Origin of the sequence: Agrobacterium sp. CGMCC 11546, assembly GCF_013365515.1 — a bacterium.
Lineage (GTDB): Bacteria > Pseudomonadota > Alphaproteobacteria > Rhizobiales > Rhizobiaceae > Agrobacterium > Agrobacterium fabrum.
The window spans coordinates 960687-1017890 of the sequence record NZ_CP047387.1 but is presented as its reverse complement, the minus strand read 5'-3'; the positions used below and the strand labels follow the sequence as shown (position 1 = coordinate 1017890).

Genomic DNA, 57204 nt, shown 5'->3' with positions numbered 1-57204 from the left:
GCAGCGCATTGGTGAAGGTGACGGAGAAGCCGTCGAAATGTACGGTCCCGCCGGTATTGCCCATATCGACTTTCGCGACACCCTTTGCGGACAGCCAAGCGGCAAGATCGGCATTCGCCAGCACGGTGGCTCCCGTTTCGCGGGCAAGCTGCACGGTATCGCCGACGTGGTCGCCATGGCCGTGGGTCAGGAGAATATGGGTGATGCCTTCGGCCGCTGATTTGCCATCCTGCCCGACAAAACCGGGATTGCCGGTGAAGAACGGATCGATGAGGATCTTCGCACTGCCGTTTTCAAGACGGAAGGCGGAATGGCCGAGCCAGGTGAGTTTCATGGGAAGTTCTCCTTTGTATTGCCGGTATATTATGACATAGGACGGCCTGAACAACCGCACTACCGATATTTCAGAGAGGCGACAATGGCCGCGGATAATGACGATTACGTGTATGACGAAGCGAGCGGCGAATGGCGGCCGGCTTCCGAACTGGCCGCCGAGGCAGCCCGTGCAAAGGAAGTGCGCGATGCCGCCGGCAATGTGCTTGAAGACGGCGATTCCGTGACATTGATCAAGGACTTGAAGGTCAAGGGCACCAACACGGTCATCAAGCAGGGCACCGTTATCAAGTCGATCCGCCTGACCGACAATCCCGAAGAGATCGATTGCAGGCATGATGCGGTCAAGGGTCTGGTGCTGCGCACCGAATTCGTCCGTAAAAGATAAAGGCAGCACGCGACATGGCGACACTCACCATCGAGGAACTGGCACAGACGCTGCAGCCCGCACAGGCGATTGCCGGCCTCGACCTCGGTACGAAGACCATCGGGCTTGCCATGTCGGACCTCTCACGCCGTTTCGCGACGCCACGCCCCGTCATCAAGCGGGTGAAATTCACGCAGGATGCGCAGATGCTGCTGGCTTTTGCCGAAAAGGAGAAGGTTGCCGCCTTCGTCATCGGCCTGCCGATAAATATGGACGGATCAGCCGGACCACGCGCGCAGGCGACGCGCGCCTTCGTACGCACAATGGGCGAGAAAACCGCCCTGCCCTTTATTTACTGGGATGAGCGGCTTTCAACCGTCGCGGCAGAGCGCGCGCTTCTGGAAATGGACGTCTCACGCGCCAAGCGGGCCGAACGCATCGATTCGGCGGCCGCGAGTTTCATTCTTCAGGGCGCGCTGGACAGGCTTTCCGCGCTGACCCGCGCGGCCGACTGACGGCCCTGCCACCAGGCGGCGATCTGCTTTCTCTTACGGTATGCAAGGATCGCAAAAACGATCAGGCTATCGACCGCTATGGCGCGTGCCACCATTGGCGGCAGGTTTTCCGGCGGAATGCCGAGAATATTGCCATAGATCTCGAATACGAGGTCATGGGTCTGACGCGTGAGCATGTAAAAGCCGAAGCTCGTGTCGTAATAGGACAGCCAGTACCAGCTGCCCAGCAGCGCGACGGGGCCGGCCCAGAGGATCAAAAACCACTTCATGCCGTCTGCCCCCGCACAAAAATCGTATCAGGAATGCCAGCAAGCACCGCCCAGCGCACCGCAGCCATCAGGCATAGGTTCAGCGCCGGCGCGTCGATATCCAACGGCAGCATAGCAAAAAACGTCATCATGACGCCCAAGGCTGTCCAGCGGTTCACTTGCGGCTCCCTTATGCGCAGTCATTGCGCATGGTTAACATTTCGTTAATCCACACTGGACCCGCCGTCATGGCGAGGCAAATGAAAGCTGTCATTATGGTTAACGACGGGCGGGCGACATGTGGAAAAAATGTGCATCGTGAACGGACGAAAACACCGGGCGGTTGCGCGCCCGGTGAAAACATGGCTGATTTTTCATTAACGTCGCGCCTGCCTCGGGTGCCTCTCCGCCGCGGCAACTTCAGTCAGCCGTAAACGCCGCGCACCAGCCTTTTGACGGCGGTGGTGATCTTATCCCAGTCCTTATCGGATTTGAGCGGCACGCCGGCAAACTGGCCGCTGGTGGCCGCGGAAATGACGAGGTGCTGGATGGCGGCAAATAATACGGCGTTGACGGCAGCGGTATCCACGCCCTTCGGAGCCGCAAGGGAGCCGCGCATGCGCTCCAGCCATTTGCCCAGCGACTTGGCGCGGGCTTCGGCCAGCTGGCGGACCTGCGGCGAACCATCCGAGACTTCCCAGGCAATGATCTTGCAGACGAGCGGGTCGCTGCGCAGCGCATCGATAAAATAAAGCGCCAGCTTTTCCATGAGATCGCCGTAGGTCAGCAGAAACATGCCGCCGGTGTCTTCGGGAATACGATCCTTGACCCAGGAGCCGAGATCCTCGCCGATCGCCTCGATCAAACCATCAAGGCCGCCGAAATATCGATAGATGAGTTGCTTGTCGCAGCCGGCGCGGCGAGCGACGGCATTGATGCCGAACCCCTGGAACCCCTCTTCGGCAAGCAGCGACCGGGCGGCATTAAAAATCGCCTTCTCGGTCTGAGCGCGATCCTTGATGCGCTTTTCCGGTCTGTCGGCTGAAATCGCCTCTGCGGTCGCCAGCATGATTCCCTACCCGTTTTCTGAAAGGCCTTTTGAAGGGGTTAACAAAGCATGAAGGGAAGAACAATGTGGGTGGGTGGATGGTGAGAAGGTTCCTGTGGATGACGGGCCCGCCATACCGTTTTCAATACGCAACAGGGACGCCTCCAGACCTTCTCAGAAAGTAATATCACCATAATCGTCCGGAAGATGGCGCTCGATTTCCATCGAATCGTGAAGAACGCGGCCGACACCCACCAAACCGGGTCGTAGTGCACGATAGAGTAACAGATGCCTCGGATTTTTAACGAGGCCCGTTTCGCTTTTTGCCCGCTCGCGACTATAACGCAGGTGGTAGCTACGCACGTCTTCACCAAGTTCAGCGCGAATATTCGTGCCGGCGCGTAGCGGATCAACAGCAACATCACGCAACGCAGTTGCAAGCAACTTTTCGTAGCGTTTTCTCGCTGCAGCTCCAAACGTCGCGTGTGTCCATCCAAGAATTTCAATGATGTCCGATTGTGCGGCATCGGACAGACGATACGTCGTCATTTGTCATCGGACTTGGTCAGGCGTGCTTCAGCCTCGCGCCCGAAAGCGGAAATGAAATCGTCAAGGGCATCATCCGAAACATCGGTATAACGTCCTTGGTCAAGGTCGGCGAAGCCCTGTTGCGCCGCGACCTTCAGGGCTTCCAGTCTGGTTGCCTCAAGACGCTCTCGCCTCTCAATTAACCGTAAGCCTTCACGCAGCACTTCACTGGCGTTTTGATAGCGGCCGGATTTGACGAGATCGTCTATGATCTCTTCGTGATGCTGTGTCAGGACGACGTTACGCGTTGGCATCGGGGCCTCCACCAGACTTCATTTACGCCTAGCAATAGCACCGATTGGCATAATCTGCCAATATCACTCCAAAGCCATACCAAACCAGACGCTGCCAGGCGTTTCGTGGCTGTCGAGGCGTTTGAAGCCGCGGGTTTCCCAGAAACGCATGCCGGGATGGTTGCGTTCACTGGCGCCGAGGTGGATGCCGTAGACGTTGTTCTGTCTCGCCATGTCTAGCCATCGGGACAGAAGCCGGGTGCCGCCGCCCTTGCCCTGCGTGCGTGGCAAGAGGTTCATGTGGATATGAGCCGGAAAGGGGTCGGTAAGCCAGGAGGGCGTGTTACGCGGATGATGGATGAAATGGGCGCGGCGCTGGTCGGCGTCCCATGTCTGCGGGTCGCCGCCGGGATCGGGATAAAGGGCGCGCAGATGGGGCCACCATTCCTGCTCCAGCCGTTGCTCGTGCGAAACTGTATCAAGCGCGCCGGCGATGTAGCCGCAGACACCCTCCTCATCCTCGGCCACGAAAACGGCATCGGGCCACAGACGCAGATAGGGCACGGAATAGATATGCCCCACCATGTGACCATCATTGTAGAGCGGAGTGGCATCCTGACCGGCATCGCCGGTGGCAAGGCTTATGGCGTAAAGCGCGTCTTCATCTTCTGGGCGAGCGGAGCGGAAGGTTAGCATTTGCAGGCGCCCTCCGTCTTCTTGCGCGGACACGCGCCAGCCGTCTGAAAGACAGGAATACTCCCCACGCCAATGCATTTTCTCAAATCCGATACCCCTCCCACAGGGACTGCAAAAAATAGCCCTCCACCCTTTATCCGTCAGGATGCGGGCGGATACAATAAATCGATTATATAATTCGGATCGAAGCGGGAATCGAGCATGCCATAAGTGTGCCTCCAGCCACCTGCGAGACGGGTTTCGAGGAAGGCATCGGCGATCTTGCCGGCACCGAGCCGGCAAAGCTCGGCGGCAGCGGCCGCAAGCGCGAACTGCTCCACCAGCAGGCGGGCCGCCCCTTCATCGCGTTCTGCAAGGGCGATCGCGGCGCGCAACACGTCGGTGGTCTTCTTGCCGGCAGGTCCGAGATCGCGCTCCAGCGTCTGGAAGACGAGATCGAACAGGTCCTTGCCGCGCTGGAGAACCCGCAGCACATCCAGCGCCATGACGTTGCCGGAGCCTTCCCAGATGGCGTTAACCGGCGCTTCGCGGTAGTGACGGGCAATCGGCCGCTCTTCGACGTAACCGTTGCCGCCAAGGCATTCCATGGCCTCATAGATAAGCGCTGGCGCGATCTTGCAGCACCAGTATTTGACGATGGGCGTCATGACCCGCGCATACGCGGCTTCTGCCGGATTGTTGCGGGCGGCGTCGAAGGCCGTTGCCAGCCGGAAAGAGAGCGCCGTGGCAGCCGCCACATCCAGCGCCATGTCGGCGAGAACGCGAGTCATGATCGGCTGGCTGACCAGCATTTTTCCGAACACTGAGCGGCCGCGGGCAAAATGCACGGCTTCGGCAAGCGAGGCGCGCATCATGCCAGCAGACGCCAGCGCACAATCGAGCCGCGTCAACGTCACCATGTCGAGGATGGTGCGGATACCGCTGCCGGGATCGCCGAGCAGATAACCGAAGGCATCGGTGAACTCGACTTCGGCCGACGCATTGGAGCGGTTGCCGAGTTTGTCCTTCAGACGCTGGAAATGCAGGCCGTTCTTCGAACCGTCTTCAAGATAACGCGGCACCAGGAAGCAGCCCATGCCGTCGCCCATCTGGGCGAGCATCACGAAACCGTCGCTCATTGGCGCAGAAAGGAACCACTTGTGGCCGGAGAGGCGATAGATACCCTCGCCCACGCGCTCGGCCGTGGTGCGGTTGGCACGTACATCCGTGCCGCCCTGCTTTTCCGTCATGCCCATGCCAACGGTGACGGCGGTTTTTTGCAGGGCCGGTTTCTGCGCGCTGTCATATTTGCGCGACAGGATCTTCGGCATCCACTCCTTCTGCACCCGCGGCGAGGTCATGATGGCGGCAACCGAGGCGCTCGTCATGGTCAGCGGGCAGAGATGCCCTGCCTCCAGCTGCGAGGTGAGGTAGAATTTCGTGGCGCGGGCCTTATGCTCACTCCCGCGCGTATCGGGGGAATTCTCCCAGACGCTGGAATGCAGGCCTGATGACATGGAACGGCGCATCAGCGCATGCCAGGCGGGATGGAATTCCACCTGGTCGAGACGTTCGCCGCGCGGGCCGTGGGTATGCAGCTGCGGCACGCCCTGATTGGCCATGCGCGCCAGTTCCTGCGCCTCATGCGAGGTAACGTAACGGCCGAGCTGGTCGTACTCGTCCCTCAGATTGCGCGACAGGCCGGAGGTGAGATCGACGATCAGCGGATCGGAACGATAGGCGTTGATACCGGACCAGAGGCTAGGCTGGTTCAGTTCGGCGAGCGTTTCTTCTGTCCGGGAATTCTGGGTCATCCGCTGCTTCTAGCTGTTTTATACTGGCATTGCATAGTGGGGTGATATTGCATAATTCCGCCCACAGGAAGCGATTGAGACGATTAAGCCGCCGCTTTCAGTATTTTTCGGGAGAGGCCGATTTAAGTCCGCGGCGGCGAGAATACCAGACACGTTTCCGGCAAGATGCAGCGACAAAACCCGATACACTTCCGCAAGCGGCCCCTTATATCCATACCTATCGTGGCCTGCGACAGCCAGTCTGATCGGTTGTTTGCGTGCCATCGCGCGCATTCCGCTTAATCCACCACCTGATGTGGAACCTGCCACAGGCTTTTTTGGTTCGCCACATGCTGAAAGCCTGCACAGGAGGAAACCATGGAGGCGAGTGCGAAGAAGCTCTTCGAGCGATATGAACGATTTTTCAACACATCTCTCAAAGGTGACATGAATGCGGAGGAGATCGGATCCCTCTATGCATCCGACTTCATCACCGCTTCCCCAGCCGGTGTCATGACCGGAAAAAACGATGACAACCTCAAGGAGGCCATGACGAAGGCTTATGAGCGTTATCGGGTCATAGGAACGGAGGGAATACGTATCCGCGATATCCGCATTTCCGCCATCGATGACCATCATTGTATTGCGCATGTGTCCTGGACAGCGAACTTTACCCGAAAAGGCCAATCGAATGTCGCAATCGATTTCGACGTTCATTATTTCGTTCAGACACTGGATGGCGAACCGAAGGTTTTCGGCTGGGTATCGGGTGACGAGCAGGCGCTCCTGAAGGAACACGGTATTGCCTGACGGTCCAGAACGATGGACACCATCTTTGCCGGATTGAGGAAACAGCATCGTGTTTTCATTTCAGCGGTTGCAGGCGCTTGCCCCGCGACCCTGCAATCTCTATAGAGCGCAGGACCGAATTCCGCGGCACTCCTGAGGCGTGTTCACAGCGAATGGAGCGCACGGATCAGCATTCGGGCGTTCCGGGCATTTTCACGGGAAAATGCGGCGCCCGTCAGGAGGCAAACCGCATGGTCTTCTTCCCCCATCGCCATCTCCTCGGCATCAAGGGGCTTTCCCATCAGGATATCACCCTGCTTCTCGACAAGGCCGACGAGGCGGTGAAAATCAGCCGTCAGCGCGAGAAAAAGACCTCGACGCTGCGAGGCCTGACGCAGATCAACCTGTTCTTCGAAGCCTCGACGCGCACGCAATCCTCCTTCGAGCTGGCCGGAAAGCGCCTCGGCGCAGACGTGATGAATATGTCGGTCGGCAATTCCTCGGTGAAGAAGGGCGAAACGCTGATCGATACCGCGATGACGCTGAACGCCATGCGCCCGGATGTGCTGGTGGTTCGCCATTCGTCGGCAGGTGCCGCAGCGCTGCTGGCACAAAAGGTCGCCTGCTCCGTGGTCAATGCCGGGGACGGCCAGCATGAGCACCCGACACAGGCGCTGCTGGATGCGCTGACCATCCGCCGCGCCAAGGGCGAGCTTTCGGGTATCACGGTGGCGATCTGCGGTGACGTGCTGCATTCGCGCGTCGCCCGCTCCAATATCATTCTGCTCAACCAGATGGGTGCGCGCGTGCGGGTCGTCGCCCCCGCCACGCTTCTTCCCTCCGGTATCCGCGACATGAGCGTGGAAGTCTTCAACGACATGAAGGAAGGGCTGAAGAATGCCGATGTGGTGATGATGCTGCGCCTGCAGCGTGAGCGCATGTCCGGCTCCTTCGTGCCTTCGGTGCGCGAATATTTCCACTATTACGGTCTCGACGCCGAAAAGCTGAAAGCGGCGAAGGAAGATGCGCTGGTCATGCATCCCGGTCCGATGAACCGTGGCGTGGAAATCGCCTCCGAAGTGGCGGACGGTCCGCAGAGCGTCATCGAAAGCCAGGTGGAAATGGGGGTTGCCGTGCGCATGGCCGTCATGGAAACCCTGCTTGTCTCGCAAAACCAGGGTGAGCGCGTATGAGTGCCGTTACCGTTCTCAAGAACCTCCGCATCGTCGATCCCTCCCGCAATCTGGATGAGACCGGCAGTATCGTCATCGGCGCCGATGGTACCATTCTCGCCGCCGGCAAGGATGCGCACAATCAAGGCGCGCCTGATGGTGCGACGGTGCGCGACTGCAAGGGCATCGTGGCCGTTCCCGGTCTGGTGGATGCCCGCGTCTTTGTCGGCGAACCCGGCGGCGAACACCGCGAGACCATCGAATCCGCCTCGCGCGCGGCAGCGGCCGGCGGCGTCACCAGCATCATCGTGATGCCGGACACCGATCCTGTAATCGATGACATCGCGCTGGTCGAATATGTGAAGAAGACGGCCCGCGACAAGGCAATCGTCAATGTCCACCCGGCAGCGGCCCTGACCAAGGGCCTCCGCGGCGAGGAAATGACCGAGTTCGGCATGTTGAAGGAAGCCGGTGCGGTGGCCTTCACCAATGGCCGCAAGGCGCTTTCCGACACGCTGGTGCTGCGCCGCGCCATGACCTATGCCCGCGAACTGGGGGCTGTGATCGCACTCGAGACCCGCGATAAATATATCGGCGGTGGTGATATGAACGAGGGGCTTTTTGCAAGCTGGCTCGGGCTGTCAGGCGTTCCGAAGGAAGCCGAGATCATTCCGCTGGAGCGTGACCTGCGCATTGCCGGCCTGACGCAGGCGATCTACCACGCCGCCAAGATTTCCGTACCGGAATCGGCAGAGGCGATCCGTATCGCTCGGCAGCGGGGTGTGAAAGCCACCTGCGGCATCTCGATCAATCATCTGACGCTCAACGAAAACGATATCGGCGAATACCGTACCTTCTTTAAGCTCTCGCCGCCGCTGCGCGCCGAAGACGACCGCAAGGCGATGGTGGAGGCGCTGAAGGACGGCACGATCGATATCATAGTTTCTTCGCATGACCCGCAGGATGTCGATACCAAGCGCCTGCCGTTTTCGGATGCGGCGAGCGGCGCGGTGGGGCTGGAAACCATGCTGGCGGCGGCGCTGCGCCTCTACCACAGTGGCGAAGTTCCGCTGATGCGGCTGATCGATGCGCTTTCTACCCGCCCGGCGAAGATATTCGGTCTCGACGCTGGAACGCTTAAAGCCGGCGCGAAGGCCGATATCACCCTGATCGATCTGGATGAGCCATGGCTCGTGGCACGCGACCAACTGGTGTCGAAATCCAAGAACACACCGTTTGAGGATGCCCGTTTCAGCGGCCGTGCTGTGGCCACTTATGTGGCTGGCAAAGCCGTTCATTCCTTGGCATAAGATCACGGCAAGAGATCACGCGGACAGCGCGACAGAGGGGACATTTCAATGAGTGCTTTGACTGACTGGCAGACGGCGCCTGCCCTTCTCGCGCTGGCAGCGCTGATCGGCTATCTGCTGGGCTCCATCCCCTTCGGCCTCATCCTCACCCGCATGGCGGGGCTGGGCGACGTGCGCAAGATCGGTTCGGGCAATATCGGCGCCACCAATGTGCTGCGTACCGGCAACAAGAAGCTCGCCGCCGCGACCCTGCTGCTTGATGCGCTGAAGGGCACCGCGGCGGTGCTGGTCGCCAATGCGCTCTGGGGTTACGAGGCGTCGCTGGTCGCCGGTTTCTTCGCCTTTCTCGGCCACCTGTTTCCGGTGTGGCTCGGCTTCAAGGGCGGCAAGGGCGTCGCTGTCTATATCGGCGTCCTGCTTGGCGCGGCCCCGCTGATGATGCTGGCCTTCGCGCTGATCTGGCTCGCAACCGCGTTCATCACCCGCTACTCTTCGCTGTCGGCACTGCTGGCCATGCTGATCATTCCCGTCGCGCTCTGGGTGCTCGGACCTGAAAAGACGGCCCTGCTGGTGACACTGCTTAGCGTGATTTCCTGGTGGAAACATCGCGAAAATATCAGGCGTCTTATGGCCGGCACCGAAAGCAGGATCGGTCAAAAGGGCTGAACCCCATCTTGAGGATATGCCATGCCGCATGAGGAAACGACACGGCAGGGCATAGAGCTTTCCGCGCGGCAGCGAGTCGCATGGCTGCGGCTGATCCGCAGTGACAATATCGGCCCCGTCACCTTCCGCGAACTCATCAATCATTTCGGCAGCGCCGAAAAGGCGCTGGATGCCCTACCCGAGCTTTCAAAGCACGGCGGCTCTTCGCGCCGCTTGCGGATCGCCACGCCGTCGGAGGCGGAAGGTGAAATCGAAACGGCCGAAAAATTCGGTGCGCGTTTCATCGGTATCGGCGAACCGGATTATCCGCCTGCCCTGCGGCAGATGGATGGCGCGCCGCCGCTGATCGCCATGAAGGGATCGGCGGATGCGGCGACAAGAGCCTGCGTCGGCATCGTCGGTTCGCGCAACGCGTCCATCAACGGCGCGAAATTCGCCGCCATGCTGGCACGCGACTGTGGGCGTGCCGGTTATTCAATCGCATCAGGACTGGCGCGCGGCATCGATGCGGCCGCGCACCGGGCAAGCCTTGCAACCGGCACGGTGGCGATGCTGGCCGGCGGTCTCGACCGCCCCTACCCGCAGGAAAATTTCGGGCTTTTGCAGGACATATACGATCAGGGCGGCGCGACGATCAGCGAAATGCCCTTTGGCTGGGAACCGCGCGCCCGCGATTTCCCGCGCCGCAACCGGTTGATCGCGGGCGTTTCGCTCGGCGTTGTCATCGTGGAGGCGGCAGAGCGTTCGGGTTCACTGATCACGGCGCGGCTTGCCGGCGAAGCGGGCCGTCTGGTTTTTGCCGTGCCCGGCTCCCCGCTCGATGCACGCTGCGAAGGCACCAACCGGCTGATCAAGGAAGGCGCCATGCTGACCACGGGCGCTGCCGATATTCTCGAAGCGCTGCGACCACTGATGGAGCCGCAATTGCCCTATGACCGCAAGATCGAGGAACCGCGCTCCGACGAAGACATGTCACCGCCCGGAGATGATGAGCGCAGCGTCATCGCTTCCGCACTCGGCCCCTCGCCCGTCGAGATTGACGACATCATCCGCCATACGGGCTTTTCCGCGGCCGCGGTTCATCTGGTACTGCTGGAGCTCGATATAGCCGGGCGTCTAAACCGGCATGCCGGGGGGCGTGTTTCGCTGTTCGTCGCGGATTGACAGTTTGCGTCGCCCGCTCTGGATATCGCCGACTTCGACATAGGCCATCTCGATCAGGTAACATAGCATGTCGGCGCCCTCGCGGCTGGCGACCTGGCGCAGCTCCGCCAGCATCTGGCGAATGTAAGCCAAGCTCTCTTTGGTCCCTTCATTATCGGCATTATTGTTTGTTGCGTTCGGGACCATATATTTATCCTGAAAAGTCAGCCTGAAACGGGAAGCATTAAGTCTGCTAAAATGATGTTGCCCATCATAACCAATTTACCAAAGATTGCAATACAACGATAGATTATCCATAGGTTGCAATTGCCTGAGAGTGAGAAAATCGGGCTTGCCTCTTGACCCGCGGGCATTACCTGTCCATGTCGAATTATAAAGAAGGCCAATTGCGGCACCGCGCCGCGACCGGGGCCACGTTAACGGACCAGTTCCAGAGAAGAACAATATGAATGTCGTTGTCGTAGAATCTCCTGCCAAAGCCAAGACGATCAACAAGTATCTTGGTTCGGGCTACAAGGTTCTTGCATCCTTTGGTCACGTCAGAGACCTTCCCGCCAAGGACGGATCGGTGCTGCCCGACCAGGATTTCGAAATGTCCTGGGAAGTCGACAGCGCATCTGCCAAACGCATGAAGGATATTGCCGATGCGGTAAAATCCTCTGATGGCCTTTTTCTCGCAACCGACCCTGATCGCGAAGGTGAGGCCATTTCCTGGCACGTTCTCGATCTTTTGAAGAAGAAGCGCGTTCTCGGCGACAAGCCGGTGAAGCGCGTGGTCTTCAACGCCATCACCAAGAAGGCGGTTCTGGACGCCATGGCGAACCCGCGCGACATCGACGTGCCGCTGGTCGACGCCTATCTCGCCCGCCGTGCACTCGATTATCTCGTCGGTTTCAACCTCTCTCCCGTTCTGTGGCGCAAGCTGCCGGGCGCGCGTTCCGCCGGCCGTGTGCAGTCGGTTGCGCTGCGTCTTGTCTGCGACCGTGAATCCGAGATCGAGCGTTTCGTCTCCGAAGAATATTGGAACATCAGCGCGCTTTTGAAGACACCGCGCGGTGACGAGTTCGAGGCGAAGCTGGTTTCGGCCGACGGCAAGCGGCTGCAAAGCCGCGGGATCAAGACCGGCGAAGATGCAAACCGACTGAAGGCGCTGCTGGAAGGCGCGACCTATGTTGTCGACACGGTCGAGGCGAAGCCCGTCAAGCGTAATCCCGGCCCGCCCTTCACCACCTCGACGCTTCAGCAGGCTGCGTCTTCGCGCATGGGCTTTGGTGCCTCGCGGACGATGCAGGTGGCGCAGAAGCTTTATGAAGGCATCGATATCGGCGGAGAAACCGTCGGCCTGATCACCTATATGCGTACCGACGGCGTACAGATAGCACCGGAGGCGATCGATGCTGCCCGCCTCGCCATCGGGGAGCAGTTCGGAGAGCGTTACGTGCCGGAAAAGGCGCGCTTCTATTCCACCAAGGCCAAGAACGCCCAGGAAGCGCACGAAGCGATCCGTCCGACTGATTTCACGCGCACGCCGGACCAGGTGAAGCGTTATCTCGATGCCGACCAGCTGCGCCTTTACGACCTGATCTGGAAGCGCGGTATCGCCAGCCAGATGGCGTCCGCAGAGATCGAGCGAACAACGGTCGAAATCCTCGCGGACAAGAACGGTGAAAAGGCCGGCCTGCGCGCCGTCGGTTCCGTCATCCGGTTCGACGGCTTCATTGCCGCCTATACCGACCAGAAGGAAGATGGCGAGCAGAGCGACGACGGTGACGACGAAGGCCGTCTGCCGCAGATCAATGCGCGCGAAAATCTCGCCAAGCAGAAGATCAATGCCAGCCAGCATTTTACCGAACCGCCACCGCGTTATTCGGAAGCCTCGCTGATCAAGAAGATGGAAGAGCTCGGCATCGGCCGCCCTTCCACCTATGCCGCGACGCTGAAGACGCTGAGCGACCGCGAATATATCGTCATAGACAAGCGCAAGCTTATCCCGCATTCACGCGGACGACTGGTGACGGCTTTCCTGGAGAGCTTTTTCACCAAATATGTCGAATACGATTTCACCGCAGCACTCGAAGAAAAGCTCGACCGCATTTCCGCCGGCGAGCTGGACTGGAAGCAGGTGCTGCGCGATTTCTGGAAGGATTTCTTCGCGCAGATCGAAGATACCAAGGAACTGCGCGTTACCAACGTGCTCGACGCGTTGAACGAGGTTCTGGCACCGCTGGTCTTCCCCAAGCGCGAGGATGGATCGGATCCGCGCATCTGTCAGGTTTGCGGCACCGGCAATCTTTCGCTGAAGCTCGGCAAATACGGCGCTTTCGTCGGTTGCTCCAACTATCCGGAATGCAATTACACCCGCCAGCTCACCTCCGATGGTGCGGAAGCGGACGCTGCGGCCTCGAACGAGCCGAAAGCACTCGGTGCCGATCCGATGACCGGCGAGGAGCTCACGCTTCGCTCCGGCCGTTTCGGACCCTATATCCAGCGCGGCGACGGCAAGGAAGCCAAGCGTTCGTCGCTGCCCAAGGGTTGGAAGCCTGAGGATATCGACCACGAAAAGGCGCTGGCGCTCATCAACCTGCCGCGCGATATCGGCAAGCATCCGGAAACTGGCAAAATGATCTCTGCAGGTCTCGGCCGCTACGGACCCTTCCTTCTGCATGACGGTTCCTATGCGAACCTCGAAAGCATCGAGGACGTGTTCTCGATCGGCCTCAACCGCGCCGTGACCGTCATTGCCGAAAAGCAGGCCAAGGGACCGGGCCGCAGCGGCACGCCGGCGGCGCTGAAAGAACTGGGCGACCATCCCGATGGCGGTGCCATCACCGTCCGCGACGGGCGTTATGGCGCTTACGTCAACTGGGGCAAGGTCAATGCCACCATTCCGAAGGGGCAGGACCCGGCCTCAGTGACTCTGGACGAGTCGCTGGTGCTGATCGCCGAGCGCATCGCCAAGACCGGCACCGGCGGCAAGCCCGCCAAGGCCAAGAAGACCACCGCCAAGAAGGCCGATGGTGAGGCAGCGGCAAAGCCGAAAGCCACCAAGGCCAAGGCGGCAACCAAGAGCAAGGCGGCCGCCAAGCCGAAGGCAGCGGCCAAAACCAAGAAGGCAGCAGAGTGAGCAAGGCGCCACGTCAGAGACAGGGTTCCGCCAGTGACGGTTTCGGACGCACCGGGCGCGGCAAGCGGGTGAGCGAAGGTGAAGGCATCATCCATGGCGAGGTGCCTTCCCGCGAAGTGCTGCTGAAATTCATCGCGGACCATCCGCAGCAGGCCTCCAAACGCGAAATCGCCAAGGCTTTCGGGCTGAAGGGCGAAAACCGCATCGTTCTGAAAGCGCTGCTGAAGGAACTCGAAGTCGATGGCATGGTGCACAAGAGCCGCAAGTCGCTGACGCGGCCGGGTGGTCTGCCGCCCGTCACGGTTCTCGACATTACCACCCGCGACAAGGACGGCGAATTGATCGGCCGGCCGGCGGAATGGCCGGAGGATATGGGCGCGGCACCGGCCGTTCTCATCCGCCAGTCCTCGCAGGATCGCGGCAAGAAGGCTCCCGCCGCCGGTCTCGGTGACCGCATTCTGGCAAAGATTTTCCCTTCCAAGGACACCGTCGGCCCGGCCTATACGGCCCGTGTCGTGAAACTGATCGACCGTCGCCAGAACGCGCTGCTCGGCGTGTTCAAGCAGACGGAAGGCGGCGGCGGACGGCTGATGCCGATCGACCGGCGTGGCGAAGAAATGGTCATCGATCCCGATGGCGTCGGCGATGCCAAGGACGGCGATCTGATCGAGGTGGAAACCTCGCGCAATAGCGGCCGTTACGGCCTGACGCGGGCAAAGGTTCTGTCCGTCGTCGGTTCGGTCGCCTCGGAAAAGGCGATCTCGATGATCGCCATTTATGCGCATGGCATTCCGCATATCTTCCCGCCAAATGTCTTGGCGGAAGCGGATGCGGCCAAGGCCGCGACCATGTCGCACCGCGAGGACTGGCGCGACCTGCCGCTCATCACCATCGATCCGGCCGACGCCAAGGACCATGACGATGCGGTCTATGCCGAACTGGACCCCTCGCCCGACAATCCTGACGGTGTCATCGTCACCGTCGCCATTGCCGATGTCTCCTGGTATGTGCGGCCGGGCGCGCCACTCGACCGCGAGGCGCTGAAGCGCGGCAACTCGGTCTATTTCCCCGACCGTGTCGTGCCGATGCTGCCGGAACGCATCTCCAATGATCTCTGCTCGCTGAAGGAAGGCGTCGACCGCCCTGCCCTTGCCGTGCGGATGACCTTCTCCAAGGAAGGCCGCAAAGCGGGCCACACGTTCCATCGCATCATGATGAAGAGCGCGGCCAAGCTCTCTTACCAGCAGGCGCAGGCCGCCATCGACGGAAACCCCGACGACAAGACCGGCACGCTGCTGGAGCCGATCCTCAAGCCGCTGTGGCATGCCTATGAAGTGATGAAACGCGGGCGCGACCGCCGCCAGCCGCTGGAACTCGACATGCCGGAGCGCAAGATCCAGCTGCGTCCCGATGGCACGGTGGACAAGGTCGTCATTCCCGAACGCCTCGATGCGCATAAGCTGATCGAGGAAATGATGATCCAGGCGAATGTTGCCGCCGCCGAAACGCTGGAAACGAAAAAGCAGCGGCTGGTCTACCGCGTGCACGACGCGCCGACGCTGACCAAGCAGGAGGTGCTGCGCGAATTCCTTGGTACCATCGGCATTTCCATGGCCAAGGGTGTGGCGATGCGCGCCAATTCCTTCAACGGCATTCTGGCGCGTGCCATTGATACGCCGCATCAGATCATGGTCAACGAGATGGTGCTGCGCAGCCAGAGCCAGGCAATCTACAGCCCTGACAACATCGGCCATTTCGGCCTCAACCTGATGAAATACGCGCATTTCACCTCGCCGATCCGCCGTTATGCCGATCTGATCGTGCATCGCGCACTGGTGGGCTCGCTGGGGCTAGGCGAAGGCGGCATCACGCCACAGGAAGAGGCGACGCTGGACGATATCGCCGCGGAAATCTCGACCTTCGAGCGCCGCGCCATGGCGGCCGAGCGCGATACCGTCAATCGGCTGATTGCGCATCATCTGTCGGAACGTGTGGGCGAGGAATTCGAGGGCCGCGTCGGCGGTGTCACCAAGGCGGGACTATTTGTCGCGCTGCCGCAGTTTGGCGCTGATGGATTTGTTCCTATATCTACACTCGGAACCGATTATTTCTTCTACGATGAAGCCCATCAGGCTCTGACGGGGGAAAAGACCGGTCTCGGTTATCAGCTTGGCGACACGGTTCAGGTACGGCTTGCGGAAGCGGTGCCGCTTGCAGGCGCATTGCGTTTTGAAATGCTGAGCCCGGGGCGTAAGATGCCGGTCGGCTCGCGGTCGTTCCACAAGGCGGGCCGGCGGACATCGCGTCCTGGCGCCAAGCCCGGGACGCGGCCGCCGAGAGGACGACGCTAACAAGACCGCGAAGCGGTTCAAGAACGGGAGAAGGACTTAAGGATGAGTGCACATCAGGGCTCGGAAACGGTCACCTTCGGAGACAGCAGCGCGGAGAGGCCGCTTGGCCGCTCGATCATGCGGGGCATGGCTAACCGCTGCCCGGCCTGCGGCAGCGGTCGCCTGTTCCGTGCATTCCTGAAGCCGGTGGATGCCTGTGCGGCCTGCGGTGAAGAAATGCATCATCACCGTTCGGACGACCTGCCGCCTTATATCTCCATCGTCATCATCGGCCATATCGCCGTTGGCGGCTTCATGATGACGGATATGATCCTGAACATTCCCATGTGGGCGCATTTTGCCATCTGGGTGCCGATCACCATTCTGGCTGCACTTTTGACGCTGCAACCCATCAAGGGCGGCGTTATCGGCCTGCAATGGGCGTTGCGGATGCACGGCTTCGACCGAAAACAACCAAAAGTGCAGATAGACGGCTCTTCTCACTGACCGTGGGCCGGACTTTGCATGAACCTCAGCGCGCCCGGGATGCCGAGACGGTGAACGCGCCCCTGCGGCCGCGCGATGCCGCCTCACTCATCCTGTTCGACCGTTCCGGCCCGCAGCTCAGGGTGCTGATGGGTCAGCGCAGCAACGCCCATGTCTTCATGCCGGGCGCTTACGTGTTTCCGGGCGGCAAACGCGATCCGCGCGACCATGCGCTGCCCTTTTCCGGCGATCTGCATCCCGCCGTCCTCCGCAGCCTCACCGCTTCCGCGGCGCGCCGTCTCAGTTCCGCCGGTGCAAGAGCTCTGGCGCTTGCGGCTGCGCGTGAGCTTTTCGAGGAAACGGGCGTGGATCTCGGATTGGGCACCGGAGGTCCGGATCTTTCCCGTTTCAGATATGTTGCACGCGCCATCACGCCGCCCGGCAATGTGCGGCGCTACGACACGCGGTTCTTCTGCTGTTATAGCGACGAGTTGGGGCTCGATGTCCGGCTAACCCGTGATTCCGATGAACTCTCCAACGTGCAATGGCTTGACATGACAGACCTTTCCGGTCTGAACATGCCCAAAATCACACGCACGGTTCTCGAAGATGTCACAAAACTCATGATAGGTGATCCCTCACTGCCATTTGAAAGCCCCGCGCGGCTCTACGTCACGCGCCACGGCCGGTTCATTCGAGAGTTTGTATAAAGGCCGTCATGTCACAAATGAAATGCGAAGAAGCGGACGCCATCCACTGGCCCTCACTGATCGCCGCAATTTCCGCCATCAGTGCAGTCGGTGTCGCCATCGGCCTTGGGCTGCCGCTGCTATCGATCATTCTTGAAAAGCGCGGCATCTCCTCGACCATGATCGGGGTGAATTCGGCAATGGCCGGCGTTGCGGCCATGATGGCGGCTCCGGTCACCACCAAGATCGCCCATGATTTCGGCGTGGCGCGAACCATGCTGCTCGCCGTGGTTATTTCGGCGCTGAGCGCGCTCTGCTTCTATTTCGCCGATGCCTTCTGGATGTGGTTTCCGCTGCGAATCGTTTTCCACGGCGCCACCACCACGCTGTTCATTCTCTCCGAATACTGGATCAACATGACCGCGCCGCCGAAAAAACGCGGCATGGTTCTCGGCATCTACGCCACAGGCCTTGCAGTCGGTTTCGCCGTTGGCCCGTTGCTGTTTTCCGTCGTCGGCAGCGAAGGCATCCTGCCCTTTATCGTCGGCGCCGCGATCATCCTTCTGGCCGCCATCCCCATCTTCATGGCGCGCGGCGAAAGCCCGGAACTGGACGAGCACCCCAATCATCATTTCATCCGTTACGTCTGGCTGGTGCCGATGGCATCGGCTGCAGCTTTCGTGTTCGGTTCGGTGCAGGCAGGTGGCCTGTCGCTCTTTCCCATCTACGCCACCCGTGAAGGTTTCAACGAATCGCAGGCAGCCCTTCTGCTGACGGTGATGGGGATCGGCAACATGGTCTTCCAGATACCGATCGGCCTGCTTTCCGACCGGCTGAAGGATCGGCGCACCCTGCTCGCCCTGATGGCCTTTGCGGGCGTTTGCGGCACGCTGGCATTGCCGCTTCTGGTGGATAGCTGGATATTGGTGGCGGCGCTGCTGCTGTTCTGGGGTGGCCTCGTCTCCGGCATGTACACGGTCGGCCTGACCCATCTCGGTTCACGACTCAAGGGGGCCGATCTGGTCTCCGCCAATGCCGCCTTTATCTTCTGTTACGCCATGGGTACGATCGCCGGACCGCAGGCCGTCGGCATTTCCATGGATGTTGCGGGCACTGACGGTTTCGCCTGGGCGCTTGCCGTATTTTTCGGGCTTTACGTGGTGCTTTATGGGTTCCGTTTTGTTTTCCGGGCAAAACAGGCTTGACTTTTTGGGCGCGATACGTAGTTTCGCGCCAGATTTAGCCGAGGTGAGAAGCGCCTGCGGCTTCTCATTTGTTTAAAGGCAGGACGACCATGGCGAAAGCTACAACAATCAAGATCAAGCTGCTGTCGACAGCCGACACCGGTACCTTCTACGTCACCACCAAGAACAGCCGTACGTTCACGGACAAGATGACGAAGACGAAGTATGACCCGGTTGTACGCAAGCACGTTGAATTCAAGGAAACCAAGATCAAGTAATGTCTTGATCGGTTCTCCGGCAAATAGCGCGCCCAATGGGCGCGTTTTTTGTTTGTGCTGCAGGAAGAAAGCCACTCCGACGTTCTTCGCTTCCACAGGCTTCCCTATCGTGGAAATAAAGGCAGAGCCTCCCCACACGCCCGCGGAATTGCTGCCGCCATTGGCAAAGCACGCGTGAAGGCACTGAGGGGCAAGAGCCTGCCGCCCGCTCAATAAACAAATCGCCAAGATATTCGCAGGCATTCACGAAGGCTGCTGCAAGCACCCCCGTGCCTATATCCGCCCCTGCCCCTTTATCGACGTCGCACAGCCATGCCAGAAATCGGCACGAGAACCGGCGCCTCGCAATACGAACGCCACCAACAGGCTTTTTCGGGAAGAAGGCGGTCGGCCAACGATGTGATTACGGCACGAGGAACCGATTCGGACATCGTCAGCCGACCGACCCCACGATTCAGGAGATGCGGCGGACCTGAGCATCATGGGGCATTCAAACTACGCAATACCAGCCCCTGACGAGCGAAATCGAAACGGCAAAAGCCGCCATCATTCCATCATCGCAAGACCGACAAACCGCCGGAAGAACTGTTACTCTCGATTGTGAGTGTGCGCAGAAGTAAAATAAAAATCAACAAATTCTTAAGCCAGAGATACATTCCCTGAGAAACATGGTTAAATATACCAAGCTGGCACACTATAGTTCTCTACGAGATTGAATTCAACGTATTTTTCAACTTGAACTCTATTAATGCCACCCGATTTCATCCCTTCATTGTAAAGAGATAAAATACATCTGGGGTCAATGGCTTGCGGTCTCGCGACGTCGGCTTCGATTTGCGAATAGCTATTTCGCCGGGATATGCCGGAGAGGCTGCGCAAACAGTCGTGGTTAATTGCCCGCGGCCGGCTCAGGCCGCGGCGGCCACGACGCGGTTGCGTCCGGCATGTTTCGCCTCGTAAAGCGCCTTGTCGGCCTGCTTCAATATTTCGTCCGGCGCGCCGAAGGCGCCACTGCTGGTGGCGATGCCGAGGGAGGCGGTGATGCTCAGTTCCCGATCGATGGAACGAACATAAAAGGGCTTGTCTTCCACGATTGCCCGCAGGCGCTCGGCGACGCTTGCCGCAAGCTCCATGGGCGTATCCGGCATGACGACGACGAATTCCTCTCCGCCATAACGGCAGGCGAGATCCGCGCCGCGCACCGTGCTGCGGATGCGTGCTGCAAATTCCCGCAGCACCTCATCGCCGACATCGTGGCCATAGGTGTCATTGACCAGCTTGAAGCGGTCTATATCGGTCATGCAGATGGAGATCGGGCGACCACGCACGGCAGCCCGGTCGAAAAGTATCTTCAGATGACTATCGAGATAACGACGATTGTTGAGGCCCGTCAGCCCGTCGACAATCGCAAGCTCCATCGTATGCTGCAGATTGAGCCGCAGATGTTCATTATAGCGCTTGCGCCTGATCTGCGTCAGCGAACGGGCGACGAGTTCATTCGGATCGATCGGGCGGAGAATATAATCGTTCACCCCAAGATCAAGCGCACGCGCCACCATCTCATCCGCCCCCTGCTCCGCCACCAGAAGCAACGGCAGAAAACGGGTGCGCTCCAGCGAGCGAAACTGCGAACACAGTCTCAGCGGATCGTAGTCCTCGAAATTGGAATTGACGATGACGAGCTCGAAGGGGCTGCTCGCCGCCTTGAGCAGAGCCGCCTGCGGCTCCGTGACGGCATCGACCTCCGCGACCGGCTTCAGCGCCCGGATGATGCGTTCCTGCGAGCTGGCGCGACCATCCGCAACCAGCACGCGGCCCGGCGTCTGCATCAGGCCATCGCTCCGCAGCATCTCCTCGATGCCGATCTGCCGCGCAGTTTCCGCACGCAGCCGCAACTCGTCACTGACGGCCTTCAGACGGACCAGGCTTTTGACACGGGCGATCAGCTGAAGATCGTTGACCGGTTTCGTGAGAAAATCGTCGGCGCCGGCCTTCAGGCCGCGTACACGGTCCGACGGTTGATCGAGCGCGGTGACCATGACAACCGGAATATGGGCGGTATTTGGATTGGCCTTCAGCCTTTCACAGACTTCGAAACCATCCATGCCCGGCATCATGATATCGAGCAGAATGATGTCGACCTGCTCTTCATCGCAGATCGCCAGCGCCTTGAAACCATCCTCCGCGGTGACGACATCGAAATATTCCGCGACAAGCCGGGCTTCGAGAAGCTTCACGTTTGCGGGTATGTCGTCAACAACCAGAACTCTCGCCGTCATAACAGTTCCCCAACCGCCTTACGCATCGCCAAGATAGGTCTTGATGATTTCGATGAATTTCGGAACGGAAATAGGTTTGGACACATAGGCCTCACATCCACCCTGGCGAATACGCTCCTCGTCACCCTTCATGGCAAAGGCCGTGACCGCGATGACCGGGATGACGTGTAACTCGTCATCTTCCTTCAGCCACTTCGTCACTTCCAGCCCAGAAACCTCCGGCAGCTGGATATCCATGAGGATGAGGTCCGGGCGGTGCTTGCGGGCGAGATCGAGCGCCTCCATGCCGTTGCGCGTCTGTATGGTGGTATAACCAGACGCCTCGATCAGGTCGCGAAAGAGCTTCATGTTCAGCTCGTTGTCTTCGACTATCATGACCTGCTTGGGCATGGTGGGCAGTCCCCGTTTCGCTTTGAAACCTTCATCCAGACATATAAGTTGCCAGAGAACCGATTCCATCGTCCATTCGTTGCGCAAGGCTAGAGGGATTTGGTTTCAAAATAGGTAACTTCGAGGAAGAAATGCTGCGCGAGACAAAAAACAAAGGCAATGCCGGTCAGGATCCGCAAGAAACAGCGGCCGCCATACTTGGCTGGCTGGCAAACGAACCGGACATGCTGTCGCGTTTTCTGGCCTTGAGCGGGTTACAGGCCAATATGCTGCGCCAGGCCGTCAATGATCCCGGCTTTCTGGCGGGGCTGACGGATTTCCTGATGAGCCACGAGCCGGACCTGATGGCGTTCTGTGCCGCCACCGATACATCCCCCGAAACGGTGGCCGCCGCCTGGCACCATTTTTCCCGGCCGGGACTGGATTCAGGTGTGTATTGACGGGACGCCCCTTGAGCGGCTACCACAGCCGGAGTATGGTCGGCTACGTTCTGGTTTTGTTTTCGGCCCATGTCCACGTCGCACCGCTATGATCCCGGTTTTTGCCGCGACTGTCTGGCTGGCCAGCCAGAAGGGTTGAGGCGTTGCCGCGCCTGTGGCAGCCCGCGTCTTCTCTATCATTCCGAACTCTACGATCTAAGCATCGCCCATATCGATTGCGATGCCTTTTATGCCTCTGTCGAAAAGCGCGACAATCCGGAACTGGCCGACAAACCTGTCATCGTTGGCGGCGGCAAGCGCGGGGTGGTTTCCACTGCCTGTTATATCGCCCGCATCCACGGCGTGCGCTCCGCCATGCCCATGTTCAAGGCGCTGGAAGCCTGCCCGGACGCGGTGGTCATCAAGCCTGACATGGAAAAATACAGTCGTGTCGGCCGTGAAATCCGGACCATGATGCAGGAATTGACGCCGCTAGTGCAGCCGCTTTCCATCGACGAGGCGTTTCTCGATCTTTCAGGTACCGAGAAGCTGCATCACGATCCGCCGGCGCGGGTGCTGGCGAAGTTCACCCGACGCGTTGAAAAAGAGGTGGGGGTGAGTGTTTCGGCAGGGCTTTCCTATTGCAAGTTTCTCGCCAAGGTCGCGTCGGACCTGCAAAAGCCACGCGGCTTTTCTGTTGTCGGCGAAGCGGAGGCGCTGTCCTTTCTGGCAGCGCGCCCGGTCACGACGATCTGGGGCGTGGGAAAAGCCTTTGCAGCGACGCTGGAGGCGGATGGCATCCGCATGATCGCGCAATTGCAGGAGATGGAGGAGAGCGAGCTGATGCGCCGTTACGGCGTGATGGGGCAGCGGCTGTTCCGGCTCGCACGCGGCATTGACGAGCGGCATGTGCATAATAACGATCCGGCCAAAAGCGTATCGTCCGAAACCACCTTCTTCCACGATATTTCCCGCTATGAGGACCTCGTCCCAATCCTGCGGTCGCTTTCCGAAAAAGTTGCCTGGCGACTGAAGAAAAGCGGTATTGCCGGCCAGACCGTGGTGCTGAAGATGAAAACGGCAGACTTCAAGAGCCGCACCCGCAACCGCAGGCTTGATGACCCCACTCAGCTTGCCGACCGCATATTCCGCACCGGCCTTGCGCTGCTGGAAAAAGAAACCGACGGCACCAAATTCCGCCTCATTGGCATCGGCGTCAGCGATCTGCGCGATGCCGGTCTTGCCGATCCGCCCGATCTCGTTGATAGGCAGGCCACACGGCGGGCCGCGGCGGAGGCGGCAATGGACAAGCTGCGCGACAAGTTCGGCAAGGGCAGCGTCGAGACCGGCTACACCTTCGGCACCCGCAAATAGAGAACTGAAGGCGACCACGCGGACCTTTCCACCCGCGCTTCCCACCAACGTGCGCAATGTATTTTAGATTTTACACAAATTAGTGATGTTGCCGCCGCGGCTTCCTTAAACTTCATTAAACTTCGCGTGGTTGAGTGAGGGAAGTTTTGTGCATGTGGTGTATTGCGTCATGTCCCTTCGCCTCCGTCTTCTGACCGGCATGCTGTCGGCCAGCATTCTTGCCTTTCCGGCACTTGCCGCCGACAGCCGGTCGCTGCAGATACTGGTGTCCAAAAGCGACCAGTCGCTCTCGCTTTATGAAAATGGTGAGATCATCGCTACCTCGAAAGTCTCCACCGGCAAGGCCGGGCACGAGACGCCGAGTGGCATCTTCTCCATTCTGGAAAAGCGGAAATACCACGAGTCGAATATCTATTCGGCCGCGCCCATGCCCTTCATGCAAAGGCTGACATGGTCCGGCATCGCGCTACACGAGGGCAAGGTGCCGAATTATCCGGCCTCGCATGGCTGCGTGCGCCTGCCCTCGAAATTCGCGAAGTCACTTTTCGGAGACACGCGAGCTGGTGTGCATGTCATCATCACCGATCGCCCGGTTTCCCTGCGTTTCGTAGAGCATCCAGCGCTGTTTGCGCCGCGCGACGATGCCGATGACGGCAAGCTGCTTCTGTCGGATGTGGAGTTGCGCCCGGCGACCTTCGATGCGGCATTGGGTGCGGTCGAGGTTGCCGTCAATGAAAAAACGCAGGCCATCAAACCGGCGGCAAAGACCAAAGCCTCCTCGCCGCTGCGCATTCTCATTACGCGTCGCGGCGAGCGGGAAAAGGTAATGGATATCCAGACCGTGCTGACCCGCCTCGGCTTCGACGCCGGTTCTGCCGATGGTTATGCCGGCGAGATGACGGTGAATGCCATCAACGGGTTCAAGCGCTGGAAAGGGCTGGAAACCACCGGGCCGCTTCTGACCGACGCCTTTGTGACGGCGCTTTATGCGTCTGCCGGTGAGGATCATCCGCCGAGTGGCCAGATCATGGTGCGGCAGGACTTCAAGCCGCTGTTCGAAGCGGCCATCGATATCAAGGATCCGGAAGTGGCGCTCGGAACCCATTTCCTCGAGGCCGTTTCCGTGGACCGCACTGCCGGAACCGCCGAATGGAACGGCGTGACGCTCGAAAATCATCTGCCCGCCGCTGCCCGCAAGCGGCTTGGCATTACCGTTACCGAAGCACCCGGCGGCTTCGACCAGTTGAGCGCCGTGCTCAGTCGCCTCGAAATCCCGGCGGAGATACGCCACCGGATCGAGCAGGAGCTTTCAAGCGGAAGCTCGATCACCGTTTCCGATATCAGTCACCAGATCGAGACAGGAACCGGAACCGACTTCATCACGGTCACGAAAGAGGGACCGGTGTGAGGGCTTTCGCCTTACACCAGTTCCACATCAACGACGCCGGGTGCGGATCGTAACGCGGCGGCGATTTCAGGTGAAATGCGGTATTTCTCCGTCAGCTCCACCTCGATCTCACGACTGCCCTCATCCTTGATGACGATGAAATAAACCGATCCGTCGCCCTTTGTGTTGAGATGGCGGGCCACCGTCTTCAGCGGGCCGGAATCGCGTACATAAACCCGAAGCGCCTTCTGCATCTGCACGGATTTTTCTTCCAGCGACTGAGCCGTCTGGATACGCAGACCGATGCCTTCCGGGCGTTCTTCCGCCTGGACGTTGATGACCAGCGATTTGCCGACCTCGAGCAGATCACGGAACTGGGCAAGCCCTTCGGAAAACAGCACCGCCTCATACTGGCCCGATGCATCGGAAAAAGTAACGATGCCCATCTTGTTGCCGGTACGGGTCTTACGCTCCTGCTTGCCCGTGACGGTACCGGCCAGACGCCCGACGGTGGACGCGCCCTGCTTAACCGCCGCGGAAAAATCGGCGAAATTCTGCACCCGTAATTTCTCCAGCAGTGGCCGGTAAGTATCCAGCGGATGGGCCGTGAGGTAAAAACCGAGCACCTGATATTCGCGTATCAGCTTTTCCGATGGCAGCCAGGATTGAAACGCCGGCAAAATGAGCTTTTCCGGGCCTGTCCCGCCGCCGGAACCGAACATGTCCGACTGACCGATGGTGCGGTTGTTCTGCGCCATTTGGGCATAACCGATGATGCGGTCCAGTCCGCCGATCAGCTCGGCGCGGTCACGGCCGAAACAATCGAAAGCGCCGGCATTGATCAGGCTTTCCAGCACACGCCGGTTGATCTGCTTGGGATCGATGCGCAGGCAGAAATCCTCAAGGCTCGTAAATGGCTTTTCGCCACGCACCTGGACGATGTGTTCCACCGCCCCCTCACCCACGCCCTTGATGGCGGCCAGCGAATAATAGATGCGGTTTTCGCCCGTCTCAAACTGGCGGAAGGAGGTCTGTACCGAGGGTGCGACGACCTCGATGCCGAGACGACCGGCATCCTGACGGAAATCGTTCAGCTTTTCCGTGTTGGCCATATCGAGTGTCATGGAGGCCGCGAGGAACTCCACCGGATAATGCGCCTTCATATAGGCGGTCTGGTAGGACACGATGGCGTAGGCTGCAGCATGGCTCTTGTTGAAGCCGTAATTGGCGAATTTCGCCAGAAGGTCGAAGATGGTGTTCGCCTGCGGTTTCGAAACACCGTTTTTAATGGCGCCATCGACGAAACGCTCGCGCTGCTGGTCCATCTCCTCCTTGATCTTCTTGCCCATGGCACGGCGCAGAAGATCGGCTTCGCCGAGCGAATAACCGGAAAGAACCTGGGCGATCTGCATCACCTGTTCCTGATAGACGATAACGCCCTGTGTTTCCTTGAGGAGATGGTCGATGGTCGGATGGATCGATTCCAGCTCCTCCTCGCCATGTTTGCGGGCATTATAGACCGGAATGTTTTCCATCGGGCCGGGGCGGTAAAGCGCCACCAGCGCGATGATGTCCTCGATGCAGTCCGGGCGCATGCCGATCAGCGCCTTGCGCATGCCCGCACTTTCCACCTGGAAGACGCCGATGGTTTCACCACGCGACAACATCTCGTAGGTTTTGGCGTCCTCAAGCGGAATGGCCGCGAGATCGACCTTGATGCCGCGCTTGGCAACAAAATCGACGGCCACTTTCAGCACCGTCAGCGTCTTCAGGCCGAGAAAGTCAAATTTGACGAGGCCAGCGCTTTCCACCCATTTCATGTTGAACTGGGTAACGGGCATATCGGATCGCGGATCGCGATACATCGGCACCAGCTTGGAGAGCGGGCGGTCGCCGATGACGATACCGGCGGCATGGGTGGAGGCGTGGCGGTAAAGCCCTTCGATCTTCTGGGCGATGTCCAGCAGGCGGGCGACGACCGGCTCCTTGTCCGCCTCTTCCTGCAGGCGCGGCTCCTCCTCGATCGCCTTGGACAGCGGCGTCGGGTTGGCCGGGTTGTTGGGCACCAGCTTGCAGATCTTGTCCACCTGGCCATAGGGCATTTCCAGCACACGGCCGACGTCGCGCAGGGCCGCGCGCGCCTGCAACGAACCGAAGGTGATGATCTGCGCCACCTGCTCGCGCCCATATTTGCGCTGAACGTAGCGGATCACCTCTTCGCGGCGATCCTGGCAAAAGTCGATATCGAAGTCGGGCATCGAAACGCGTTCGGGATTGAGAAAGCGTTCGAACAGCAGCGAGAAGCGCAGCGGATCGACATCGGTAATGGTCAGCGCATAGGCGACGAGAGAGCCGGCACCCGAACCACGGCCCGGGCCGACCGGAATATCCTGCTGCTTGGCCCACTTGATGAAGTCGGCAACGATCAGGAAGTAACCGGGAAACTTCATGCGCGAGATCACGCCGAGTTCGAAATCCAATCTCTCGCGATAATCCTGTTCCGTATAACCGGGCGCCATGCCAAGCGCGGAAAGCCGCTGATCCAGCCCCTCGACAGCCTGTCGGCGCAGTTCCTCGGTTTCGGCGCGTTCCGCCGCTTCCGGATCGTCGCTGGCGCCGGTGAAACGCGGCAGGATCGGCCCGCGCTTTTTCAGCACATAGGAGCAACGGAGCGCGATCTCGACGGTGTTCTCCAGTGCCTCGGGAAGATCGGCAAACAGCGCCGTCATCTCGTCACGGCTCTTGAGGTAATGATCGGGTGTCAGGCGGAACCGGCTGTCATCGGAAACGATGGCGTTATGTGCCACCGCCATCAGTGCATCATGTGCCTCATAGTCCGCCTTGGACGGGAAAAACGCCTCGTTGGTGGCAACGAGGGGGATATCGTGTTCATAAGCGAGACCAATCAAGCGCCGCTCATGGGAGCGGTCGTAACCGGACTGGCGCTGCAATTCGATATAAAGCCTGTCACCGAAAAGTGACTTCAGCGTCAGCAGCCGCTCTTTCGCCTGCGCGGCGTGGCCTTCCTTCAGCGCCATATCGACGGGGCCGCCGGAAGCGCCTGTCAGCGCAATGAGACCGGCATTGGAGGCTTCCTCAAGCCATGCACGGGTAATGTGCACGGAATGGCTGCCCCCCTCACCGTCCAGATAGGCACGGCTGACGAGATCCACCAGCCGCTCATATCCTTCCGCATTGGCGGCAAGGAGAACGATGGCGGGAAGTTTCTGCAGATGGCTGTTGTGGTTGCGGCGATCCTCCGCCGCATCCTGCATGTCGATGGACAATTGGCAGCCGATAATCGGCTGCAGACCTTCGTCCCGCGCCTTTTCGGAAAATTCCAGCGCGACGAAGAGGTTGTTGGTATCTGTAATGGCAATGGCCGGCTGGCCGTCCCCAACAGCCTTGGACATGATCTTCTTGAGGGGCAACGCCCCCTCAAGCAGGGAATAAGCGGAATGAACCCGAAGATGGACGAAACCGGGGGTCTTCAGCGTTTCGCCAGAGGTCTCTCCACGCACAACCGTATCGCCCATATCGTCTTCCTGTCATTCTGAATCGAGGGGGCGATTTTCCGATTTCCGGCGCTCAATGTCCACCAGTTTGCGGCGTCCATACAGTCTTCTGCGCCGGTGTCTTCTTCACAGGGCGGTGAGGATCACCGAAAAGCTGGCAACAAAGACAGCGATGGAGGCGAAAGCGGCAACGTCACGGATGAAATCAGTCATTGGTCTCTCCTTACTCGTTATGTTCCAACTTTGTTCTCATTTTGTTCGATTGTCAACAGGGTTCTGCTGATATTGCTATTGCTAATGTTCGAGAATCGCCTTCGGTTCCGTCCGGGCAAATGGCAAGCCGCTGACTCCAAAGAGAAAAAACCCGGAGGTGAAAACACCTCCGGGTCCGAGAAAGATTCAAAATATGGAGAACGGGTGTCCTCAAGGCGCACCCAAGGGGGCGGTTTCTCGCGACATGCAGTTCCGGGTCCGTCTCCTAAAAGGAAGACACCCGTTCGACAGCTGACACAAGGTGCGATGCGCGGGGATAGGCCTCGCTCGGCAAAGCGCTTTAAAAATCGACGATCTTGCCGTCGGCGAGCGTCACGCGGCGATCCATGCGGTTGGCAAGATCGTGATTGTGGGTCGCGATCAGCGCGGCGAGGCCGGATTGACGCACCAGCGCCTCCAGCGCATCGAAAACATAATGCGCGGTTTCCGGATCGAGATTGCCGGTCGGCTCGTCGGCCAGCAGTAGCAGCGGCGCATTGGCAACGGCGCGGGCAATGGCGACACGCTGCTGCTCACCGCCCGAAAGTTCGGCCGGACGGTGCTCACCACGATGGCCCACCCGCATATAATCGAGCAGCGCGCTTGCCCGCTTGCGTGCCTCCGCCTGCGTGAGGCCGGCGATGAGCTGCGGCATCATCACATTTTCCACCGCGGTGAATTCCGGCAGGAGGTGATGGAACTGATAAACGAAACCGATATCGCTACGGCGGATCGCGGTGCGCGCTTCATCCGGCAGGCCGTTGCAGGGCGCACCGTTGATGAGGACCTCACCCGCATCAGGATGCTCCAGAAGCCCCGCCAGATGCAGCAGCGTCGATTTGCCGGTGCCCGATGGGGCGACCAGCGCCACCATCTCACCGCTCTTCAATTCAAAATCGGCCTTGCGCAGAATTGAAAGCGATGTCTCGCCCTGACCATAGGTTCTCTCGACACCGGTAAGCCGCAGCACTGTTTTTTTTGCCATATTGCGAAGCGGTCCTTATTCGTAACGCAGGGCCTGCACCGGATCGAGCTTGGAAGCCCGCCAGGCCGGAAAGATCGTTGCCAGGAAAGAAAGCGTCAGCGCCATGATGACGACGGTGATGGTCTCGCTCAAATCCATTTCGGCGGGAAGCTGGCTCAGGAAATAGAGCTGCGGATCAAACAGCACCGTGCCCGATACCCATGAGAAGAACTGTCGGATGGATTCCACGTTGAGGCAGACAAGGACGCCGAGTGCGACGCCGGCAAAGGTGCCGACGGTGCCGATGGCGGCCCCGGTCATGAAGAAGATGCGCATCACCGCGCCCGAGCTTGCGCCCATGGTGCGAAGGATGGCGATATCGCTGCCCTTGTCCTTCACCAGCATGATGAGGCCGGAGATGATGTTGAGCGCCGCCACCAGAACGATGAGGGTGAGGATCATGAACATCACGTTCCGTTCCACCTGCAGAGCGGAGAAGAAGGTCTGGTTCCGCTGTCGCCAGTCGGTGATATAGATCTGCCGTTCGGCGGCCTGCTCCACCAGCGGCCGGATGCCGTCGACATCATCAGGCCGGCTGACGTAAAGCTCGATGGATTGCACGATGCCGTCGGCATTGAAATAAAGCTGGGCCTCGGACAGTGGCATATAGATCATCGACGCGTCATATTCCGACATGCCAATCTCGAAGACGCCAGATATCTTGTAGGATTTAACACGTGGATTGACGCCCATCGGCGTCACGTCGCCTTCCGGCGAAATGAGGGTGATATCGTCGCCCGCCGTCACGCCCAGTTGGGAGGCGAGCCGTGAACCGACGAGAACGCCGTCACCTGCCATGAAGCCGACGAGATCGCCGGTCTTGATGTTGGTGGCGACTTCCTTGATCTTGTCGATGTCCTCCTGGCGCACACCACGCACCAGCGCGCCGGAGCCCGCGCCGCCGCGGCCGGAGGCAAGCGTCTGGCCCTCCACCAGTGGCAGCGCCATGGTAACGCCGGGAACGGCGGCGAACTTCTTCGCCAGCTCATCGTAATTGTTGAAAGGCTGGTCGATCGGCTGCACGATCATGTGGCCGTTGATGCCGAGAATGCGGGAAATCAACTCCGTGCGAAAACCGTTCATGACAGCCATGACGATGATCAGTGTCGCCACACCCAGCATGATGCCGACGAAAGAAAAACCGGCGATGACGGAAATGAAGGCTTCCTTGCGCCGCGACCGCAGATAACGCCAGGCCACCATGCGTTCAAAAGCGGAAAAAGGCCGGGCGGTCCTTTCCCGGGCGGAAGGAGCCGCACCCTTGTCAGCATCGGCTTTTGCCATGTCGTCTCCCTGATCTCAATTTGCAGGATCGGTCTTTTCCAAAGATCGGTCCCAATCGTAGCAGCGCCTGCGCCATAAAACCGGAGCGGTCTTCGCATGAAGGCCGCTCCCATCTTTCCCTTTGCGCTTAGCCAAGCGCCTTGTTCATTGCCGCCTCGATTGTGACGGTTTCACGTTCACCGGTCTTGCGGTCCTTCACTTCGACTTCGCCGTTCGCAACAGAACGCGGGCCGACGATGATCTGCACCGGCACACCGATCAGATCGGCTGTGGCGAATTTCTGGCCTGCACGGTCGTCGGTATCGTCGTAGAGAACATCCTTGCCGGCGTTGGAGAGCTGATAATACAGCTTTTCACAAGCCGCATCGCAGGCCGCATCGCCAGCCTTCATGTTGATGATCACGACATCGAAAGGAGCGACCGAGGCCGGCCAGATGATTCCATTCTCGTCATGCGATGCTTCAATGATGGCGGGAACAAGGCGTGTCGGTCCAATGCCATAGGAACCCATGTGGACAGGGTGTTCCTTGCCATCCTTGCCCTGCACTTTCGCGCCCATCGGCTCGGAATATTTGGTGCCGAAATAGAAGATGTGGCCAACCTCGATGCCGCGCGCGGAAAGGCGCTCGCCTTCGGGAATGGCATCGTAGGCAGCATCGTCGTGCATTTCAGACGTCGCGGCGTAATCGGCCGTCCACTCGTCGAACACGCCCTGCAGCGCCGCGACATCGTCGAAATCGGTGCTTTCGGCCGGGATGGCACGGTCAAGGAAGCTCTTGTGGCAGAAGACTTCGGATTCGCCGGTATCGGCCAGAATGATGAATTCATGGCTGTGGTTGCCGCCGATCGGACCGGTATCGGCGCGCATCGGAATAGCGCGCAGGCCAAGGCGCTCGAAGGTGCGCAGATAGGCCACGAACATCTTGTTATAGGAATGGATCGCGTCTTCCTTGGTCAGGTCGAAGGAATAGGCATCCTTCATCAGGAACTCACGCGAGCGCATGGTGCCGAAACGCGGACGCACCTCGTCGCGGAACTTCAGCTGGATATGATAGAGGTTCAGCGGCAGGTTCTTGTAGGACTTCACATAGGAACGGAAGATGTCAGTGATCATCTCCTCATTGGTGGGGCCGTAGAGCATCTGGCGGTCCTGGCGGTCCTTGATACGCAGCATTTCCTTGCCGTAATCGTCGTAACGACCGCTTTCCTGCCAGAGTTCGGCCGTTTGCAGCGTCGGCATCAGAAGCTCGATGGCGCCAGCACGGTTCTGCTCCTCGCGGATGATCTTGTTGACCTTGTCCAGCACGCGCTTGCCGAGCGGCAACCAGGAATAGATGCCAGCCGATTGCTGCCGGATCATGCCGGCGCGCAGCATGAGGCGGTGAGAAACAATCTCGGCTTCCTTGGGATTTTCCTTCAGGATGGGCAGGAAATAACGGCTAAGACGCATGACGGCTTCCATTGATACGGACGACAGCGCCATAAGCGCGGGAATCGCCCCGAATAGAGGGATATTGGCGCCGGATATAGCCGTTTCCCGCCAAGAAGAAAACCCGGCATGAAAAGAGTGATAAAGGCGATTTCAAGGTATTTTCGCGATAGCTAATTCGCGTCAAAACGCTTTGGCCGGAATAATATTCTTGATTGGGTGCGACATAATGCACCACAGAGAATTTTTTGCCGACTGTAACAAATATGCAAAAAATGAGATGACAAGCATGGGGGTTTGGGCTAGCTTTAGCTTACAAAAGAGGCAGGAAGTTTAAATTCTTGTCATTTTCGCGGTCAGTCTTGGGAGGATCAGATCTTAGGCGCGCTCGTCGCTGCCCCGGCAACGGTTACAGATCACGCGAAACCTGAAAAACAAGGCTGAAATGCCTTGTTTTTTTTTGCTTTTATGCACGCCCCCTGCTCCCGGCCACTATTCCAGTAAGAATACGGCGATGAATCAAGCAAGCGGCCACGTTGCTGCTGTGTGCACGATAGATATGACATCCATATGACATGGCCTCAGCCAGATCTGCCGGAAACTGCCGCATGCATGGGCAGAGACTTCGGATTGCCGTCAGGCTGAGTGCACGGATGCAGGCGCGGCCGACATCATCAGCGCCTTTTCAGTCGAAAACCGGAATAATTCGCGGCAGGTCATCAAGGCTGAAGCCGAACCACCAGGTTGCGCCGTACCAAAGCCCACAGATCAGCGCCGAGATCAGGGTCGTCCACAGAACGACCCGCCCGCCTTTGAATGTGGTTGGCGCGCTGGCGACCGTGCCCAGCGCCACATCGCCTTCCTCGTCCTGGGTGCGCAGGCCGATCGGAAGCACGATGAAAAGCACCGTCCACCAGACGATGAAATAAACGGCGAAGACCGAAAGAAGCGGCATGTGATCCTCCTGCACAATGCGCTCTTGTAACGCATTCATCGGCGAACCGGAATCAATTCTCGGCAAGAAGCGCAAAAAGCCACAAAGAAACAAAGAGGGCCGCACTTTTCGGCACGGCCCCTTGATTCAAAGAAACGGCGAAGGACGAGGCGTAAGTCGCACCCTCACCTCCCGGATCAGACCTTCGTTACGAAAACTGTGACGATCGGCTTCTTGCCCCAGCTCTGGTTGGCGGCGGCTCGCACGGCGCGGCGCACCGATTCGCGCAGAAGTGCCAGATCCTTGCGGCGGGCGCGCGGAATGCTTTCGACGGCGCCGAGGACGGCGTCATAAAGCGTGTCCTCCATCGCCTCGTCCTCGTCATCGAATTCCGGCAGGCCGAACGGCACGACATCGGGATCGCCGAGGAAGTCATAACGGCTGTCCAGCACGACGTTAACGGCAACATGGCCGGCGAAGGACAGTTTGCGGCGATTGCTGATGCCCATCTCGTCCATATCGCCGACGAGATTACCGTCCTTAAAAACGCGGCCATGCGGTACATCATTGATGACTTCCGCCGGGCCGGGTGCCAGGCGCAGAACATTACCGTTGCGCACCTTCGGCACCTGAGAAATACCGGCCTGTTCTGCCAGTTCCTTCTGCGCCACAAGATGCGCCGCTTCGCCATGCACCGGCACCAGGATCTGCGGCTTCGTCCACTCATACATCCGCAGAAGCTCATTGCGGCGGGGATGGCCCGAGACATGCACCAGAGCTTCATTGTCGGTCACGATGTGAACGCCCTGCTCTATCAGGCCGTTCTTGATCTCGATGATCGCCTTTTCGTTGCCGGGAATGGCGCGTGAGGAAAAGACGACGGTATCTCCCGAGGCGAGCGCCACATTGCGCATCTCGTCGCGAGAAAGCTTGGCGAGCGCTGCGCGCGGTTCGCCCTGCGAACCGGTCAGGATCACCACCACACGGTCGCGCGGAATATAGCCATATTCGTCTTCGGCAAGGAACGGCTTGATGCCTTCCATGATGCCAAGATCCTGCGAGACATTCACGACACGCTTCAGCGAAGAGCCGAGCAGCAATACTTCGCGGCCGGCCGCTTCCGCCGCCTGCGCAATCGAGCGGATGCGCCCGACATTGGACGAGAAGGTGGTGACGGCCACGCGGCCTTCGGCACTTTCGATGATCTGGCGCAGGCCTTCGGAAACCTCATGCTCGGAGGGCGACACGCCGTCGCGCAGCGCGTTGGTACTGTCGCACATCAGCGCCAGCACGCCCTCTTCGCCGATCGCGCGGAAACGCGCCTCATCCGTCAACGGCCCAAGCGACGGGGCCTCATCGATCTTCCAGTCGCCGGTGTGGATGACATTGCCAAGCGGCGTGCGAATGACGAGCGACATCGGCTCCGGAATGGAGTGGTTGACGCCAACAGCCTCGATTTCGAACGGCCCGACATTGATGCGGTCGCCGGCCTTGAAGATCGTCACCGGAATTTCGGCACGGGTGCCCTCATAGGCGCGCTTGGCTTCCAGCATGCCGGCGGTGAAAGGCGAGGCATAGACCGGCACGTTGAGACCGGGCCAGAGATCATTCATTGCACCATAATGGTCCTCATGGGCGTGGGTGATGATGATGCCCTTGAGGTTCTTTTTCTGCTCGACGATGTAGCTGATGTCAGGCAGAACCAGATCGACGCCCGGCAGGTCCGGGCCGGCGAAAGTCACGCCGCAATCCACCATGATCCATTGGCGCTTACTTTCCGGCCCATAACCGTAAAGCGCCAGATTCATGCCGATTTCACCCACGCCGCCAAGCGGCACAAAGACCAGTTCGTCCTGTTTAGCCATTGTTTTTCTTGTCCATTCACGAAAGCGCTCAGGCGACGACAATTTGCCGCGCCCGTCACCTTTATCCAGCATCGGACCTGTTGAACCATCTGATCGACCGGGCCGATGCGGAACCGGTTTGTCACCCTGCATTTCATGAGCTGCAGGAAGCTCCAACCTGTGGGATCCGGTTCGGCGCGGGTTCCTGGGCCGCACCGTTCACCTCATCCGAAAAACACGTCGCCGGCGGCAATGGAACGCCTTGCGCCCTCGTCCTCATCCAGCAGCAGATAACCATTATCATCAATGCCGACAAAACGCCCGCCGATCGAACGGTCCGGGAAATTGACAGTGATATGTTCGCCAATACCGCAGGCCGCCGCCCTCCATCCGGTCATGATGCCGGAAACGCCCCTGCCCTCATCCCAGTTCCGCAGGACCTCCGCCGTCTCGCGAAAGAGATGGGCGAACAACTCGTCGGGCGAACAGGACGCACCGTGCTCGGAGAGCATGGTGACGGGATAAAGCGGATTGTCCGGCTTATGGGCGATATTGATGCCGATACCGATGACGATGGCGCGTCGCCCGTCGGGCAGAAGCTCTGCCTCCATCAGGATACCGCAGGTCTTGCGGCGACCGATCAGCACGTCGTTCGGCCATTTGATTTCGAGCGGCTCACCAGCTGTCGGCAACACAGCGCGAATGGCGCGATAGACCGCGAGCGCAAATGCAAGCGGCAGGGAGCCGATACGCTCAACTGGCGCGGGATCGATCAGAAGAAGCGAGGCATAGAGATTTCCGGGTTCGGATACCCAGGGCCGGCCGCGACGGCCACGACCGCCGGTCTGGCGGATGGCGGTAACCCACAGGTTGCCGCCATCACCCGCCCGTGCGCGGGCGAAACATTCCAGATTGGTGGATGGCGTTTCCGCCATCGCTTCGTGCCGGAAGTCATCGATGGACATCCGGCCCGTATGCTTGTGTGTGCTGCTCAAAAGAAGGTCTTCGCCGCAACAGTCACCGCGTTGCCAAGTGCACCGCCAAAGACGACGAAGGCGACAACGAACAGGGCCGAAAGCGCATAAACGACTTTCAGTTCACCGGCCGGACGTTCAAACCTGTCCTTGGCCTCATCGAACCACATGACCTTGACGACGCGGATATAATAATAGGCGCCGACAACCGAGCCAATCACACCGATGATGGCGAGCGGATAAAGCTTCGCTTCGATGGCGGCGAGGAAGACATAATATTTGCCGAAGAAGCCGGCGAGCGGCGGAATGCCGGCAAGCGAGAACATCAGGATCGTCAGCACAACCGCCATGAAGGGGTTGGAGGACGAGAGGCCGGCGAGATCCTCGACATTCTCGACATTGCCGATTTCCTTGCGGCGCATGGAGAGAATGCAGGCGAAGGTGCCGAGCGTCATGACCATGTAGATGGTCATGTAAAGAATGACGCCCGAGATACCGGCTTCGGTGCCGGCCGCAAGACCGACCAGCGCATAACCCATGTGACCGATGGAAGAATAGGCCATCAGGCGCTTGATGTTCTTCTGGCCGATTGCGGCAAAGGAGCCGAGCAGCATCGAAGCGATGGAGATGAAGACGACGATCTGCTGCCAGTCTGCAAAGACTGGCTGGAAAGCCTCGACGACGATACGCACGAGGATCGCCATGGCGCCGATCTTCGGTGCAGCCGACAGGAAGGCGGTGACTGGGGTCGGCGCACCTTCATAAACATCAGGCGTCCACATGTGGAACGGCACGGCGGAAATCTTGAACGCAAGACCGGCGAGAACGAAGACCAGACCAAAGACGAGGCCGAGCGAGCGCGTTTCCGACGCCAGAACCTGCGCGATTTCGGTGAAGCCGGTATTGCCGGTGAAGCCGTAAACCAGCGACATGCCGTAAAGCAGCATGCCGGAGGAGAGCGCACCGAGAACGAAGTATTTCAGGCCAGCTTCCGTGGAGCGCAGGCTCTCGCGGTTGATGGCGCAGACGACGTAGAGGGCCAGCGACTGCAGTTCCAGCGCCATGTAGAGCGAGATCATGTTGTTGGCCGAGATCATCAGCAAGATGCCGAGAGTGGCCAGAACCAGCAGCACCGGATATTCGAAACGACCGATCGGCTCGAAACGGCCCTGGCCGACGGCGAGGATCATAGCGGTGATGGAGCCGATCAGCGCCAGCACCTTCATGAAGTTACCGAAGGCATCGGCGATGTAGACACCGCCGAAGGCCACGCCCGATGCGGGGGCAAAAATGATCCAGAGACCGACGACGAGCAGGAGGGCAACGGCAAGGCCGGTCACCGTCGTTGTCGACTTGTCGCCCGAGAAGACGCCAATCATGAGCAGCGCCAGCGCGCCGACCGCAAGGATCAGCTCGGGCGTCGCGATGTGCAGACTGGCAAAAAGGATTTCAGCGGTCATGTCCAACGGGTCCTGTCGTCAATTCATAGTGAGCGCAACATTTTGCGCCGCCTGCAATGCAGCCGTATAGTTGTTTACCAGAAGATCGACCGATGCGGCTGTCGCATCGAACACCGGAGCCGGATAGACGCCGAAGAAGATCGTCAGTGCAACCAGCGGATAAAGGATGACCTTTTCGCGGGTCGACAGATCGAGCATCGATTTCAGGCTTTCCTTCTCGAGCGCGCCGAAAATCACGCGGCGATAGAGCCACAGCGCATAAGCGGCCGAGAGGATGACGCCGGTTGCCGCAAACAGCGCAACAAGCGTGTTGGCGCGGAAGACGCCGATCAGCGTCAGGAATTCACCGACGAAGCCTGAGGTGCCGGGCAGACCGACATTGGCCATGGTGAAAATCATGAAGGCGACGGCATATTTCGGCATGTTGTTGACGAGACCGCCATAGGCGGAAATCTCGCGGGTATGCAGCCGGTCATAGACAACGCCGACGCAGAGGAAGAGCGCGCCGGAGACAATGCCGTGCGACAGCATCTGGAAGAGCGCGCCCTGCACGCCCTGCACATTGGCGGCGAAGATGCCCATGGTCACGTAACCCATGTGGGCAACGGAGGAATAGGCAATCAGCTTCTTGATGTCGTCCTGCATCATCGCCACCAGCGAGGTGTAGATGATGGCGAGAACCGACAGGGTGAAGACGAAGGGGGCAAAATAGTCAGACGCCAGCGGAAACATCGACAGCGAGAAGCGGATGAAACCGTAACCGCCGAGCTTCAGCATGACGCCTGCCAGGATGACCGAACCTGCTGTCGGCGCCTGAACGTGGGCGTCCGGCAGCCAGGTGTGGACCGGCCACATCGGCATCTTCACCGAGAAGGCGGCGAAACAGGCAAGCCAGAGCCAGGTCTGCATGCCGGCCGGGAAGCCATATTTCAGAAGCTCGGTCATGTCGGTCGTGCCGGACTGCCAGTACATCGCCATGATGGCGAGCATGGTCAAAACCGAACCGAGCAGCGTGTAGAGGAAGAACTTGTAGGATGCGTAGACGCGATCCTTGCCGCCCCAGACGCCGATGATGATGAACATCGGGATCAGCGTCGCTTCGAAGAAGACGTAGAAGAGAACCGTATCCAGCGCCACGAAGACGCCGACCATGACGACTTCCAGAAGCAGGAAGGCAATCATGTATTCCTTGACGCGCTTTTCAATCGAGTTCCAGCTTGCCAGCACGCAAAACGGCATGAGGAAGGTGGTGAGGATGACGAACAGCATGGAGATGCCGTCGACGCCCAGATGATAAGCGGCGATATTGCCGAACCAGGCGTGTTTTTCGACCATCTGGAAACCGGGGTTCGAATTGTCGAAACCGATCCAGACGAACAGCGACACGATGAAGGTGAAGACGGTCGTCAGCAGCGAGACGTTGAGAATGTTGCGGCGACCATAGGGGCCGCTCTCATTTGTCAGAAGCAGGAGCACCACGCCGACGAGCGGCAGAAAGGTGACCGTTGAAAGAATGGGCCAATCGGTCATCAGAGGGCACTCCCGAGCATCATCCAGGTGACAAGCGCCGCGATGCCGATCAGCATCGCAAAGGCGTAGTGATAAAGGTAACCGGATTGCAGGCGGACCATGCGGTTGGTCACGTCAACCACACGCGCTGCAATGCCGTTCGGTCCATAATGGTCGATGACGGCCACGTCACCCTTCTTCCACAGGAAGCGGCCAAGCGCCTTTGCGGAACGCACAAAGAGGAAGTCATAGAGTTCGTCGAAGTACCACTTGTTCAAGAGGAACTGGTAGAGGCCACGATGGGTCGCCGCCAGACGCTTCGGGGTCTCCGGCGACTTGATGTACATGTACCATGCGGTCACGAAACCAAGCGCCATCGCAAAGAACGGGCTCCATTTCACCCACAGCGGAACGTGGTGGAACTCCTCGAGGATTTCGTTTTCCGGAAGCATGAACAGCGCGCCCTTCCAGAATTCGGCATATTCTTCACCGAAGAAATGACCTTCGAAAAGGACGCCGGCAAAGATCGCGCCAACCGTGAGGATGAAAAGCGGGATCAGCATGACCATCGGCGATTCATGCACGTGGTGCATCACGTCAGCCGAAGCGCGCGGCTTGCCGAAGAAGGTCATGAAGGCCAGGCGCCAGGAATAGAAGCTGGTGAACAGCGCGGCGATGACCAGCAGCGTGAAGGCGAAACCGGAGAGAACCGAATGGGACGCATAAGCGGATTCGATGATGACGTCCTTCGAGAAGAAGCCGGCAAAACCGATCATCGTGCCCGGAATACCGACGCCGGTGAGCGCCAGCGTGCCAACGGTCATGGTCCAGAAGGTGATGGGGATATGCTTGCGCAGGCCGCCCATGTACCGCATGTCCTGCTCGCCATCGACGGCATGGATGACCGAGCCGGCGCACAGGAACAACAGGGCCTTGAAGAAGGCGTGCGTGAAGAGGTGGAACACGGCGGCACCATAAGCGCCGACGCCGAGCGCCACGAACATGTAACCGAGCTGCGAGCAGGTCGAATAGGCAATCACGCGCTTGATATCGTTCTGCACCAGACCGACAGTCGCCGCGAAGAAGGCGGTGATCGCGCCGATCAGCGTCACGACGGTCAGCGCATCCGGCGACAGTTCGAACAGCGGCGACATGCGGGCGACGAGGAAGACGCCGGCGGTGACCATGGTTGCGGCATGAATGAGGGCCGAAACCGGGGTCGGGCCTTCCATCGCGTCCGGCAGCCAGGTGTGCAGCAGGAACTGCGCCGATTTACCCATCGCGCCCATGAACAGCAGCAGGCAGACGCCCGTTATCGCATTGGCCTTGTCCAGCTGCATGCCGAACAGGTTGATGACGGTTTCGGTGGAAGCGGCACCTTCGGCCGGCAGATAGGTGCTGGCGGCAGCGAAGACAGTTTCGAGGTTGATCGAGCCGAACAGCACGAAGACGCCCGAGATGCCGAGGATGAAGCCGAAGTCACCGACGCGATTGACGATGAACGCCTTCATGGCGGCGGCCGACGCGGAAGGCTTCTTGAACCAGAAACCGATCAGCAGATAGGACGCCAGACCCACGCCTTCCCAGCCGAAGAACATCTGCAGCAGGTTGTCGGAGGTGACCAGCATCAGCATGGCGAAAGTGAAGAGCGACAGATAGGCAAAGAAGCGCGGACGATGCGGATCGTGGTGCATGTATCCGATCGAATAAAGGTGCACCAGCGTCGAGACCGTGTTGACGACGACGAACATGACGGCCGTCAGCGTATCGATGCGGAACGCCCATTCGACGTCGATGCCGCCGGACTGGATCCAGCGCAAAACAGTGACCTTGATCACCTCGCCCGGCTCGCCATGGGCGAGCGCGACGTTGAAGAAGACGATCCACGACAGGATGGCGACCACGATCATCAGACCGGTGGTGACATATTCCGAGGCCTTGGCGCCGATAGAGCGGCCGAACAGGCCGGCGATCAGGAAGCCGATCAGTGGAAGAAAGACGATAGCCTTGTAGATCATAGCCTTATCAGCCCTTCATCATATTGACGTCTTCGACGGCGATCGATCCGCGGTTGCGGTAGAAGACAACGAGTATTGCAAGACCGATGGCCGCTTCGGCAGCTGCAACGGTCAGAATGAACAAAGCGAAGACCTGGCCGACGATATCGTTCAGGAAGGCCGAGAACGCCACCATGTTGATGTTGACCGCCAGCAGGATAAGCTCGATCGACATCAGGATGACGATGACGTTCTTCCGGTTGAGGAAGATGCCGAAGACGCCGATCGTAAAGAGGATGGCGCTGACCGTCAGGTAGTGGGAAAGACCGATTACCATATTGTGTTTCCTTGAATCCGTTCGCGCCTTCAGATGCCCTGGCCCGGCTTGACCTTGACCGTTGTTACGGCGGTCTTCGGGTCGCGGCCAACCTGCGTGGAGATATCCTGCCGCTTGATATCGGTGCGATGACGCAGCGTCAGCACGATGGCGCCGATCATGGCCACCAGCAGCACGAGACCGGCAAGCTGGAAGAAGTAGACGTAATTGGTATAGAGCACATCGCCGAGCGCTGCCGTATTGGTCCGCTCGGCGGCCGGCGGGATCGGCATGGTGATCGATTTAGCCGCAATCGGGTTCAGCATGCTGCCGCCAACCACGACGATCAGCTCAGCCGCCAGAATGACGCCGATCAGCGCGCCGATCGGGGCATATTGCAACACGCCGGAACGAAGCTCGGCAAAGTCCACATCCAGCATCATGACGACGAAGAGGAAAAGCACCGCGACAGCGCCGACATAGACCACAAGCAGGATCATGGCGAGGAACTCGGCTCCCGTCAGCAGGAACAGCGCGGCTGCGTTGAAGAAGGTCAAAATCAGGAAGAGCACCGAATGAACAGGGTTCTTCGATGCAATGACCATGAACGCAGACGCCACGGCGACGAAAGCGAATATATAAAAGAATACAGCGTGCAGACCCATCTTGGTGCCTTCTTGTCCTCATCGGGCGAAGATGGCTCGAAGGCCCCTCACCCGTTTCGTCCCCGCCGGCGGAAACCGCGCAGGCATTTTACTTTTTCATCGCTTTCCGGGGTCTCCCCGGAAAGACGGTTGCGCCTCAGCGATAAGGTGCATCCAGTGCGAGGTTGCGTGCGATTTCACGCTCCCAGCGGTCGCCATTGTCGAGAAGCCTTTGCTTGTCGAAATAAAGCTCCTCGCGGGTTTCCGTCGCGAATTCGAAGTTCGGACCCTCGACGATTGCGTCCACCGGGCAGGCTTCCTGGCAGAAACCGCAATAGATGCACTTCACCATGTCGATGTCGTAACGCACCGTGCGGCGGGTGCCGTCATTGCGGCGCGGGCCGGCTTCGATGGTGATCGCCTGAGCAGGACAGATCGCTTCACACAGCTTGCAGGCGATGCAGCGTTCTTCACCGTTCGGATAACGGCGCAACGCATGTTCGCCGCGGAAGCGCGGAGACACCGGACCCTTTTCAAACGGATAATTGATCGTCGCCTTCTGCTTGAAGAAATGGCGCATGGTCAGGAAGATCGCGCCTACGAATTCCTTCAGGAACAGCGAGTTGACGGCTTGGGAGAGGCTTGCCATCTCAGTCTCCAGATTTCTGAGCGAGGAATACAGACATCAACCGGCCCACCCCGTCAGCTTCAATACGAATGCAACAATAACGACCATGGCGAGCGACAGCGGCAGGAAGACCTTCCAGCCAAGGCGCATGAGCTGGTCATAACGATAACGCGGAACGAAAGCCTTGGTGAGCGCGATCATGAAGAAGACCATGCAGCCCTTCAAAGCGAACCAGACGATACCCGGAACCCAGTTCAGGAACCACACATCCACGATCGGCAGCCAGCCGCCGAGGAACAGGATCGTCGTCAGGCAGCAGATCAGGACGATCGCAGCGTATTCGCCGAGCATGAACATCATGTAAGGCGTAGAGCCATATTCGACCATGTGACCGGCGACCAGTTCCGATTCCGCTTCCGGAAGATCGAAGGGCGGGCGGTTGGTTTCGGCAAGGCCGGAAATGAAGAACACGATGAACATCGGGAACAGCGACAGCCAGTGCCAGTCGAGGAATGAGGCCGGCAGGCCGATCATCGTGCCGAGACCGGTGCGCTGCGCCAGAACGATATCAGTCAGGTTCAGCGAGCCAACGCAGAGCAGCACGGTGACGATGACGAGACCGATCGACACTTCGTAAGACACCATCTGTGCTGCCGAACGCAGCGCGCCGAGGAACGGATACTTCGAGTTCGAAGCCCAGCCGCCCATGATGATGCCGTATACTTCAAGCGAGGAAATCGCGAAGATGTAGAGAATGCCGACATTGATGTTGGCGACGACCCAGCCATCCGCAAACGGAATGACGGCATAGGTGGCGAGCGCCAGCGTCACGGCAACCAGCGGCGCCAAGAGGAAGACGGCCTTGTTGGCGCCGGCCGGAATGACGGGCTCCTTCAGGATGAACTTCAAAAGGTCGGCGAAGGACTGGAAGAGACCGAAGGGACCAACAACGTTCGGACCACGGCGCAGCTGCACGGCCGCCCAGACCTTACGGTCGGCAAGCAGCAGGAAGGCGATGGCCACCAAAAGGCAAACGAGAAGCAGCAGGGACTGGCCGACCATGATCAGCGCGGGCCAGACGTAGCTCCAGAAAAACTGTTCCATAAATCCCCTACCCTTACTCTGCCGCAGCCTGGAAATTGTTGCGGGCCAATGCGGAGCACTCGGCCATCACAGCTGAGGCGCGCGCAATCGGGTTCGTCAAATAAAAGTCTTTTACCGGCGAGGCAAACGCCGACTTGGTGAGTGATCCGGTTTTACCAGCCAGCGCCTCGATATCCGTGGCCTTGCCGGCAACGATCTCATCTGTTTCCGCCAGATGCGGATGCGCGACATAAAGCTGGCCGCGCAGTGTTGACAGCGAATCGAACGGCAGCTTTTTGCCGAGAACATCGGACAACGCGCGCAGGATCGCCCAGTCTTCGCGGGCTTCGCCCGGTGCGAAACCGGCGCGGTTGCCCACCTGAACACGGCCTTCGGTGTTGACCCAGATACCGGATTTTTCGGTATAGGCCGCACCCGGAAGGATGACGTCGGCGTTCATCGCACCCTGATCGCCGTGGCTGCCGATATAGACGGTGAACTTGGCGCCCTTGTTGGACAGGTCGAGTTCATCGGCGCCGAGCAGGAACAGGACGTCCATGGACGTCACCATCTCGGCGGCGGCAACAGCGCCCTCGCCCGGCACGAAGCCGATATCGAGACCGCCGACGCGGGCAGCGGCAGTGTGCAGCACCGAGAATCCATTCCACTCTTCGGTGACAGCGCCAACCGAAACGGCAAGTTTTGCAGCAGCCGCGAGAACGGCAGCACCATCGGCACGTGCCAGAGCGCCCTGACCGATGATGATCAGCGGGTTCTTGGCGGATTTCAGCTTGTCGATGAAGCTGTGCGAGCCATTGGCGAGATCGGAAAGCGTTTCCGCGCCCGAGCCGAGATATTCGTAATTGTAGCGCAGCTCACCGGCCTCACCGATCACACCGATCGGGAAACCGCCGCGACGCCAGCGCTTGCGGATGCGGGCGTTGAGCACGGCCGCTTCGAAGCGCGGGTTGGAACCAACGATCAGCAGAGCGTCGGCCTGTTCGATGCCTTCAATAGTGGAATTGAAGATATAGCTGGCGCGACCCAAAGACGGATCAAGCGCTGCGCCATCCTGACGGCAATCGACATTGGCCGAGCCGAGCGAAGCAAGCAGCGACTTCAGCGCGAACATCTCTTCGACGGAGGACAGATCGCCGGCGATTGCGCCAATTTTCGAACCCGACGTTGCGGCAACAGCCTGCTTGATTGCGCCAAATGCTTCGCCCCAGGTGGCGGGCTGCAGCCTGCCATCCTTGCGGACGTAAGGCCGGTCGAGGCGCTGCGTCTTCAGGCCGTCCCAGATGAAACGGCTCTTGTCGGAAATCCACTCTTCGTTGATCGCTTCGTTGACGCGCGGCATGACGCGCATGACTTCGCGGCCACGGGTATCGACGCGGATGGCCGAACCCAGCGCATCCATCACGTCGATGGTTTCGGTCTTGTTCAGTTCCCACGGACGGGCGGTGAAGGCGAAAGGCTTGGAGGTGAGCGCACCAACCGGGCAAAGGTCAACGACGTTGCCCTGAAGCTCAGACGTCATGGCCTGTTCGAGATAGGTGGTGATCTCGGCATCCTCGCCGCGGCCGATCAGGCCAAGTTCGGCAATGCCGGCAACTTCCGTGGTGAAACGGACGCAGCGCGTGCAGTGAATGCAGCGGTTCATGACCGTCTTGACGAGCGGGCCGATATATTTGTCTTCAACCGCGCGCTTGTTTTCCGCGTAACGCGAACCGGCGATACCGAAGGCCATGGCCTGGTCCTGCAGGTCGCATTCGCCGCCCTGGTCGCAGATCGGGCAATCGAGCGGGTGGTTGATGAGCAGGAACTCCATCACACCTTCGCGGGCCTTCTTGACCATCGGTGTGTTGGTGAAAACCTCAGGCAATTCGCCATTCGGGCCGCCGCGAACATCGCGCACGCCCATGGCGCAGGAGGCGGCCGGCTTCGGTGGTCCGCCCTTCACCTCGATGAGACACATGCGGCAGTTACCCGCGACCGACAAGCGCTCATGAAAACAAAAGCGCGGAACTTCGGCACCAGCCTCCTCGCACGCCTGCAACAGCGTGAAATGATCCGGAACCTCGATCTCTTTACCGTCAACCTTGAGCTTTGCCATGGTTCTACTTACGTCCTGTTGCCTGTTCGTCCCATGTCTCACACGGTCCGCAACAAATCCTTAATCACGCCCGGCATCCGAAGTTTCGCCAGGCGCTTCATGGTGTTGCGGGGCCGGAAACTCCCGGCTCCGCTCGAAGCCTTCAATGCTTATTCAGCGGCTTCCAGAACAGCGCCATCATCCATGGCCCTGTAGGTATATTGGTCGATGCGCTTTTCGATTTCCGGACGGAAATTGCGGATCAGCGCCTGTACCGGCCATGCGGCGGCGTCGCCGAGCGCACAGATGGTGTGGCCCTCGATCTGCTTGGTCACCTCGAACAGCATGTCGATTTCACGCTTCTGGGCGTTACCCTTGACCATGCGTTCCAGCACGCGCCACATCCAGCCGGTGCCTTCACGGCACGGCGTGCACTGGCCACAGCTTTCGTGCTTGAAGAACGCCGCGATGCGCGCAATCGCCTTGATGACGTCAGTGGACTTGTCCATGACGATCATGCCGCCGGTGCCGAAGGAAGACTTCACTTCGCGCATGCCGTCAAAGTCCATGATGGCGTCCTTCATGTCCTCACCGCGAACGATGGGGCAGGAAGCGCCGCCGGGGATGACGCCGAGCAGATTGTCCCAGCCGCCGCGAATGCCACCGCAATGGTGCTCGATCAGCTCGCGGAAGGACAGGCCCAGCGCATCTTCGAAGGTGCATGGACGCTCGACATGGCCGGACACCATGAACAGCTTCGTGCCGACATTGTTCGGACGGCCGATGGACGAGAACCAGGATGCACCGCGGCGCAGGATGGTCGGCGCAACAGCGATCGATTCAACGTTGTTGACCGTCGTCGGGCAGCCGTAAAGACCCATATTGGCCGGGAACGGCGGTTTCAGACGTGGCTGGCCCTTCTTGCCCTCGAGGCTTTCGAGCAGAGCCGTCTCTTCGCCACAGATATAGGCACCCGCGCCATGATGGACGTAGATGTCGTAGTCCCAGCCGTTCTTGTTGTTCTTGCCGAGCAGGCCGGCATCGTAACATTCGTCGATAGCTGCCTGCAGCGCTTCACGTTCGCGCATATATTCGCCGCGCACATAAATGTAAGCGGTGTGCGCGCCCATGGCGAAACCGGCGATCACGCAGCCTTCGATCAGCGTATGCGGATCGTTGCGCAGGATTTCGCGGTCCTTGCAGGTGCCGGGTTCGGATTCGTCGGCGTTGACGACGAGGTAATGCGGACGGCCGTCATTTTCCTTCGGCATGAAGGACCATTTGAGACCCGTCGGGAAGCCAGCGCCGCCGCGACCGCGAAGGCCGGAAGCCTTCATCTCGTTGATGATCCAGTCACGGCCCTTTTCGATGATCTGCTTGGTACCGTCCCAGTGGCCGCGCGCCATCACGCCCTTCAGGGACTTGTCCTTGAGGCCGTAGAGATTGGTAAAGATGCGATCCTGATCTTTTAACATGCTTCACCCTTTACCGCGGCTTCTTGCCGAAGACCCTGATATACTCGGCTTCACCACCCTTGGCGAGCGCCTCGGCCTGTTTGACCCAGTCATCACGGCCGATACGGCCCTTGAAATTCAGATATCCATCCACCCAGTCGCATTCAGCCTGTTTCCAGGCGGCGATCTGCGCATAGGTGAAGATGCCGAGATCGTGCAGCGTGCCTTCGATTTTCGGACCGACGCCGGAAATCAGCTTCAGGTCATCCGGGGTCGCCGGCTTGTCGATGCCGGCGGGACGATCAGCGGACTCGAGCGACGGCTTCGATGCAACCGCTTCCTTTCCGGCCGATTCTTTTTCCCCGGCCTTTGCGTTTTCCGCAGCAGCCTTCGGTTCCGTGACCGGCGTTTTCAGCTTCGGATCGGTTTCCGGCGCGTCGGTCTTCGGCTTGGCGGCATTAGACGGGGGAACGGGTGCCGCCTCTGCCGGCGGTTCAGCCGGCTTGTCGAGATTGGAACGATCGGGCTTGATCTCTTCCGTCAGCGTCGTCAGGCCGCCGACCGGGACCGACTCGTGACGGTCGATCTGCGGGCCGGTCTTGACCGTGTCGCCCTTGCCGGCCTCGAATGTGTCGATGATCTCTTCCAAACGCTCGGGCGTCAGGTCCTCATAGGCATCCTTGAAGATGATGACCATCGGCGCGTTGACGCAGGCGCCCTGACATTCCACCTCTTCCCAGGACAGCGTGCCGCTGTCGTTGGTATGCAGCGGATCGTGGTGGATCTTCTTGCGGCAGACATCCATCAGCGCTTCGGAACCGCGCAGCATGCAGGGCGTGGTGCCGCAAACCTGAACGTGGGCACGCGTGCCAACCGGCTTCAGCTGGAACTGGGTATAGAAGGTCGCCACCTCAAGAACACGGATATAGGCCATATCCAGCATGTCTGCGACTTTTTCGATGGCGGCGCGGGTAACCCAGCCGTCCTGCTCCTGCGCACGCATGAGCAGCGGGATAACCGCCGATTGCTGGCGTCCCGCAGGATATTTCTGGATCGTCTTTTCCGCCCATGCGGTATTATCCGCATTGAAGGCAAATGCCACGGGCTGGAACTGATCTTCGGCTAGTCGACGAACGGACATACTTCCTCACGCCTTTTCAGTTTAACGTCTCACAACGCGATCTCGCCACCGTGACGAATTCGCAGGCGTAAGCCGCCTTGTCTTTTTGCATGAACACGATGAACTTGCTGCCATTGGGAACCGAGGCCTTGATCTCGTATCCCGAAGACAGAAGCTGCTTGATGGTCGAAGAGCCGCCGCCCGACAGCGATACACCGCCCTCGTCCGTCGCCGTCTGGGCGAGAACGGGGGTGGACATCGCAGCAAGAAAAGCCGGTATGGCCAGCGGCAGACGCATCAGCGGTCGACCTCCCCGAACACGATGTCGAGAGAGCCGAGCACGGCTGTAACGTCGGCAAGCTGATGGCCCTTGCACAGGAAATCCATCGCCTGCAGGTGTGCATAACCCGGCGCGCGGATCTTGCAGCGGTAGGGCTTGTTGGAACCGTCGGCAACCACGTAAACGCCGAACTCGCCCTTCGGCGCTTCGACGGCGGCGTAAACTTCGCCGGCCGGAACGTGGTAACCTTCGGTGTAGAGCTTGAAGTGATGGATCAGAGCTTCCATCGAACGCTTCATTTCGCCACGCTTGGGCGGAACAACCTTGCCGTCAAGCGAAGAGACCGGGCCGATGCGGTGTTTGCCGGACAGACGATCGACGCACTGCTTCATGATCTTTACCGATTCGCGCATTTCCTGCATGCGGATCAGGTAACGGTCATAGCAGTCGCCGTTCTTGCCAACGGGAATGTCGAATTCCAGATCGGAGTAACATTCATAGGGCTGCGAACGGCGCAAATCCCAGGCAGCGCCCGAACCGCGCACCATCACGCCCGTGAAGCCCCAGGCAAACGCATCTTCCAGCGACACGACGCCGATATCGACGTTACGCTGCTTGTAGATGCGGTTGTCAGTCAACAGGCCTTCGATATTGTCGAGGACGGTGAGGAACGGATCGCACCACTTGCCGATATCGTCCACCAGTTCCGGCGGCAGATCCTGATGCACGCCGCCCGGACGCACATAGGCCGAGTGCATGCGGGCGCCACAGGCGCGCTCGTAAAACACCATCAGCTTTTCGCGCTCTTCGAAACCCCAGACCGGCGGCGTCATAGCGCCGACGTCCATGGCCTGTGTCGTCACGTTCATGATGTGCGACAGGATGCGGCCGATTTCCGAATAGAGAACGCGGATCAACTGGCCACGCATCGGGATTTCGAGGCCCAGCAGCTTTTCGACGGCAAGCGCGAAAGCATGTTCCTGGTTCATCGGCGCGACGTAATCGAGGCGGTCGAAATAGGGAACAGCCTGCAGATAGGTCTTGGTCTCGATCAGCTTTTCGGTGCCGCGATGCAGAAGACCGATATGCGGATCGACGCGCTCGACGATTTCGCCGTCCAGTTCCAGAACCAGACGCAGCACGCCGTGCGCGGAGGGATGTTCCGGACCGAAGTTGATCGTGAAATTGCGGACGTTATGCTCAGTCATTCTAGTGCTCCGCCGAGGTGATCATGGCGATGAATTCGGGGCCGGTCATGTTCTGCGTGGTCTCAGCGAACGAATAGCTCGAAGGCTTTTCATCCGTGAAAATCTGCTGCGCGAAGGTGAAGCTGGACGGCTTGTCGAACGCCTGCAGCGAAACGGCAAAATGTTTGCCATCCTTGGAGCGCCACATCAGCGTGCTGCCGCAGTCCTTGCAGAAGCAACGCTCACCCCACTCCGACGAAGAATAGACGCCGAGGCTTTGCTCGTTTTCAAAGGCGATATCAGTGCATTCGACAGCCATGAACGCACCACCAGACCAGCGGCGGCACATGGAGCAATGGCAGACGCCGAATTCGCGGGCACCGAGCGTGGCTGTGAAGCCAACGGCGCCGCAAAGACATTGTCCATGCTCTGTCGCGGGGGCTTCGCTCATTGCTTGGCCTTTTCGTCACCCGGGAGAACATATTCCGTTCCTTCCCACGGGGAAAGGAAATCGAAATTGCGGAATTCCTGCTTCAATTCGACCGGTTCATAAAGAACCCGCTTCAGCACGTCATCGTAACGCACTTCCACAAAGCCGGTAACCGGAAAATCCTTGCGCAGCGGGTGGCCTTCGAAGCCGTAATCCGTGAGGATGCGGCGCAGGTCCTTATGGCCTTCGAAAGGAATGCCATACATATCCCAGGCTTCGCGCTCGAACCATTCAGCGCCCATGTAAACGGGTGTCGAAGAAGGCACGCCTTCGTCTTCCGCGACCTGCAGCTTGATGCGCACGCGCAGGTTCTGGCGTGGCGACAGCAGATGGTAGACGACATCGAAACGCTTCTCGCGCTGCGGCCAGTCTACGCCGCAAATATCGATGATGTTGACGAAGCCGCACTGCACGTCGTCGCGCAGGAAGGTCAAAAGCGCGATCACGTTTTCAGGCGTGGTATTCAGCGTCAGCTCGCCATAGGCAATATCGGCCGATACCACGAGAGAACCACGCGCTTCCTTGACGTAAGCAGCAAGATCATTGAGAGCTTCGCTCATTCCGAAATCCGTCCTTTGCCCTTAGCGCTCGATCGTACCGGTACGACGAATTTTCTTTTGCAGCAGAAGCACGCCGTAAAGCAGCGCCTCCGCCGTGGGGGGACAGCCCGGAACGTAGATATCCACCGGCACAACGCGGTCACAGCCACGCACCACGGCGTAGGAATAATGGTAATAACCGCCGCCATTGGCGCAGGAGCCCATGGAGATGACGTAACGCGGCTCAGGCATCTGGTCATAGACCTTGCGCAGAGCGGGCGCCATCTTGTTGGTCAGCGTGCCGGCAACGATCATGACGTCCGACTGGCGCGGTGAGGCGCGCGGGGCGACACCGAAGCGCTCCATATCATAACGCGGTCCGGAAGCCTGCATCAGGCCTTCAACGGCGCAGCAGGCGAGACCGAACTGCATCCACATCAGCGAGCCGGTGCGCGCCCAGGTGATCAGCTCGTCGGTCGAGGTGACGAGAAAGCCCTTGTCGGCCAGCTCGTCATTGATTTCCGTGAAGTAGGCGTCGTTGCTGCCAACCGGCTTGCCGGTTGCGGGATCGATGATCCCCTTCGGCTGCGGCGCAACGAGCGTGCTGTTGTTCTGGCTCATGCCCATTCCAGCGCTCCCTTCTTCCACTCATAGATAAAGCCGATGGTGAGGACCGCGAGGAACACCATCATCGACCAGAAACCGAACCAACCCATCTCGCCGAAAGACACCGCCCAGGGAAACAGGAAGGCGACTTCCAGATCGAAGATGATGAAGAGGATCGATACAAGATAAAAACGGATATCGAACTTCATGCGGGCGTCGTCGAAGGCATTGAAACCGCACTCGAAAGCGGAGAGCTTTTCGGGGTCCGGTGCCTTATAGGCGACAGCGAAAGGCGCAATGAGAAGCGCCAGGCCGATGACGAGAGCGATACCGATGAAAATTGCGATCGGAATGTAGGAACTGAGGAGTTCAGTCATGGTCTCTTCCTTGCCCGGCCGGGTGCCGGACCTGCCTTTGTGACCGGAGTCTCAAAGAGCGGACAAATATGTTGCAACGCCAAAGTGGTTAGCGCAGCCGCGCCCTCTCTGCAAGAGTTTAGGCACCATTTCAAGACACCTGCCGCATTGATTGGCAACAATATTGCCGGAATTGACGCAAATTTGGGCCACAATTCCGGCCTAAGCCCCTCAAATACAATAATAATCGATTGAAGGACGCAACCGCAAAAAAGTCACACGAATTTTAAGTCGGAATGGTGGTGAAGTGACGGTTTCTGGGAATCGAAACTTGACTGTAAAATGCAGGAAAAAACGCGCATATTAAGGCTGGAATCAGCCACCAGAAACACCGACACCAAAGTGGGCGCTCGAGGCGTCTGCTTCGTTTTTTGGAGACATTTCATGAGAGAGAAATGGCGCGAGTGACGGGGCTCGAACCCGCGACCTCCGGCGTGACAGGCCGGCACTCTAACCGACTGAGCTACACCCGCGCTCCACAGACATTCGTCTGCGTATTTTCCGAGGAACAGGATGGCGCGAGTGACGGGGCTCGAACCCGCGACCTCCGGCGTGACAGGCCGGCACTCTAACCAACTGAGCTACACCCGCTTATCCTGACGACAGGAGCTTGTCCCGCCGTACGAACCAGCCTCGGCTGTTCGTTGAGCGGCTAACTACGGCGTTCGTGCGGGGGTGTCAAGCAGGTTTCACGACAAAAGAATAAGCTTCTTCATTTTGATCGGGAAAAACCGGAAGACCTTTAAACACGATTGCTGCAAAGCCCCTGTTTTCCGGGCTTTTCCCAACGAAAACAAAAAACTTGTCCACAGCCGCAGGCCTCCAGCGCAGGTTTTCTCCAAAGCCGTAAGGGCGTCGCCGAGATCTGATTTTGCCAAAAAGCCCGCAGTTCCCGGCTTTTTGCCCCTCGCCTTTCGCGACGGGAAAAGTTGTCCGGAAAAAAAACAAAAAAAACTTCACAAAAGCTCTTGCGGTTTTTTTCCGATCCGCATACATCACGGCCACCGACGCGGCGGACATGATCCGGAAGACGCGAAGGGCGATTAGCTCAGTTGGTAGAGCGCCTCGTTTACACCGAGGATGTCGGGAGTTCGAGTCTCTCATCGCCCACCATTCCCAAGCCCATCAAATTCTTATACTTGAAACCGAATATCGTTCGGAAGCGATTTCTATTTCCCGTAAATTCTTCGCGGGGGAATCGCCCGCTGCCCCACTCATCAACCAAGGTCGGGGCTGTGTTTTAGACGGGTGGAATCGTTTCGCGATTATTCCTATGCCAAATCGGCACTCCTGTTTCAGATTCCGACAGCTTCTCCCAGTCCCTGTATCATCCCGCAACATACCGAAAAATAAGCAGATTCAGACTTTTTAAACAGATTTCAGGCATTGTTTTCGAGCCGTTTCATGATGAGCGGTAGAAATAATGGATGAAACCATGATCGACGCGTTTGTGACACTCGCGCTTATTGCGCTGCCTGTTTATATTTTTTTCCGCTGGGTTCAGCAGGACTCGGAAAAAGACAATACTCCCAAAAGCAAAAACTCCATGGGGCGATAGCTGAAACGGCTTACGTCGAGCGCCTGATATTGTACGCACGTCGATAGCTTCCGTCCCTTTTCATTTCAGGAGGCAGGCCGGGTACTCTTATACGAACAGCACGCTGCAAGGGTTCAAATAGTTGCAGCGTGCGCCAGTGCCCGGCGACGGAATCGCCCACTTTTTAATAAAAATCCGTTATAAATATAGTAAATTTAATAAAAACTGATTTTATTAAATTCACAAACAAATACGGATTTCTAAATGAATAATATATACAAAAGAATAAATATAGTAATTCATCTAATAATCATATTAATACTAACAGCAATTACCCAAATCGGTGGACTAGCATACATCTTATCTATTACACTGATATTCTTACTGAGAATTCGTACTTTCTTGGTAACATTTTTTGTCTTTATGCTTTTCTACAGCGTCGTGTCTTTTGTATCAAGCATGATAGCGCCCCTCTTCGGGCGGTTTCCACTTTCCTGTTTCGCCAGCTCCAACGACCGCCTTGTTGTTGCTTCACCCATATATTGCGCTTTGAACCGCAATTATACGACGCCGCAGACACGCAAGCTGGCGATCGCATTAGCTGAGGACATTGACCGCGAATATCCAGGGACCTTGACTATCGCTCTGGATGCAAATTTTCCTTTTGTAGATGGGTTCCCGCTTCTCCCGCATCTTTCCCACGATGATGGTAAAAAACTCGACCTCGCTTTTTACTATAGAGACGCTGGCGGCAAGTTTTTGAATGGCAAAACACGCTCCCCTGTCGGCTACTTCGCATTCGAACAACCAGCGGCAAGTGACGAACAGCCATGTAAGGGCCGGAACGACTGGTTGACGACACGATGGGATTTTGACGCGATACAACCAGTTTTTCCCAAATATGAGTTGGAAGAACGGCGAACCACTTCCGCCCTGCGTTGGTTAACGACCGAGGGAGTGAACGGTTTTGGATTGGAGAAGGTCTTCCTGGAACCTCACATCAGGAACAAACTTGGCGTCGCCGACACACATCTACGTTTTCAGGGGTGCCGCGCGGCACGCCACGATGATCACATTCATATTCAAGTGCGCTAGTGGTTGCAGCGCAGAGCAATCCGCATACTGCAGTCGCTCCGGCCTCATTGGCAATATCGCATCTTACAATCTTTGCTTTCTTCTTCTCACAAAAAAGCCGGGCATTGCCCGGCTTTTCTCATTTGTTACGCCATTCAGCACGATCAGTTGATCGCCTTCAGATTGACGGTGAAGAACAGCGTCTCGCCGGAAGAATCGTCCACACCGTCATTGTCGGTCACGGCGTAGGCAGTTCCCGCCTTGTCGAACGTGAAGCCCTCCAGCTTGTCGACGACGTAACCGTTCGTCTGCGCCTTGAGATCGGGCAGGAAGTCATGCGCTTCCTGCTTGGCCACCAGCGGCAGCTCGCCACCGATCTTGCCCGGCTTCAGGTCGGCGATCGCGACGCGGTAGAGCTTCTTGATCTTGGCCTTGTCGCCGATCTGGTTGTCGCGTTCGACGATATAGACATTATCGCCCTGCGCGGTGATTTCAGAAAGGCCGACCCAGCCGGCCTCGGTCTTGTCGAGCGGGTAGCGCACGGCGCCCCACTCCTTGGACTTCGGATTATAGGAGACGAGCTTCACGAAGCCCTTCTCATCCGTGCCCCATTCGCGCTGCACGGCCATCCACAGCGTGGCATCATCGCCCTTGCCGACCATGGTCACGCCTTCGAAACCGAAGCGGGTATCACCGGCAAGCAGTTCCTTAGGCAGCGCGATCTCGGCCTTGATTTCACCCTTGGCGTTGACGTTGTAAAGCGCGTGCGGGACGAGCTTGGCGCTGTCGCCTTCCGAGGCGAGCCAGAAGCCGCCCTTGCCGTCGAGCGTAATGCCTTCGATATCGAGCTTCTGGGCCGCGATGCCGTCACGCCTCACCCGCAGGACGCTGGTGATGGCGGCGGGCTTCTTGGTGGCGTCGATGGTATAGATCGACGGCTGGTTGCCATAGACCGAGTCGGACACGGCGTAGAGAATGCCTGGCTTTTCGGCATCGCCAACCAGACCCGAAAGAGCACCCCAGCCGATCGGCGCACCATCGACGGTGGCGGAGACGAGCTGCGGATAGGCCGCCTGGCCTTCGGCACGTTCATAGAGCATGACATGCGAGCGAGCACCGCCACCCTCGGCCAGATCGGCCTCGTTGGCCGTGACGAGAAGGTTGCGCGAGGGAATGGCAACTGCACCTTCCGGCGAAATGCCCGAAGGCAGAAGCTGCGTCAGCTGCGGCTCCGCGCCGGTATCCTTGTAAACGGCAACGACCGAGGCGCGCTCGGCAAGAACGAAGAAGTACTTCTGGCCATCGAAGGTTGCTGCCTCCAGACCTTCAGGCTCGATGCCCTTGGCCTTGGAGCGCTTTTCCGGATAGTGGCCGATAGCCGCAACCGCTTGCTCGAGCGAAGCACCGGCTTCATAAAGAAGCTTGCCGGTCTTGTCGAAAATGGTGAAGCCGCGCGAACCGCCTTGCCAGTCTCCCTCATTGGCGATGACGATACGGTCATTATCCAGCCACTTCACGGCATCCGGCTCGCGCTTGCGGCCTTCCTGCTTGTCGGTGAACTTCAGCTGGCCATCGGTCTTGGTGTCGATGCCTTCCAGATTGACGGTGCCGGCGGAGAAATGCGTCTTCACCGTGCTGGTCTTGCCGTCGATGATGACGATATGGTTGTTCTCCTGCATCGTGAGAGCGATCTCGCCATTGGCATTGATCGAGACGAATTCCGGCTCCGGATCCTCAGGGGAAATTTCAGAAAGACCGGTGACGTCGATCTTCTTTAGCGTCGCGCAATCGGCCGCGCCGTCTTTCAGGCCAACCGTTACCAGATAACCGGCCGGCATCTGCGGCAGCGCGCCTTCATTCACTTCTTCATCACGTTCATTTTCGATCGCGATGGCGACAAAGGTCTTGTCTGGAGAAACGGCAACGGAATCGGGCTGGCCGCCGAGATCACAGCTCGCTTCGATCTTCTTGGTGGCGATATCGACCGTTACCAGCTTACCCGAGGGCTTGGCACGGTTTTCCGACGTGTTGACGCCGGCCAGAACCTTCGCACCGGCAACGGCAACCGAGGTCGGCTCGCCCTGCAGCAGCAATGCGCCGCCGGCCTTCGGGGCTTTTGCGTCGGTGATGTCGATGAAACCGATGCCGCCAAGCGGGCTGTCCGAATAGATCAGCGTCTTGCCATCTTCACTGGCGGTGACAATTTCAGCCGAGGTGACGGACTTGGCGTCCTGGTCCGCAGGCAGGTTCTTCGCTACCGGGAAAGACGCGATGCGGTTGAAAACCGGTTCGGCAGCGGCCGGAAAGGCAGCGGATGTGAGCAATGCCGCGGTCAAAGCCACATGAGAAAATCGGAACGCCATTTTAATCCCCCTTGGATCCAGAAACACCCCATGGCTTCTGCGTCAAAGACATGACAGTGGCATGACATTTCATGGCGGGGAATCAAAAAGCCCGGCCATGGAGGCCGGGCTTTCGTGTTTATGCGCACATTCCGCTTTTCGAAACGCCGTGTGTCCGAATGGAAGCTACACAGGCGCCTCGAGACTTTCAATCCACACCATACGGGGTGAAACCGGGCCGCCCGAAAGAGCTTTCGAAGGCCACCTCACACCTGATAATGGCATGAGCGCGTCAAAACATGTTTCCTCGTGAGCCTGAAAAAGCCGCAT

The 57204-nt window shown here is 58.9% G+C and carries 53 protein-coding genes and 3 tRNA genes (1 of these 56 cut by a window edge); 18 read left to right on the top strand and 38 right to left on the bottom strand.

All coding sequences use genetic code 11. The features are described 5' to 3' along the window. Nucleotides 1-334 carry the beginning of a metal-dependent hydrolase gene (locus tag GSF67_RS05115; protein WP_006312641.1) on the bottom strand. Its footprint begins 371 nt before the window's first position, so 334 of the gene's 705 nt are visible here — the first part of the coding sequence; its start codon is at nt 332-334; its stop codon lies off the left edge, out of view. An 84-nt stretch (nt 335-418) separates the two neighbouring features. Here GSF67_RS05115 and GSF67_RS05110 point away from each other — a divergent pair, with 84 nt between their 5' ends. Both GSF67_RS05110 and ruvX read left to right on the top strand, forming a co-directional pair. Continuing rightward, the gene (locus GSF67_RS05110; RefSeq protein ID WP_006312642.1) at nt 419-721 is read left to right on the top strand and encodes an alkylphosphonate utilization protein; all 303 of its coding nucleotides are present in this window, start codon (nt 419-421) and stop codon (nt 719-721) included. A gap of 14 nt (nt 722-735) precedes the next feature. After that, nucleotides 736-1215, top strand: coding sequence for a Holliday junction resolvase RuvX (gene ruvX / locus GSF67_RS05105; protein WP_006312643.1), 480 nt, complete (start codon nt 736-738; stop codon nt 1213-1215). On the opposite strand, the gene GSF67_RS05100 is transcribed toward ruvX, so the two are convergent. The 7 genes from GSF67_RS05100 to GSF67_RS05070 form a co-directional block, all read right to left on the bottom strand. Further along, nucleotides 1167-1484 carry a DUF6105 family protein gene (locus GSF67_RS05100; RefSeq protein WP_006312646.1) on the bottom strand — a complete coding sequence of 106 codons (318 nt, stop codon included), beginning with the start codon at nt 1482-1484 and terminating at the stop codon, nt 1167-1169. The two genes, ruvX and GSF67_RS05100, sit on opposite strands and share 49 nt — an antisense overlap. Next, a complete protein-coding gene (locus tag GSF67_RS05095; protein WP_006312647.1) occupies nt 1481-1642 on the bottom strand; it encodes a hypothetical protein in 162 nt (53 codons plus the stop codon). The genes GSF67_RS05100 and GSF67_RS05095 overlap by 4 nt, the downstream gene beginning before the upstream one ends. 245 nt (nt 1643-1887) lie before the next feature. Continuing rightward, nucleotides 1888-2532, bottom strand: a complete 645-nt coding sequence (locus GSF67_RS05090; RefSeq protein ID WP_006312648.1) for a TetR/AcrR family transcriptional regulator — start codon at nt 2530-2532, stop codon at nt 1888-1890. 153 nt (nt 2533-2685) lie between these two features. Further along, a complete protein-coding gene (locus GSF67_RS05085; protein ID WP_006312649.1) occupies nt 2686-3060 on the bottom strand; it encodes a type II toxin-antitoxin system RelE/ParE family toxin in 375 nt (124 codons plus the stop codon). Beyond that, a complete protein-coding gene (locus GSF67_RS05080) occupies nt 3057-3353 on the bottom strand; it encodes a type II toxin-antitoxin system ParD family antitoxin (RefSeq protein WP_006312650.1) in 297 nt (98 codons plus the stop codon). Before GSF67_RS05080 ends, GSF67_RS05085 begins: the two co-directional genes overlap by 4 nt. A gap of 63 nt (nt 3354-3416) precedes the next feature. Next, complete coding sequence (locus tag GSF67_RS05075) at nt 3417-4028, bottom strand: GNAT family N-acetyltransferase (RefSeq protein ID WP_006312651.1); 612 nt, start codon at nt 4026-4028, stop codon at nt 3417-3419. Between the two features lie 140 nt (nt 4029-4168). Beyond that, nucleotides 4169-5821 carry an acyl-CoA dehydrogenase family protein gene (locus GSF67_RS05070; RefSeq protein ID WP_006312653.1) on the bottom strand — a complete coding sequence of 551 codons (1653 nt, stop codon included), beginning with the start codon at nt 5819-5821 and terminating at the stop codon, nt 4169-4171. Nucleotides 5822-6178: 357 nt separating this feature from the next. Between GSF67_RS05070 and GSF67_RS05065 the strand changes: the two genes are divergently transcribed. The 5 genes from GSF67_RS05065 to dprA all read left to right on the top strand — a co-directional run bounded on the left by GSF67_RS05065 (nt 6179) and on the right by dprA (nt 10901). Further along, complete coding sequence (locus GSF67_RS05065; protein ID WP_006312655.1) at nt 6179-6610, top strand: hypothetical protein; 432 nt, start codon at nt 6179-6181, stop codon at nt 6608-6610. Nucleotides 6611-6840: 230 nt separating this feature from the next. Further along, the gene (locus GSF67_RS05060; RefSeq protein WP_010971534.1) at nt 6841-7782 is read left to right on the top strand and encodes an aspartate carbamoyltransferase catalytic subunit; all 942 of its coding nucleotides are present in this window, start codon (nt 6841-6843) and stop codon (nt 7780-7782) included. Next, complete coding sequence (locus tag GSF67_RS05055) at nt 7779-9071, top strand: dihydroorotase (protein ID WP_006312659.1); 1293 nt, start codon at nt 7779-7781, stop codon at nt 9069-9071. The genes GSF67_RS05060 and GSF67_RS05055 overlap by 4 nt, the downstream gene beginning before the upstream one ends. Nucleotides 9072-9119: 48 nt before the next feature. Beyond that, nucleotides 9120-9737 carry a glycerol-3-phosphate 1-O-acyltransferase PlsY gene (gene plsY, locus GSF67_RS05050; RefSeq protein WP_006312660.1) on the top strand — a complete coding sequence of 206 codons (618 nt, stop codon included), beginning with the start codon at nt 9120-9122 and terminating at the stop codon, nt 9735-9737. 21 nt (nt 9738-9758) lie between these two features. After that, nucleotides 9759-10901: a DNA-processing protein DprA gene (dprA, locus tag GSF67_RS05045; RefSeq protein WP_006312661.1), complete on the top strand. Its 1143-nt coding sequence runs from the start codon at nt 9759-9761 to the stop codon at nt 10899-10901. Here the strand turns inward: dprA and GSF67_RS05040 are convergent. After that, on the bottom strand, nt 10854-11087 hold the full coding sequence (locus GSF67_RS05040; protein ID WP_006312669.1) for a hypothetical protein: 234 nt from the start codon (nt 11085-11087) through the stop codon (nt 10854-10856). The two genes, dprA and GSF67_RS05040, sit on opposite strands and share 48 nt — an antisense overlap. 259 nt (nt 11088-11346) lie before the next feature. On the opposite strand from GSF67_RS05040, the gene topA reads away from it, so the two are divergent. From topA to rpmG, 6 genes are all read left to right on the top strand, one after another. Next, nucleotides 11347-14025 carry a type I DNA topoisomerase gene (topA, locus tag GSF67_RS05035; RefSeq protein ID WP_006312670.1) on the top strand — a complete coding sequence of 893 codons (2679 nt, stop codon included), beginning with the start codon at nt 11347-11349 and terminating at the stop codon, nt 14023-14025. Further along, nucleotides 14022-16376 (top strand): ribonuclease R, encoded by a 2355-nt coding sequence (gene rnr / locus GSF67_RS05030; RefSeq protein WP_006312671.1) that lies wholly within the window; start codon nt 14022-14024, stop codon nt 16374-16376. Before topA ends, rnr begins: the two co-directional genes overlap by 4 nt. Before the next feature lie 42 nt (nt 16377-16418). Then, a complete protein-coding gene (locus tag GSF67_RS05025; protein ID WP_006312672.1) occupies nt 16419-16862 on the top strand; it encodes a DUF983 domain-containing protein in 444 nt (147 codons plus the stop codon). A 62-nt stretch (nt 16863-16924) separates the two neighbouring features. Then, nucleotides 16925-17551 (top strand): NUDIX hydrolase, encoded by a 627-nt coding sequence (locus tag GSF67_RS05020; RefSeq protein ID WP_035215230.1) that lies wholly within the window; start codon nt 16925-16927, stop codon nt 17549-17551. Between the two features lie 17 nt (nt 17552-17568). Next, complete coding sequence (locus GSF67_RS05015) at nt 17569-18735, top strand: MFS transporter (RefSeq protein WP_162688197.1); 1167 nt, start codon at nt 17569-17571, stop codon at nt 18733-18735. 89 nt (nt 18736-18824) lie between these two features. After that, nucleotides 18825-18992 (top strand): 50S ribosomal protein L33, encoded by a 168-nt coding sequence (gene rpmG, locus GSF67_RS05010; RefSeq protein WP_003496403.1) that lies wholly within the window; start codon nt 18825-18827, stop codon nt 18990-18992. Nucleotides 18993-19900: 908 nt separating this feature from the next. Here the strand turns inward: rpmG and GSF67_RS05005 are convergent. Continuing rightward, nucleotides 19901-21271, bottom strand: coding sequence for a PleD family two-component system response regulator (locus GSF67_RS05005; RefSeq protein WP_006312675.1), 1371 nt, complete (start codon nt 21269-21271; stop codon nt 19901-19903). A gap of 18 nt (nt 21272-21289) precedes the next feature. Further along, nucleotides 21290-21661 carry a response regulator gene (locus GSF67_RS05000; RefSeq protein ID WP_003496409.1) on the bottom strand — a complete coding sequence of 124 codons (372 nt, stop codon included), beginning with the start codon at nt 21659-21661 and terminating at the stop codon, nt 21290-21292. Between the two features lie 131 nt (nt 21662-21792). Between GSF67_RS05000 and GSF67_RS04995 the strand changes: the two genes are divergently transcribed. From GSF67_RS04995 to GSF67_RS04985, 3 genes are all read left to right on the top strand, one after another. Next, nucleotides 21793-22101: a DUF3572 domain-containing protein gene (locus tag GSF67_RS04995; RefSeq protein ID WP_006312677.1), complete on the top strand. Its 309-nt coding sequence runs from the start codon at nt 21793-21795 to the stop codon at nt 22099-22101. A 69-nt stretch (nt 22102-22170) separates the two neighbouring features. Continuing rightward, nucleotides 22171-23454 carry a DNA polymerase IV gene (locus tag GSF67_RS04990; protein ID WP_006312683.1) on the top strand — a complete coding sequence of 428 codons (1284 nt, stop codon included), beginning with the start codon at nt 22171-22173 and terminating at the stop codon, nt 23452-23454. 169 nt (nt 23455-23623) lie between these two features. After that, entirely contained in the window at nt 23624-24862 is a 1239-nt protein-coding gene (locus GSF67_RS04985; protein ID WP_035215208.1) for a L,D-transpeptidase family protein, read from the top strand. Between the two features lie 11 nt (nt 24863-24873). Here the strand turns inward: GSF67_RS04985 and dnaE are convergent, their stop codons facing one another. The 26 genes from dnaE to GSF67_RS04855 form a co-directional block, all read right to left on the bottom strand. Further along, nucleotides 24874-28377, bottom strand: coding sequence for a DNA polymerase III subunit alpha (dnaE, locus tag GSF67_RS04980; protein WP_006312686.1), 3504 nt, complete (start codon nt 28375-28377; stop codon nt 24874-24876). A gap of 532 nt (nt 28378-28909) precedes the next feature. Next, complete coding sequence (locus GSF67_RS04975) at nt 28910-29593, bottom strand: ABC transporter ATP-binding protein (protein ID WP_006312688.1); 684 nt, start codon at nt 29591-29593, stop codon at nt 28910-28912. Between the two features lie 15 nt (nt 29594-29608). Continuing rightward, the gene (locus GSF67_RS04970; RefSeq protein WP_006312695.1) at nt 29609-30916 is read right to left on the bottom strand and encodes a lipoprotein-releasing ABC transporter permease subunit; all 1308 of its coding nucleotides are present in this window, start codon (nt 30914-30916) and stop codon (nt 29609-29611) included. Nucleotides 30917-31043: 127 nt separating this feature from the next. Beyond that, nucleotides 31044-32366, bottom strand: a complete 1323-nt coding sequence (proS, locus tag GSF67_RS04965) for a proline--tRNA ligase (RefSeq protein ID WP_010971520.1) — start codon at nt 32364-32366, stop codon at nt 31044-31046. Between the two features lie 664 nt (nt 32367-33030). Next, complete coding sequence (locus GSF67_RS04960) at nt 33031-33300, bottom strand: DUF1467 family protein (protein WP_006312698.1); 270 nt, start codon at nt 33298-33300, stop codon at nt 33031-33033. 176 nt (nt 33301-33476) lie between these two features. Then, on the bottom strand, nt 33477-35144 hold the full coding sequence (locus GSF67_RS04955) for a ribonuclease J (protein ID WP_035215210.1): 1668 nt from the start codon (nt 35142-35144) through the stop codon (nt 33477-33479). Nucleotides 35145-35347: 203 nt separating this feature from the next. Beyond that, nucleotides 35348-36088 (bottom strand): biotin--[acetyl-CoA-carboxylase] ligase, encoded by a 741-nt coding sequence (locus GSF67_RS04950; RefSeq protein ID WP_006312700.1) that lies wholly within the window; start codon nt 36086-36088, stop codon nt 35348-35350. 26 nt (nt 36089-36114) lie between these two features. After that, entirely contained in the window at nt 36115-37557 is a 1443-nt protein-coding gene (nuoN, locus tag GSF67_RS04945) for an NADH-quinone oxidoreductase subunit NuoN (RefSeq protein WP_006312701.1), read from the bottom strand. Nucleotides 37558-37575: 18 nt separating this feature from the next. Continuing rightward, complete coding sequence (locus GSF67_RS04940) at nt 37576-39087, bottom strand: NADH-quinone oxidoreductase subunit M (protein ID WP_006312702.1); 1512 nt, start codon at nt 39085-39087, stop codon at nt 37576-37578. Continuing rightward, nucleotides 39087-41084, bottom strand: a complete 1998-nt coding sequence (gene nuoL, locus GSF67_RS04935; protein WP_006312703.1) for an NADH-quinone oxidoreductase subunit L — start codon at nt 41082-41084, stop codon at nt 39087-39089. The genes GSF67_RS04940 and nuoL overlap by 1 nt, the downstream gene beginning before the upstream one ends. Nucleotides 41085-41091: 7 nt before the next feature. Beyond that, nucleotides 41092-41400, bottom strand: coding sequence for an NADH-quinone oxidoreductase subunit NuoK (gene nuoK, locus GSF67_RS04930; RefSeq protein WP_003502389.1), 309 nt, complete (start codon nt 41398-41400; stop codon nt 41092-41094). 29 nt (nt 41401-41429) lie between these two features. Then, nucleotides 41430-42044 carry an NADH-quinone oxidoreductase subunit J gene (locus GSF67_RS04925; protein WP_006312704.1) on the bottom strand — a complete coding sequence of 205 codons (615 nt, stop codon included), beginning with the start codon at nt 42042-42044 and terminating at the stop codon, nt 41430-41432. A gap of 136 nt (nt 42045-42180) precedes the next feature. Further along, entirely contained in the window at nt 42181-42672 is a 492-nt protein-coding gene (gene nuoI, locus GSF67_RS04920) for an NADH-quinone oxidoreductase subunit NuoI (RefSeq protein ID WP_006312705.1), read from the bottom strand. Between the two features lie 36 nt (nt 42673-42708). Further along, nucleotides 42709-43755 (bottom strand): NADH-quinone oxidoreductase subunit NuoH, encoded by a 1047-nt coding sequence (nuoH, locus tag GSF67_RS04915; protein ID WP_006312706.1) that lies wholly within the window; start codon nt 43753-43755, stop codon nt 42709-42711. A gap of 13 nt (nt 43756-43768) precedes the next feature. Continuing rightward, on the bottom strand, nt 43769-45850 hold the full coding sequence (gene nuoG / locus GSF67_RS04910; protein WP_006312707.1) for an NADH-quinone oxidoreductase subunit NuoG: 2082 nt from the start codon (nt 45848-45850) through the stop codon (nt 43769-43771). Between the two features lie 149 nt (nt 45851-45999). Then, nucleotides 46000-47304 (bottom strand): NADH-quinone oxidoreductase subunit NuoF, encoded by a 1305-nt coding sequence (gene nuoF, locus GSF67_RS04905; protein WP_006312708.1) that lies wholly within the window; start codon nt 47302-47304, stop codon nt 46000-46002. A 10-nt stretch (nt 47305-47314) separates the two neighbouring features. Further along, complete coding sequence (locus tag GSF67_RS04900; RefSeq protein WP_006312709.1) at nt 47315-48424, bottom strand: NADH-quinone oxidoreductase subunit E; 1110 nt, start codon at nt 48422-48424, stop codon at nt 47315-47317. A 16-nt stretch (nt 48425-48440) separates the two neighbouring features. Beyond that, nucleotides 48441-48701: a hypothetical protein gene (locus tag GSF67_RS04895; RefSeq protein WP_006312710.1), complete on the bottom strand. Its 261-nt coding sequence runs from the start codon at nt 48699-48701 to the stop codon at nt 48441-48443. Further along, the gene (locus GSF67_RS04890) at nt 48701-49891 is read right to left on the bottom strand and encodes an NADH-quinone oxidoreductase subunit D (RefSeq protein ID WP_006312711.1); all 1191 of its coding nucleotides are present in this window, start codon (nt 49889-49891) and stop codon (nt 48701-48703) included. Before GSF67_RS04890 ends, GSF67_RS04895 begins: the two co-directional genes overlap by 1 nt. A 1-nt stretch (nt 49892) precedes the next feature. Beyond that, nucleotides 49893-50321: a GFA family protein gene (locus tag GSF67_RS04885; RefSeq protein ID WP_176072007.1), complete on the bottom strand. Its 429-nt coding sequence runs from the start codon at nt 50319-50321 to the stop codon at nt 49893-49895. Further along, nucleotides 50318-50920, bottom strand: coding sequence for an NADH-quinone oxidoreductase subunit C (locus GSF67_RS04880; RefSeq protein ID WP_006312713.1), 603 nt, complete (start codon nt 50918-50920; stop codon nt 50318-50320). Before GSF67_RS04880 ends, GSF67_RS04885 begins: the two co-directional genes overlap by 4 nt. Before the next feature lie 21 nt (nt 50921-50941). Next, entirely contained in the window at nt 50942-51526 is a 585-nt protein-coding gene (locus GSF67_RS04875) for an NADH-quinone oxidoreductase subunit B family protein (protein WP_003512655.1), read from the bottom strand. Next, nucleotides 51517-51882: an NADH-quinone oxidoreductase subunit A gene (locus tag GSF67_RS04870; protein ID WP_006312714.1), complete on the bottom strand. Its 366-nt coding sequence runs from the start codon at nt 51880-51882 to the stop codon at nt 51517-51519. Before GSF67_RS04870 ends, GSF67_RS04875 begins: the two co-directional genes overlap by 10 nt. 435 nt (nt 51883-52317) lie before the next feature. After that, nucleotides 52318-52394: transfer RNA gene (locus tag GSF67_RS04865), tRNA-Asp, on the bottom strand. A 41-nt stretch (nt 52395-52435) separates the two neighbouring features. Further along, nucleotides 52436-52512: transfer RNA gene (locus GSF67_RS04860), tRNA-Asp, on the bottom strand. Between the two features lie 87 nt (nt 52513-52599). Then, nucleotides 52600-52941 (bottom strand): hypothetical protein, encoded by a 342-nt coding sequence (locus GSF67_RS04855; RefSeq protein ID WP_006312716.1) that lies wholly within the window; start codon nt 52939-52941, stop codon nt 52600-52602. Nucleotides 52942-52958: 17 nt separating this feature from the next. On the opposite strand from GSF67_RS04855, the gene GSF67_RS04850 reads away from it, so the two are divergent. Beyond that, nucleotides 52959-53034: transfer RNA gene (locus tag GSF67_RS04850), tRNA-Val, on the top strand. Nucleotides 53035-53722: 688 nt separating this feature from the next. Continuing rightward, nucleotides 53723-54553, top strand: coding sequence for a hypothetical protein (locus GSF67_RS04845; RefSeq protein WP_006312719.1), 831 nt, complete (start codon nt 53723-53725; stop codon nt 54551-54553). A 143-nt stretch (nt 54554-54696) separates the two neighbouring features. Here the strand turns inward: GSF67_RS04845 and GSF67_RS04840 are convergent, their stop codons facing one another. Continuing rightward, nucleotides 54697-56895, bottom strand: coding sequence for an esterase-like activity of phytase family protein (locus tag GSF67_RS04840; RefSeq protein ID WP_006312720.1), 2199 nt, complete (start codon nt 56893-56895; stop codon nt 54697-54699). Between the last annotated feature and the right edge of the window lie 309 nt (nt 56896-57204).

What these genes read in the sequence shown, in the direction of transcription:
- GSF67_RS04900 (WP_006312709.1), bottom strand. Translation starts at nt 48,424, where the DNA reads ATGTCCGTTCGTCGACTAGCCGAAGATCAGTTCCAGCCCGTGGCATTT.
- GSF67_RS04985 (WP_035215208.1), top strand. Translation starts at nt 23,624, where the DNA reads ATGTCCCTTCGCCTCCGTCTTCTGACCGGCATGCTGTCGGCCAGCATT.
- plsY (WP_006312660.1), top strand. Translation starts at nt 9,120, where the DNA reads ATGAGTGCTTTGACTGACTGGCAGACGGCGCCTGCCCTTCTCGCGCTG.
- GSF67_RS05000 (WP_003496409.1), bottom strand. Translation starts at nt 21,661, where the DNA reads ATGCCCAAGCAGGTCATGATAGTCGAAGACAACGAGCTGAACATGAAG.
- GSF67_RS04960 (WP_006312698.1), bottom strand. Translation starts at nt 33,300, where the DNA reads ATGCCGCTTCTTTCGGTCTTCGCCGTTTATTTCATCGTCTGGTGGACG.
- GSF67_RS04940 (WP_006312702.1), bottom strand. Translation starts at nt 39,087, where the DNA reads ATGACCGATTGGCCCATTCTTTCAACGGTCACCTTTCTGCCGCTCGTC.
- nuoG (WP_006312707.1), bottom strand. Translation starts at nt 45,850, where the DNA reads ATGGCAAAGCTCAAGGTTGACGGTAAAGAGATCGAGGTTCCGGATCAT.
- topA (WP_006312670.1), top strand. Translation starts at nt 11,347, where the DNA reads ATGAATGTCGTTGTCGTAGAATCTCCTGCCAAAGCCAAGACGATCAAC.
- nuoK (WP_003502389.1), bottom strand. Translation starts at nt 41,400, where the DNA reads ATGGTAATCGGTCTTTCCCACTACCTGACGGTCAGCGCCATCCTCTTT.
- GSF67_RS04990 (WP_006312683.1), top strand. Translation starts at nt 22,171, where the DNA reads ATGTCCACGTCGCACCGCTATGATCCCGGTTTTTGCCGCGACTGTCTG.
- GSF67_RS05085 (WP_006312649.1), bottom strand. Translation starts at nt 3,060, where the DNA reads ATGACGACGTATCGTCTGTCCGATGCCGCACAATCGGACATCATTGAA.
- GSF67_RS04875 (WP_003512655.1), bottom strand. Translation starts at nt 51,526, where the DNA reads ATGGGCATGAGCCAGAACAACAGCACGCTCGTTGCGCCGCAGCCGAAG.
- nuoF (WP_006312708.1), bottom strand. Translation starts at nt 47,304, where the DNA reads ATGTTAAAAGATCAGGATCGCATCTTTACCAATCTCTACGGCCTCAAG.
- GSF67_RS05110 (WP_006312642.1), top strand. Translation starts at nt 419, where the DNA reads ATGGCCGCGGATAATGACGATTACGTGTATGACGAAGCGAGCGGCGAA.
- GSF67_RS05070 (WP_006312653.1), bottom strand. Translation starts at nt 5,821, where the DNA reads ATGACCCAGAATTCCCGGACAGAAGAAACGCTCGCCGAACTGAACCAG.
- GSF67_RS04970 (WP_006312695.1), bottom strand. Translation starts at nt 30,916, where the DNA reads ATGGCAAAAGCCGATGCTGACAAGGGTGCGGCTCCTTCCGCCCGGGAA.
- GSF67_RS05005 (WP_006312675.1), bottom strand. Translation starts at nt 21,271, where the DNA reads ATGACGGCGAGAGTTCTGGTTGTTGACGACATACCCGCAAACGTGAAG.
- GSF67_RS04925 (WP_006312704.1), bottom strand. Translation starts at nt 42,044, where the DNA reads ATGGGTCTGCACGCTGTATTCTTTTATATATTCGCTTTCGTCGCCGTG.
- GSF67_RS05040 (WP_006312669.1), bottom strand. Translation starts at nt 11,087, where the DNA reads ATGGTCCCGAACGCAACAAACAATAATGCCGATAATGAAGGGACCAAA.
- GSF67_RS04950 (WP_006312700.1), bottom strand. Translation starts at nt 36,088, where the DNA reads ATGTCCATCGATGACTTCCGGCACGAAGCGATGGCGGAAACGCCATCC.
- dnaE (WP_006312686.1), bottom strand. Translation starts at nt 28,377, where the DNA reads ATGGGCGATACGGTTGTGCGTGGAGAGACCTCTGGCGAAACGCTGAAG.
- dprA (WP_006312661.1), top strand. Translation starts at nt 9,759, where the DNA reads ATGCCGCATGAGGAAACGACACGGCAGGGCATAGAGCTTTCCGCGCGG.
- GSF67_RS04890 (WP_006312711.1), bottom strand. Translation starts at nt 49,891, where the DNA reads ATGACTGAGCATAACGTCCGCAATTTCACGATCAACTTCGGTCCGGAA.
- GSF67_RS04975 (WP_006312688.1), bottom strand. Translation starts at nt 29,593, where the DNA reads ATGGCAAAAAAAACAGTGCTGCGGCTTACCGGTGTCGAGAGAACCTAT.
- rpmG (WP_003496403.1), top strand. Translation starts at nt 18,825, where the DNA reads ATGGCGAAAGCTACAACAATCAAGATCAAGCTGCTGTCGACAGCCGAC.
- nuoI (WP_006312705.1), bottom strand. Translation starts at nt 42,672, where the DNA reads ATGGCAAGCCTCTCCCAAGCCGTCAACTCGCTGTTCCTGAAGGAATTC.
- GSF67_RS04855 (WP_006312716.1), bottom strand. Translation starts at nt 52,941, where the DNA reads ATGTCCGCCGCGTCGGTGGCCGTGATGTATGCGGATCGGAAAAAAACC.
- GSF67_RS04995 (WP_006312677.1), top strand. Translation starts at nt 21,793, where the DNA reads ATGCTGCGCGAGACAAAAAACAAAGGCAATGCCGGTCAGGATCCGCAA.
- GSF67_RS04840 (WP_006312720.1), bottom strand. Translation starts at nt 56,895, where the DNA reads ATGGCGTTCCGATTTTCTCATGTGGCTTTGACCGCGGCATTGCTCACA.
- GSF67_RS05080 (WP_006312650.1), bottom strand. Translation starts at nt 3,353, where the DNA reads ATGCCAACGCGTAACGTCGTCCTGACACAGCATCACGAAGAGATCATA.
- GSF67_RS04845 (WP_006312719.1), top strand. Translation starts at nt 53,723, where the DNA reads ATGAATAATATATACAAAAGAATAAATATAGTAATTCATCTAATAATC.
- GSF67_RS05065 (WP_006312655.1), top strand. Translation starts at nt 6,179, where the DNA reads ATGGAGGCGAGTGCGAAGAAGCTCTTCGAGCGATATGAACGATTTTTC.
- GSF67_RS04895 (WP_006312710.1), bottom strand. Translation starts at nt 48,701, where the DNA reads ATGCGTCTGCCGCTGGCCATACCGGCTTTTCTTGCTGCGATGTCCACC.
- GSF67_RS04870 (WP_006312714.1), bottom strand. Translation starts at nt 51,882, where the DNA reads ATGACTGAACTCCTCAGTTCCTACATTCCGATCGCAATTTTCATCGGT.
- GSF67_RS05025 (WP_006312672.1), top strand. Translation starts at nt 16,419, where the DNA reads ATGAGTGCACATCAGGGCTCGGAAACGGTCACCTTCGGAGACAGCAGC.
- GSF67_RS05100 (WP_006312646.1), bottom strand. Translation starts at nt 1,484, where the DNA reads ATGAAGTGGTTTTTGATCCTCTGGGCCGGCCCCGTCGCGCTGCTGGGC.
- nuoN (WP_006312701.1), bottom strand. Translation starts at nt 37,557, where the DNA reads ATGACCGCTGAAATCCTTTTTGCCAGTCTGCACATCGCGACGCCCGAG.
- GSF67_RS05090 (WP_006312648.1), bottom strand. Translation starts at nt 2,532, where the DNA reads ATGCTGGCGACCGCAGAGGCGATTTCAGCCGACAGACCGGAAAAGCGC.
- GSF67_RS05060 (WP_010971534.1), top strand. Translation starts at nt 6,841, where the DNA reads ATGGTCTTCTTCCCCCATCGCCATCTCCTCGGCATCAAGGGGCTTTCC.
- proS (WP_010971520.1), bottom strand. Translation starts at nt 32,366, where the DNA reads ATGCGTCTTAGCCGTTATTTCCTGCCCATCCTGAAGGAAAATCCCAAG.
- nuoL (WP_006312703.1), bottom strand. Translation starts at nt 41,084, where the DNA reads ATGATCTACAAGGCTATCGTCTTTCTTCCACTGATCGGCTTCCTGATC.
- GSF67_RS04885 (WP_176072007.1), bottom strand. Translation starts at nt 50,321, where the DNA reads ATGAGCGAAGCCCCCGCGACAGAGCATGGACAATGTCTTTGCGGCGCC.
- GSF67_RS05055 (WP_006312659.1), top strand. Translation starts at nt 7,779, where the DNA reads ATGAGTGCCGTTACCGTTCTCAAGAACCTCCGCATCGTCGATCCCTCC.
- GSF67_RS05075 (WP_006312651.1), bottom strand. Translation starts at nt 4,028, where the DNA reads ATGCTAACCTTCCGCTCCGCTCGCCCAGAAGATGAAGACGCGCTTTAC.
- ruvX (WP_006312643.1), top strand. Translation starts at nt 736, where the DNA reads ATGGCGACACTCACCATCGAGGAACTGGCACAGACGCTGCAGCCCGCA.
- GSF67_RS04955 (WP_035215210.1), bottom strand. Translation starts at nt 35,144, where the DNA reads ATGGCTAAACAGGACGAACTGGTCTTTGTGCCGCTTGGCGGCGTGGGT.
- GSF67_RS05015 (WP_162688197.1), top strand. Translation starts at nt 17,569, where the DNA reads ATGAAATGCGAAGAAGCGGACGCCATCCACTGGCCCTCACTGATCGCC.
- GSF67_RS04880 (WP_006312713.1), bottom strand. Translation starts at nt 50,920, where the DNA reads ATGAGCGAAGCTCTCAATGATCTTGCTGCTTACGTCAAGGAAGCGCGT.
- nuoH (WP_006312706.1), bottom strand. Translation starts at nt 43,755, where the DNA reads ATGGAACAGTTTTTCTGGAGCTACGTCTGGCCCGCGCTGATCATGGTC.